This is a genomic window from Phormidesmis sp. 146-12 (assembly GCF_052939495.1).
The window spans coordinates 115,343-171,514 of sequence record NZ_JBJPHS010000003.1 but is presented as its reverse complement, the minus strand read 5'-3'; the positions used below and the strand labels follow the sequence as shown (position 1 = coordinate 171,514).

58 protein-coding genes (2 of these 58 only partly in view) are annotated in these 56,172 nt (G+C 47.6%); 27 read left to right on the top strand and 31 right to left on the bottom strand.

Features of this window, described 5'->3' with window-relative positions; translation table 11 throughout:
* Positions 1-370, top strand: the end of a protein-coding gene (gene dtd, locus ACKFKF_RS02800; RefSeq protein WP_446866278.1) for a D-aminoacyl-tRNA deacylase. It extends 383 nt beyond the left edge of the window; only the last 370 of its 753 coding nucleotides appear in the window; its start codon lies beyond the left edge, outside the window; the stop codon is at positions 368-370.
* Here dtd and cpdA read toward each other — a convergent pair.
* From cpdA to ACKFKF_RS02755, 9 genes are all read right to left on the bottom strand, one after another.
* Positions 364-1,215, bottom strand: coding sequence for a 3',5'-cyclic-AMP phosphodiesterase (gene cpdA / locus ACKFKF_RS02795; RefSeq protein ID WP_446866287.1), 852 nt, complete (start codon positions 1,213-1,215; stop codon positions 364-366). The genes dtd and cpdA overlap by 7 nt on opposite strands.
* Positions 1,216-1,804: 589 nt before the next feature.
* Positions 1,805-2,476 (bottom strand): sugar transferase, encoded by a 672-nt coding sequence (locus ACKFKF_RS02790; RefSeq protein ID WP_446866277.1) that lies wholly within the window; start codon positions 2,474-2,476, stop codon positions 1,805-1,807.
* Between the two features lie 169 nt (positions 2,477-2,645).
* A complete protein-coding gene (locus ACKFKF_RS02785) occupies positions 2,646-3,347 on the bottom strand; it encodes a WecB/TagA/CpsF family glycosyltransferase (RefSeq protein ID WP_446866276.1) in 702 nt (233 codons plus the stop codon).
* 269 nt (positions 3,348-3,616) lie between these two features.
* The gene (locus ACKFKF_RS02780) at positions 3,617-4,159 is read right to left on the bottom strand and encodes a hypothetical protein (RefSeq protein ID WP_446866275.1); all 543 of its coding nucleotides are present in this window, start codon (positions 4,157-4,159) and stop codon (positions 3,617-3,619) included.
* A 980-nt stretch (positions 4,160-5,139) separates the two neighbouring features.
* The gene (locus ACKFKF_RS02775; RefSeq protein WP_446866274.1) at positions 5,140-5,403 is read right to left on the bottom strand and encodes a hypothetical protein; all 264 of its coding nucleotides are present in this window, start codon (positions 5,401-5,403) and stop codon (positions 5,140-5,142) included.
* Positions 5,404-5,527: 124 nt separating this feature from the next.
* Positions 5,528-5,764, bottom strand: coding sequence for a hypothetical protein (locus ACKFKF_RS02770; protein ID WP_446858822.1), 237 nt, complete (start codon positions 5,762-5,764; stop codon positions 5,528-5,530).
* Between the two features lie 363 nt (positions 5,765-6,127).
* The gene (locus ACKFKF_RS02765; protein WP_446866273.1) at positions 6,128-6,823 is read right to left on the bottom strand and encodes a hypothetical protein; all 696 of its coding nucleotides are present in this window, start codon (positions 6,821-6,823) and stop codon (positions 6,128-6,130) included.
* Positions 6,824-7,649: 826 nt separating this feature from the next.
* Entirely contained in the window at positions 7,650-10,208 is a 2,559-nt protein-coding gene (gene leuS / locus ACKFKF_RS02760) for a leucine--tRNA ligase (RefSeq protein ID WP_446866272.1), read from the bottom strand.
* A gap of 102 nt (positions 10,209-10,310) precedes the next feature.
* A complete protein-coding gene (locus ACKFKF_RS02755) occupies positions 10,311-10,952 on the bottom strand; it encodes a Uma2 family endonuclease (RefSeq protein WP_446866271.1) in 642 nt (213 codons plus the stop codon).
* Between the two features lie 118 nt (positions 10,953-11,070).
* Here ACKFKF_RS02755 and ACKFKF_RS02750 point away from each other — a divergent pair, with 118 nt between their 5' ends.
* The gene (locus ACKFKF_RS02750; protein WP_446866270.1) at positions 11,071-11,541 is read left to right on the top strand and encodes a gamma-glutamylcyclotransferase family protein; all 471 of its coding nucleotides are present in this window, start codon (positions 11,071-11,073) and stop codon (positions 11,539-11,541) included.
* A gap of 30 nt (positions 11,542-11,571) precedes the next feature.
* Here ACKFKF_RS02750 and ACKFKF_RS02745 read toward each other — a convergent pair whose 3' ends face one another.
* From ACKFKF_RS02745 to ACKFKF_RS02735, 3 genes are all read right to left on the bottom strand, one after another.
* Positions 11,572-12,129 carry an anti-sigma factor family protein gene (locus ACKFKF_RS02745; protein WP_446858816.1) on the bottom strand — a complete coding sequence of 186 codons (558 nt, stop codon included), beginning with the start codon at positions 12,127-12,129 and terminating at the stop codon, positions 11,572-11,574.
* A 233-nt stretch (positions 12,130-12,362) separates the two neighbouring features.
* Positions 12,363-13,022 carry a sigma-70 family RNA polymerase sigma factor gene (locus tag ACKFKF_RS02740; RefSeq protein WP_446858815.1) on the bottom strand — a complete coding sequence of 220 codons (660 nt, stop codon included), beginning with the start codon at positions 13,020-13,022 and terminating at the stop codon, positions 12,363-12,365.
* A 202-nt stretch (positions 13,023-13,224) separates the two neighbouring features.
* Complete coding sequence (locus ACKFKF_RS02735) at positions 13,225-13,386, bottom strand: hypothetical protein (RefSeq protein WP_446866269.1); 162 nt, start codon at positions 13,384-13,386, stop codon at positions 13,225-13,227.
* Between the two features lie 438 nt (positions 13,387-13,824).
* Between ACKFKF_RS02735 and ACKFKF_RS02730 the strand changes: the two genes are divergently transcribed.
* The gene (locus ACKFKF_RS02730) at positions 13,825-14,340 is read left to right on the top strand and encodes a L,D-transpeptidase (RefSeq protein ID WP_446866268.1); all 516 of its coding nucleotides are present in this window, start codon (positions 13,825-13,827) and stop codon (positions 14,338-14,340) included.
* Between the two features lie 81 nt (positions 14,341-14,421).
* Here ACKFKF_RS02730 and ACKFKF_RS02725 read toward each other — a convergent pair whose 3' ends face one another.
* Positions 14,422-14,964, bottom strand: a complete 543-nt coding sequence (locus ACKFKF_RS02725; protein WP_446858813.1) for a late competence development ComFB family protein — start codon at positions 14,962-14,964, stop codon at positions 14,422-14,424.
* Positions 14,965-15,450: 486 nt separating this feature from the next.
* Between ACKFKF_RS02725 and ACKFKF_RS02720 the strand changes: the two genes are divergently transcribed.
* A complete protein-coding gene (locus tag ACKFKF_RS02720) occupies positions 15,451-17,772 on the top strand; it encodes a cation:proton antiporter domain-containing protein (protein ID WP_446866267.1) in 2,322 nt (773 codons plus the stop codon).
* A 30-nt stretch (positions 17,773-17,802) separates the two neighbouring features.
* On the opposite strand, the gene ACKFKF_RS02715 is transcribed toward ACKFKF_RS02720, so the two are convergent.
* A complete protein-coding gene (locus ACKFKF_RS02715) occupies positions 17,803-18,018 on the bottom strand; it encodes an Hfq-related RNA-binding protein (RefSeq protein ID WP_446858811.1) in 216 nt (71 codons plus the stop codon).
* Positions 18,019-18,166: 148 nt separating this feature from the next.
* On the opposite strand from ACKFKF_RS02715, the gene dapF reads away from it, so the two are divergent.
* The gene (dapF, locus tag ACKFKF_RS02710) at positions 18,167-19,009 is read left to right on the top strand and encodes a diaminopimelate epimerase (RefSeq protein ID WP_446866266.1); all 843 of its coding nucleotides are present in this window, start codon (positions 18,167-18,169) and stop codon (positions 19,007-19,009) included.
* Between the two features lie 69 nt (positions 19,010-19,078).
* Here the strand turns inward: dapF and ACKFKF_RS02705 are convergent, their stop codons facing one another.
* Both ACKFKF_RS02705 and pdxA read right to left on the bottom strand, forming a co-directional pair.
* Positions 19,079-19,300 carry a DUF4327 family protein gene (locus tag ACKFKF_RS02705; RefSeq protein WP_446858809.1) on the bottom strand — a complete coding sequence of 74 codons (222 nt, stop codon included), beginning with the start codon at positions 19,298-19,300 and terminating at the stop codon, positions 19,079-19,081.
* Positions 19,301-19,575: 275 nt separating this feature from the next.
* A complete protein-coding gene (pdxA, locus tag ACKFKF_RS02700) occupies positions 19,576-20,619 on the bottom strand; it encodes a 4-hydroxythreonine-4-phosphate dehydrogenase PdxA (protein WP_446866265.1) in 1,044 nt (347 codons plus the stop codon).
* A gap of 222 nt (positions 20,620-20,841) precedes the next feature.
* On the opposite strand from pdxA, the gene petM reads away from it, so the two are divergent.
* Positions 20,842-20,946: a cytochrome b6-f complex subunit PetM gene (gene petM, locus ACKFKF_RS02695; RefSeq protein WP_446858807.1), complete on the top strand. Its 105-nt coding sequence runs from the start codon at positions 20,842-20,844 to the stop codon at positions 20,944-20,946.
* Positions 20,947-20,982: 36 nt separating this feature from the next.
* On the opposite strand, the gene ACKFKF_RS02690 is transcribed toward petM, so the two are convergent.
* Positions 20,983-21,399 carry an ArsR/SmtB family transcription factor gene (locus tag ACKFKF_RS02690; RefSeq protein ID WP_446858806.1) on the bottom strand — a complete coding sequence of 139 codons (417 nt, stop codon included), beginning with the start codon at positions 21,397-21,399 and terminating at the stop codon, positions 20,983-20,985.
* A gap of 245 nt (positions 21,400-21,644) precedes the next feature.
* Here ACKFKF_RS02690 and ACKFKF_RS02685 point away from each other — a divergent pair, with 245 nt between their 5' ends.
* The 12 genes from ACKFKF_RS02685 to ACKFKF_RS02630 all read left to right on the top strand — a co-directional run bounded on the left by ACKFKF_RS02685 (position 21,645) and on the right by ACKFKF_RS02630 (position 34,049).
* Positions 21,645-22,637: an SDR family oxidoreductase gene (locus ACKFKF_RS02685; RefSeq protein ID WP_446866264.1), complete on the top strand. Its 993-nt coding sequence runs from the start codon at positions 21,645-21,647 to the stop codon at positions 22,635-22,637.
* 117 nt (positions 22,638-22,754) lie between these two features.
* Positions 22,755-23,657 (top strand): NAD(+) kinase, encoded by a 903-nt coding sequence (locus ACKFKF_RS02680; protein WP_446866263.1) that lies wholly within the window; start codon positions 22,755-22,757, stop codon positions 23,655-23,657.
* A 156-nt stretch (positions 23,658-23,813) separates the two neighbouring features.
* Positions 23,814-24,506: a response regulator transcription factor NblR gene (nblR, locus tag ACKFKF_RS02675; protein ID WP_446858803.1), complete on the top strand. Its 693-nt coding sequence runs from the start codon at positions 23,814-23,816 to the stop codon at positions 24,504-24,506.
* Between the two features lie 9 nt (positions 24,507-24,515).
* Positions 24,516-25,052, top strand: coding sequence for a DUF192 domain-containing protein (locus ACKFKF_RS02670; RefSeq protein ID WP_446858802.1), 537 nt, complete (start codon positions 24,516-24,518; stop codon positions 25,050-25,052).
* 382 nt (positions 25,053-25,434) lie between these two features.
* Positions 25,435-25,632, top strand: coding sequence for a DUF2949 domain-containing protein (locus tag ACKFKF_RS02665; RefSeq protein ID WP_446858801.1), 198 nt, complete (start codon positions 25,435-25,437; stop codon positions 25,630-25,632).
* A 55-nt stretch (positions 25,633-25,687) separates the two neighbouring features.
* On the top strand, positions 25,688-26,842 hold the full coding sequence (locus ACKFKF_RS02660) for a glycosyltransferase (protein ID WP_446866262.1): 1,155 nt from the start codon (positions 25,688-25,690) through the stop codon (positions 26,840-26,842).
* Between the two features lie 199 nt (positions 26,843-27,041).
* Positions 27,042-28,193 carry a glycosyltransferase gene (locus ACKFKF_RS02655; protein WP_446866261.1) on the top strand — a complete coding sequence of 384 codons (1,152 nt, stop codon included), beginning with the start codon at positions 27,042-27,044 and terminating at the stop codon, positions 28,191-28,193.
* Positions 28,193-29,287, top strand: coding sequence for a glycosyltransferase family 4 protein (locus ACKFKF_RS02650; RefSeq protein ID WP_446866260.1), 1,095 nt, complete (start codon positions 28,193-28,195; stop codon positions 29,285-29,287). Before ACKFKF_RS02655 ends, ACKFKF_RS02650 begins: the two co-directional genes overlap by 1 nt.
* Positions 29,284-30,693, top strand: a complete 1,410-nt coding sequence (locus tag ACKFKF_RS02645; RefSeq protein ID WP_446866259.1) for an SLBB domain-containing protein — start codon at positions 29,284-29,286, stop codon at positions 30,691-30,693. The genes ACKFKF_RS02650 and ACKFKF_RS02645 overlap by 4 nt, the downstream gene beginning before the upstream one ends.
* A gap of 544 nt (positions 30,694-31,237) precedes the next feature.
* Entirely contained in the window at positions 31,238-31,402 is a 165-nt protein-coding gene (locus tag ACKFKF_RS02640) for a hypothetical protein (protein ID WP_446866258.1), read from the top strand.
* Positions 31,403-31,431: 29 nt separating this feature from the next.
* The gene (locus tag ACKFKF_RS02635; protein WP_446858796.1) at positions 31,432-32,409 is read left to right on the top strand and encodes a pentapeptide repeat-containing protein; all 978 of its coding nucleotides are present in this window, start codon (positions 31,432-31,434) and stop codon (positions 32,407-32,409) included.
* Between the two features lie 275 nt (positions 32,410-32,684).
* Positions 32,685-34,049: a hypothetical protein gene (locus tag ACKFKF_RS02630; protein ID WP_446866257.1), complete on the top strand. Its 1,365-nt coding sequence runs from the start codon at positions 32,685-32,687 to the stop codon at positions 34,047-34,049.
* A 176-nt stretch (positions 34,050-34,225) separates the two neighbouring features.
* Here ACKFKF_RS02630 and ureE read toward each other — a convergent pair whose 3' ends face one another.
* Entirely contained in the window at positions 34,226-34,684 is a 459-nt protein-coding gene (ureE, locus tag ACKFKF_RS02625) for an urease accessory protein UreE (protein WP_446866256.1), read from the bottom strand.
* Between the two features lie 103 nt (positions 34,685-34,787).
* Between ureE and ACKFKF_RS02620 the strand changes: the two genes are divergently transcribed.
* Together ACKFKF_RS02620 and ACKFKF_RS02615 are read left to right on the top strand one after the other, a co-directional pair.
* Positions 34,788-35,456 (top strand): TVP38/TMEM64 family protein, encoded by a 669-nt coding sequence (locus ACKFKF_RS02620; protein ID WP_446866255.1) that lies wholly within the window; start codon positions 34,788-34,790, stop codon positions 35,454-35,456.
* Complete coding sequence (locus tag ACKFKF_RS02615; RefSeq protein ID WP_446866254.1) at positions 35,449-36,978, top strand: mercuric reductase; 1,530 nt, start codon at positions 35,449-35,451, stop codon at positions 36,976-36,978. The genes ACKFKF_RS02620 and ACKFKF_RS02615 overlap by 8 nt, the downstream gene beginning before the upstream one ends.
* Positions 36,979-36,980: 2 nt before the next feature.
* On the opposite strand, the gene ACKFKF_RS02610 is transcribed toward ACKFKF_RS02615, so the two are convergent.
* On the bottom strand, positions 36,981-37,850 hold the full coding sequence (locus ACKFKF_RS02610; RefSeq protein WP_446866253.1) for a DUF6671 family protein: 870 nt from the start codon (positions 37,848-37,850) through the stop codon (positions 36,981-36,983).
* Positions 37,851-37,981: 131 nt separating this feature from the next.
* On the opposite strand from ACKFKF_RS02610, the gene ACKFKF_RS02605 reads away from it, so the two are divergent.
* On the top strand, positions 37,982-38,875 hold the full coding sequence (locus ACKFKF_RS02605) for an MBL fold metallo-hydrolase (RefSeq protein WP_446866251.1): 894 nt from the start codon (positions 37,982-37,984) through the stop codon (positions 38,873-38,875).
* A gap of 21 nt (positions 38,876-38,896) precedes the next feature.
* Positions 38,897-39,331, top strand: coding sequence for a DUF2358 domain-containing protein (locus ACKFKF_RS02600; RefSeq protein WP_446866250.1), 435 nt, complete (start codon positions 38,897-38,899; stop codon positions 39,329-39,331).
* On the opposite strand, the gene ACKFKF_RS02595 is transcribed toward ACKFKF_RS02600, so the two are convergent.
* The gene (locus tag ACKFKF_RS02595; RefSeq protein ID WP_446866249.1) at positions 39,320-39,592 is read right to left on the bottom strand and encodes a hypothetical protein; all 273 of its coding nucleotides are present in this window, start codon (positions 39,590-39,592) and stop codon (positions 39,320-39,322) included. The two genes, ACKFKF_RS02600 and ACKFKF_RS02595, sit on opposite strands and share 12 nt — an antisense overlap.
* Before the next feature lie 63 nt (positions 39,593-39,655).
* On the opposite strand from ACKFKF_RS02595, the gene ACKFKF_RS02590 reads away from it, so the two are divergent.
* Complete coding sequence (locus ACKFKF_RS02590; protein ID WP_446866248.1) at positions 39,656-40,441, top strand: SAM hydrolase/SAM-dependent halogenase family protein; 786 nt, start codon at positions 39,656-39,658, stop codon at positions 40,439-40,441.
* A gap of 271 nt (positions 40,442-40,712) precedes the next feature.
* Here ACKFKF_RS02590 and ACKFKF_RS02585 read toward each other — a convergent pair whose 3' ends face one another.
* From ACKFKF_RS02585 to ACKFKF_RS02570, 4 genes are all read right to left on the bottom strand, one after another.
* A complete protein-coding gene (locus ACKFKF_RS02585; protein WP_446866247.1) occupies positions 40,713-40,904 on the bottom strand; it encodes a hypothetical protein in 192 nt (63 codons plus the stop codon).
* A gap of 103 nt (positions 40,905-41,007) precedes the next feature.
* On the bottom strand, positions 41,008-41,331 hold the full coding sequence (locus ACKFKF_RS02580; protein ID WP_446866246.1) for a type II toxin-antitoxin system HicB family antitoxin: 324 nt from the start codon (positions 41,329-41,331) through the stop codon (positions 41,008-41,010).
* Positions 41,332-41,437: 106 nt separating this feature from the next.
* Entirely contained in the window at positions 41,438-42,652 is a 1,215-nt protein-coding gene (locus tag ACKFKF_RS02575) for an AAA family ATPase (RefSeq protein ID WP_446866245.1), read from the bottom strand.
* A gap of 304 nt (positions 42,653-42,956) precedes the next feature.
* Positions 42,957-43,499, bottom strand: coding sequence for a cyclic nucleotide-binding domain-containing protein (locus tag ACKFKF_RS02570; protein ID WP_446866244.1), 543 nt, complete (start codon positions 43,497-43,499; stop codon positions 42,957-42,959).
* A gap of 184 nt (positions 43,500-43,683) precedes the next feature.
* Between ACKFKF_RS02570 and ACKFKF_RS02565 the strand changes: the two genes are divergently transcribed.
* Positions 43,684-45,372: an ABC transporter substrate-binding protein gene (locus ACKFKF_RS02565; protein ID WP_446866243.1), complete on the top strand. Its 1,689-nt coding sequence runs from the start codon at positions 43,684-43,686 to the stop codon at positions 45,370-45,372.
* Between the two features lie 622 nt (positions 45,373-45,994).
* Here ACKFKF_RS02565 and ACKFKF_RS02560 read toward each other — a convergent pair.
* Positions 45,995-46,531 carry a GNAT family N-acetyltransferase gene (locus ACKFKF_RS02560; RefSeq protein ID WP_446866242.1) on the bottom strand — a complete coding sequence of 179 codons (537 nt, stop codon included), beginning with the start codon at positions 46,529-46,531 and terminating at the stop codon, positions 45,995-45,997.
* A 388-nt stretch (positions 46,532-46,919) separates the two neighbouring features.
* Between ACKFKF_RS02560 and ACKFKF_RS02555 the strand changes: the two genes are divergently transcribed.
* Complete coding sequence (locus ACKFKF_RS02555) at positions 46,920-47,960, top strand: serine hydrolase domain-containing protein (protein WP_446866241.1); 1,041 nt, start codon at positions 46,920-46,922, stop codon at positions 47,958-47,960.
* 119 nt (positions 47,961-48,079) lie between these two features.
* Here ACKFKF_RS02555 and ACKFKF_RS02550 read toward each other — a convergent pair whose 3' ends face one another.
* The 5 genes from ACKFKF_RS02550 to ACKFKF_RS02530 all read right to left on the bottom strand — a co-directional run bounded on the left by ACKFKF_RS02550 (position 48,080) and on the right by ACKFKF_RS02530 (position 53,347).
* Positions 48,080-49,183, bottom strand: coding sequence for a serine hydrolase domain-containing protein (locus ACKFKF_RS02550; RefSeq protein WP_446866240.1), 1,104 nt, complete (start codon positions 49,181-49,183; stop codon positions 48,080-48,082).
* A 312-nt stretch (positions 49,184-49,495) separates the two neighbouring features.
* Positions 49,496-49,717 carry a hypothetical protein gene (locus ACKFKF_RS02545; RefSeq protein WP_446862325.1) on the bottom strand — a complete coding sequence of 74 codons (222 nt, stop codon included), beginning with the start codon at positions 49,715-49,717 and terminating at the stop codon, positions 49,496-49,498.
* A gap of 222 nt (positions 49,718-49,939) precedes the next feature.
* On the bottom strand, positions 49,940-52,135 hold the full coding sequence (locus ACKFKF_RS02540; RefSeq protein WP_446866239.1) for a TIR domain-containing protein: 2,196 nt from the start codon (positions 52,133-52,135) through the stop codon (positions 49,940-49,942).
* A 269-nt stretch (positions 52,136-52,404) separates the two neighbouring features.
* Positions 52,405-52,797 (bottom strand): hypothetical protein, encoded by a 393-nt coding sequence (locus tag ACKFKF_RS02535; protein ID WP_446866238.1) that lies wholly within the window; start codon positions 52,795-52,797, stop codon positions 52,405-52,407.
* Complete coding sequence (locus ACKFKF_RS02530) at positions 52,790-53,347, bottom strand: Panacea domain-containing protein (protein ID WP_446866237.1); 558 nt, start codon at positions 53,345-53,347, stop codon at positions 52,790-52,792. Before ACKFKF_RS02530 ends, ACKFKF_RS02535 begins: the two co-directional genes overlap by 8 nt.
* Positions 53,348-54,082: 735 nt before the next feature.
* Here ACKFKF_RS02530 and ACKFKF_RS02525 point away from each other — a divergent pair.
* Both ACKFKF_RS02525 and ACKFKF_RS02520 read left to right on the top strand, forming a co-directional pair.
* Positions 54,083-54,301, top strand: a complete 219-nt coding sequence (locus tag ACKFKF_RS02525; RefSeq protein ID WP_446866286.1) for a phage integrase N-terminal SAM-like domain-containing protein — start codon at positions 54,083-54,085, stop codon at positions 54,299-54,301.
* Between the two features lie 230 nt (positions 54,302-54,531).
* On the top strand, positions 54,532-54,903 hold the full coding sequence (locus tag ACKFKF_RS02520) for a hypothetical protein (RefSeq protein ID WP_446866236.1): 372 nt from the start codon (positions 54,532-54,534) through the stop codon (positions 54,901-54,903).
* A 172-nt stretch (positions 54,904-55,075) separates the two neighbouring features.
* Here ACKFKF_RS02520 and ACKFKF_RS02515 read toward each other — a convergent pair whose 3' ends face one another.
* Positions 55,076-56,172, bottom strand: the 3' portion of a protein-coding gene (locus ACKFKF_RS02515; protein ID WP_446866235.1) for an MFS transporter. 157 nt of this gene lie beyond the right edge of the window; 1,097 of the gene's 1,254 nt are visible here — the last part of the coding sequence; its start codon lies off the right edge, out of view; its stop codon occupies positions 55,076-55,078.

Sequence of the window (56,172 nt, the reverse complement as noted above, 5' to 3'; positions counted from 1 at the left end):
AATGATGCAGGTGACGATCGAAAACGATGGCCCATTGACGGCTCCCCGTCCTGAAGTTCGGGGATTCTTGGCTCATCGGGAGTCCTGCGACTTTACCCTCACCAAAATTCACTGCGATGCGCCCCACCGCTGTATCGATAGAGAAAATTCTTGCTGCTCCCTAGGAGCCAAAACTTTCTCAGGCATTACCACCCCTTGCGAGACAGGTTCCTCCGCTCAAGGCGTGAGCCTCTGCCTGTGTTGTGGACTAGCACAAGTATACCAAAGTCGCCCTAAAAGTGCGAGGCTTGTATCCCATTTTCTTGGTCACTCTCATTTTGGAGCGATCGGCAACCAGCGACTAACTGAGTTTCACCAGCGAAATCAATAGCCTGCCGCCACCATATCAAGCTGATGAGAATAGGCAATGCGTTTGACTTGAGTGTGCCACCGCCCCGATGACTCAAGGGTGAGCAGCCGAAATCCAGGTTTTTGATGATCTAGGGCAAACTTGGAGCTTTTTGGCTCAAACTGAATGCAGGTTGAAGGCGTTCCCAAGTAAGTCACCTGTTTGCGCTGATACTGAAACTCTTGGTGAATGTGACCAAACAAAACAATCTTGACTTGAGGATGACGATCGAGCACCGCAAATAGCGCATCAGGATTTTGTAAAACGCTGGTGTCTAGCCAATCTGAATGCGTCAACAAGGGCGGATGGTGCAGGGCGACGATCGCCGGACACTCCGAATTTTGCTGCAATTCTTGGTCAAGCCACGCTAATTCGTCGGCGCAAAGCTGACCGTGTACGCACCCCGGCACAGCAGAATTGAGCAAAACAACCTGCCAGCCATTGGGTTGAAATGATTTATCAGGCAAAAAGAGCGGATGAGTGAGCGATCGCGCCATCACATCAGGCAGGTCGTGATTGCCAGGGAGCCAATAGACCGGAATGCCCAAAGGACTCAAAAGAGATTGCAGACGATCGTAAGAGTCCGAGGTGCCATCTTGAGAAAGATCTCCAGTCAGCAACAGCAGATCGGGCTGCGGATTGAGCCGATACAGTTGCTCAATGAGAAACTCAAATGAGTCCGTAGTCGGCAAACCCAAAAGGGTACGATCAGTTTCTGCAAACAGGTGAATATCTGTAACCTGAGCAATGAGTAAGGGAGGATTGTAAACCATACTTGCTGAATTCGGAGCGCGACTCGAATATTGCACAAACTTTTGAACTTCCACGTCAGCCAATTCGTTGAACTTCAGAGCTATCTGACTGATCTCCAATTTAGCTGACAAAAATTAATTAACTTAACTTTAGAAACTAACGCACAGCGACAAAATTGATCATTAACTTGTAATCCTATTTTTTAGCACACGGTTAACTGGGGACGGCTCATCTTTAAAGGTGGCAGGCTTCTCCTTAAGATTTACTACACCGCAGAGGGATGCATCGTTTTCAATCCTCCCAGAGTACCCTGTAACAGAACGTAGATTTGCGATCTGATCCCTAAGTTTGCCGTGATTTAGATCACACTTAATACTGACGTATTTCATCCGACGGAATAATTTATGATCTTTTAAGATCATCTGTAAGATGTAGCCAGAGACAATTTTCTCACTGATGCTGATAGAGAAGCTGGCTGAATTATTGTTTTTGACAAACGATCGTTTGGATACTACAGCGTTTTCGCACTTATTGTTCTCTGAGTAGAAAAGCTAGAGCAGCGTGGCGGATTGCCTCAATAGGGTTTACGCAAAGGTAGGGGTCGTGTAGATGACTGTGAGTTGATTCGTTGGATTTTTTTAATTTGTGATTCTTTCATGATTCTTAGTAAGCACCTCTTCGAGCAAAGACAACCAAAATCGTTTTGCAAATGATCATCAAGTCATATCCGACACTCCATCGCTCTTGATACTTGAGATCGAGGTCAAGAACTTGCTCAAAATCTTTGATGTTGGATCGACCGCTGACCTGCCATTCGCCCGTGATTCCAGGTTTGACATTTAGGCGTTGCCAGTGACGATCGCCATAGTGAGCCGTCTCATCCGGCAAAGGGGGACGGGTGCCAACCAGACTCATCTCTCCTATCAACACATTCCAAAATTGGGGCAGTTCATCAAGGCTAGTTTTTCGCAAAAATTGACCGACTCTGGTCACTCGTGGATCGGTATTATTCTTGAAAAAGAGACTGCTCCCTTCGTTTTTGACGTGCTTCTTCAACTCTTCTGCATTAGTGACCATCGATCGCAGCTTGCACAACCGAAAAGGCTTTCCCCGTAGACCACAGCGAGTTTGACTATAAAAGACTGGCCCCGGACTGTCGAGCTTGATCGCTACGACGATCGGAACATAAAGGATTGCAAGAAACAACAGTCCAATCAAACTACCTCCAATATCAGTCAACCGCTTGAGCAATGAAATTGTGGATGGATGCGGAGATACCGACGCAAACGGTGAGGTGAATGCAGAAGATTCGCGGGCTTTAGAACTTTTGATCATGGTGCTTCTTCCCAACTCATTGGTAGAGCGTGAGTTTTTGGGGACGTATTGAGTTTTCGCTTGCTTTGTGGGGGCTGTAGGCTGTGGACTTTGGGCGGTGGACTCTGGACAGAGCAGCATTGAAGATTTTCGGTCTTGGGTCTAGCGTCTCTAGTTGTCGGTCTAATCGCTAATCCAAAATTGCTTTGTCTGATAGTTTCTCTTTGACGACTAACCAAAAAAACGGCATCACATCTAGTAGATATCTCTTCCATAGCCTTCTCGGTTCTGATACCAGACGATAGAGCCACTCCAAGCCAACATCACCAATCCACTTGGGCGCTCTAGATTTGTGTCCGGCTTCAAAGTCGATCGCGGCTCCCAGGGCCATGAGAATCTTGATCATCGGGAGTTGGTCTCGATACTTCAAAATCCATTTTTCTTGTTTAGGACAGCCCACCCCCACAACTAATACAGTTGCTTCGGTGTGATTGATTAAGTCAATGATTCTTGAACATTCAGCCTCGTCTTTTTCAAAACCAAAGGAAGGAGAATGAGCGCCGACTACAATTCTGCGGCCGACTTTTTGGTTAATACAATTTTGCGCCTGTAGGGCCACCCCTTCGTCGGCTCCCAACAAAAAGATTTTGATGTCTAAATTTCTGCGGTGACAGGTGTAGAAAGCTGGCAGGATATCTGATCCAGAGATTTTTTCTTGAATTGGCTTGCCCAAAAAATGTGAGGCATAGAGCACGATCGTACTGTCACAGACTATGTAGTCAGCAGCGTTGTAGGCGTTCTGCAATTCGCGGTCTTTTTGCAGTCTAACAATGTGATTAACGTTGGGTGTAAAGACGATTCCAGACTTAAGCTCTTGCAGAAACTCTAGCATTGAAAGATTGTCAATGTTTGTGTTAAAGATCTTCAACTTACGGGAAGCGTAGAACATAGATTGATTGGCCTCGCAATCACTGAGTGTCGGGGGAGTGCGGAGTAACCGCAGAAGTTTGCAAAACGGGCCGTAGCAAGTTGATGCGGCACGGAGAACTCACCAGATCTCTACCTGGTGTCAGCGTAAATTGACGGGAGTGAATGCCCACAGAAGAACGATCAGGATTAACCTGCACGAGCAAGGCAACTTTGTATCCGAGAAGGCAACAGTTAGCTATGGGTGTAGAGAAAGCGTGTAAAAAACACCCAGCTAACAACGGTGAAAACCATTGCAGAATGAAGCAGAGATGTCGGAAACAAGATTGCAGAACAGAAAATGCCCCAGATGTAGCGAACCAGTTTTAAGTGCGGGCAGGCCTGCTTTTTCCCTGATTTTGCGCTCTGCGATCGCCCCTGTAAATAAGCAAAAACTTCTTGAAACCGAGTGCCCCATAAAAGCACTTTACTAAAGCTGATTTTTAGCGCTTTCTTGACGGTGGTCATTCCCAAGTTGGAATCAAACTCTAGCAATCGACTGTGATCAAACATCATGTTTGAATCTTCTTGAAAACTGACTGGTCTAAAGTAGGCGGGTGCATGAGGAAGAATCAATGAAGTCCGGCGATCGGACTGAGCAGTGGTAGCAGCATCAAACCAGAAATATCGAGTAGAGGGAGGTTCTGAGTCGTCATCCTCCTGCGTAGAAGTCAGAAGGGAAGTTGGTTCTGGCATCTGGGGATACACCTTAAAAAAAGCAGTTAACAGGTCATGCATTCACTATCAGGAATGACAAGCTAAATAGAAAAACAAACGGTTTAGTTAGAAGATTCAACGCAAATTTCCCACACGATCAACTATTTCTGAAATAGAACAGCGATTGCTGATTTGAGAAATTACTAACCAAAGAAGCCGAAATCTTACACAGATTTACTTTACAAACAGCCTCTATTTGATGAACCCTACTTTGACAAACCGATAATTTAGCGATGGCTTAATTTTCATGGATGAACGATAGATTAGTCAATAGATTTACAAATTCTTCATTTTCACTTGCGTCAACGATAATTCAAGATACTTACATCAATAGATCTATTGGAAAGGAAACAGCTTATGGTCAATTAATTACTGAGTGGCAAAACAGTATTTACAATACTGATGCAATACTTCAATCAAAGCTGTGAATCAGACCTCCGATCAAAATAAAAATATTTTAAGAATGCTGTAGCCAGCCCTGAATCTATATCAGAAGCTTTTTGAACAACATTCTATGATGCACAATATTACTGAAGACCTAAGCGATCAGTAATGTAGATTTGGTCGGGAAAATGCTCAAAAGTTTTTAGGTCACGCTTCTAAAACTTAATTACATCTCAAGACAGTTCACTGTGGTTTTGCAAGGGAATTCACCATCAGAAATTTGGAGTTTGTGACACCCTATAGTCTCGATCGATTTCTGCATTCATCTACTTCTAAAACGATGCGATCGCAACATTCTTAAGCCACGTCGCTGACATTCAGTTGACACAACAACCCTGTAACCTGTGAGTATAAACAGCAGAACAGAGGCAAGGTTGTCGGGTCAGTAGCTGCATTCTGATTTCGTCTTCCAGGTCAGTCATATCAATTGGGCTTACCGCTGGTGCAAAATCTCAGAACCGCTGAAATTTCTCAAACAACGTTCAAGCGTCCATCTGTAGACCATCCGATCGCAGCAAATCACCCTGGAAAAAGTTGACGAGTTGCTAACCAGATGTTCAGAAGGCTTGAATAGGCGATCGGATGTGAGCTATCCCCAGTGCTACCAGCCGCTTGAACTCATCCTCTCGAATCCAGCCGGGATAGATTTGAGTATAGGCAGCAGACAGACAGCACCGATAAACAGCGCCAACAGACAAAACGCTTACCAAATACACCAACGTGTTAGACACAAAATTGAAAGGCTGACGGTCACGACAATAAAACGCAACCGCGATCGAGAAAACGAGGCTGAGTAAAGCCCAAAACCTTCGACTTGCCATAGGAGTGATTCAAGTTAGAAAAATGGGTCGAATGCGTCATACAACACCAGACAAAGCTGATCGCCAACGATCGAGTGTTTAGCAAGTAAACGCAAGGAAAATTGCTACACAGACTAAGACACCATTAATCTCGCGAATTTTGCGGGCTGCAAAGATTGAATTGAGCAACGCTATCTCGAACCATTTTTTCCAACAGATAGTGGCTCCAACGCTGACTATCAGGTAGTTTTCTCATCAAAAGAGTTGAGTCGGGGATCAAGAAGCCCTGATCATAGCTGCCCGTTTCATCGCTGGCATCTTGATCAGAGTGACTCTCATCCCGTTCTCTAACGAGCGCAATTAAAGCAGTTCGATCGTTCACAGCTACCTCCAAATAAATCATTCACAGTTACTGAGGTTGAATTCAAAAAACAACCTCCTGAAACACAGCAACGAAAAGTATCAACTTCAAAAACAGCTAACTCAAAACTAGACTGGAGATTTTGAACTTCAGGTCGCGTCTGAGTAAATAGGTCTACCCAGTCTGAAGTTCTCTCAGGTCTAGCTTTCTTCTACTTGCAACAGCCGCCAATCAGCATTTGGGGATTTCTCCAACAAATACTCACTCGTCCGTCACAACACTTTAGAATCGCAGAAACAGATCAGGGATTGCTATCACTCACCTCAATCTGCGCCTTCCCCTAAATCAAGCTTGAATCAAGGCTCCATTCACCGATCCAAGGCTCTAAGAGCAATCTGTAACCACGATCGTCTTCACGGGCTGAGTCAGTAAAATCAACAGCCGCTCAAGCAAAGAATACAACACAAACAGCCATAACCGCTTAATCGCGATCAGAACTAGCGGTTGCCCTGGCAAAAACCAGACTTGATTCTCTGGTTCTACCCCACGCTTCAACCTCTCTAGTGTGACAACTAGATTGTGAACGACCTGCACGCGATCGACGATGAAGCCAATCTGTTTTAGGCTGTCCGCAAACTGCTGAAAAGCAACGATCGCATCACCTCTCTGGAAAACCCAGTTCAACAGATGAGAAATTAGTCGCATTTTTAGCGTTGAGGCACTTTCGGCTCCTTGAAAGACGAGGTCTTGTACCTTCCCAACGACAGCGGTCATCGTGCAAGACGAAAGCCAGGTCGGAAGGGGAGGAACGTTTCCTTCAAATTGAGTAAAGCGCAAAGATTGAGGAAATTCCTTTCTGAGATGGTGTGTGGGAGCATATAAACTGAGCAGTAGACGCTTGCCTCCCAAATCAACCATTTTCACCTGTAGGGGCACCTGAGAGCGATATGCACCTTTGACTTTTGGTAAGACTAAATTCGATCCAACATCGCGATCAACAAAACCGCGAGTCAGGTTGACCATCACACTCTTAGTATCACCACTACAGAGATTATGATCAAAAAACGCAGGGGTTGACATCTTTCAAGATTTTTTAATTAACTGGAAAGCGAGTTCGCAGCCCAATCTGAAATGCAACCAATATCAATCAGTTACTACATTTAAGATTTAGAGAAAAAATCTCCAGGAATACGAACGCATTTGCTGATGCAACCGAAGTAGACACCCAAATTTCCCAAGCTCACCTCAAAAGCAATGGTTGCTGAAGTTTGCTCGGTAGCTTCCGCTATTGAGGTAAATACTATGGTGAATATAAATTCGCGATGATGCAGGTTAGTACAGTCTGACAAGCGTCACATAGCTGCCAGAAATTGAGGACAGCCGTCACTAACCAGTTTGACACTACTGTAAGGATCTTGAGTAATTGATACGAATTGTGAATCGCGATCGCAATGGTCTAGTTTAAATTCTGTCCACTACAAAACCCATTATTGCGAGATTGTGGTTTGAAAGCTAGCGTGTTCTACAAAGTATCAGTTTTGTATTAAGAGTTATCTTAAGTTAATAATCTCTGTATTCCTAAACAGGTTCTATCACTGATATTTTTCGATTCTTTTTTTATCTCTTTATGTTCATCTTACGATTGATCAAAGCGTTTTGATCAGCGTAAATTCAGTGAGTTTTTCCGCTTCATTCTCTAGCGCTTTAGACATTACATTTCCATTTTGGAGAACTTCGAGCCGGAATTTTTGACCCAAAGTTCTCCAATTTGAAATCTAGGTAGCGGTCAGAACGAATGCTTAACAGGCGTGGAGGAGTTTCTTGATTCAACGTCCGCTACAAGAAATCGTCTCTCTCAGATTCGCTTGGCGATCGCGCTCTAACCGCTACTTTCATCTGTTGCTAACTAGATCACAAAGTTCACCAGCTTTCCGGGAACAACGATCACTTTTTTGGTCATTTTGCCTTCAAGGTAGCGTTGAGCAATTTCTGACTCACGGGCTGCCTGCTCGATCGCCGCCTTGTCCGCCTGAGCCGAAACCTGAATTGTGCCGCGCGTTTTGCCCATAACTTGAATCACGATCGTCATTTCATCAGCCACCAAGGCGGAAGGGTCAACAATCGGAAAGGATTGAGTATGAATCGAGTCAGCCTGTCCGATTGAATGCCACAACTCATCGGCAATATGCGGCGCAAACGGGGCTAACAACAACAGCAACGTCTGAATGCCTTCGGCATAAACGGGAGAATCTTTACAAGTTGCATCCGTCAACGCATTGCTGAGTTTCATCATTTCTGAGACAGCCGTGTTGAACTGATAATCACCCTGCAAATCTTCGCTGATTTCTTGGATGGCAATGTGAATCGATCGCCGCAGTTCCTTCTCAGGTTTGGCGAGATCAGAGGTTTGGATTTTGGACTTTGGACTTTGGATTTTGGATTCTGTGATCAACCGCCAAACTCGATTCAAAAAGCGAAATTGTCCTTCTACGTCAGCGTCTTCCCATTCCAAATCCTTTTCGGGGGGCGCTTTAAAGAGAATGAACATACGTGCGGTGTCTGCGCCATATTTGTCAATTACATCGCCCGGAGCCACGCCGTTGTACTTTGATTTGGACATTTTTTCATAAACGACTTCTAGCGGCTCGTGCGTTTCCGGATCGGTTGGATTCGCCAAATCAGCAATATTGCTGGCAGTCACATATTTGCCCGTTTTGGGATTTTTGTAGGTCTTGCCCTGCACCATGCCCTGCGTCAACAATCGTTGAAACGGTTCATCAAAATTGAGTAAGCCGCAGTCGCGCAGCACTTTTGTAAAAAATCGCGAATATAACAGATGCAAAATCGCGTGTTCGATTCCACCGACATATTGATCGACGGGCATCCAATCATTGGTTTTGGCGCGATCGAAGACCGCCTGATCATTCTTCGCATCGGGATAGCGCAAAAAATACCAGGATGAATCAATAAACGTGTCCATCGTATCGGTTTCCCGTTTTGCCGGAGTGCCGCAGGTTGGACAAGGCACATTTAACCAAGAGTCTAATTTACTCAACGGAGAACCGCCCCGCCCAGACAACTCAACATCTTCGGGCAACTCCACAGGCAACTCAGACTCAGGTACAGGAACCGAACCGCAATCAGGACAGTGAACGATCGGAATCGGGGCCCCCCAGTAGCGCTGGCGCGAAATCAACCAATCCCTGAGCCGATATTGAATTCGAGCTTTGCCGTACCCTTCTTTTTCTGCCTTTTGAATCACAGCTTGTTTGGCCTCCAGCGAAGGCATTCCGTCAAACTCAGCAGAATTGATCAAAACGCCCGGTTCGGTATAGGCAGCCGTCAACGGAGCAGACCCATCCCCCTCTTGAGGAATGATCACCGGAACGATCGCCAGTTCATTCTGTCGAGCAAACACAAAATCTCGCACATCATGCGCCGGAACCCCCATCACCGCCCCCGTCCCATACTCATACAGAACGTAATCGGCAATCCAAATCGGGATCTCCGCCCCTGTAAACGGATTGACCGCCTTGCCGCCCGTAGGAATTCCTCGTTTAGGCTTATCTTCTGCCGTCCGCTCCAATTCGCTCTGACCCGACACTTCTTGAACAAAGGCCTCTACCGCAACGTGTTGATCCCCAGTTGTGACTTGTCGCGTCAAAGGATGTTCGGGAGCCAGCACGACATAAGTTACGCCGTACACGGTATCAGGGCGAGTCGTAAAAACGCCAACTTTTTGATCGCTACCGACGATCGGAAACTCTAAATACGCGCCGACGGATTTGCCGATCCAGTTTGCCTGCATCAGCTTGACGCGATCCGGCCAGCCGCTCAACTGATCCAAATCATTCAGCAACTGTTCGGCATAATCGGTGATCTTCAAAAACCACTGACGCAGCAATTTTCGTTCGACTTTTGCGCCCGATCGCCACGACTTACCATCGGCATCGACTTGCTCATTAGCCAAAACCGTTTGGTCGATCGGGTCCCAGTTCACTGTCGCTTCTTTTTGATAAGCCAATCCCCGCTCAAAAAATTGCAGAAAGATCCATTGCGTCCAGCGATAGTAATCAGGCGAACAGGTTGCAACCTCGCGATCCCAGTCAAAGGAAATGCCCAACCGATTGAACTGATCCCGCATCTGAGCAATGTTTTGATACGTCCATTTGGCAGGCTGTGTGTTACGCTCGATCGCCGCATTTTCGGCAGGCAGCCCAAAGGCATCCCACCCCATCGGATTCAAGACGCGGTACCCTTGCATTCGTTTGAGACGAGCGATGACATCGACGATCGTATAGTTCCGAACGTGCCCCATATGCAGGTCACCAGAGGGATAGGGAAACATCGACAGGGCATAAAATTTTTCTTTGCTGCTGTCGATCGCAGTCTGGTTGAGTCCTTGCTCAGTCCAAACTTGTTGCCACTTTTGTTCAATCTCTGCTGGGGTATAGCGGGACTCCACGATCAAAACTCCTAATAAATCAAGTGTTTACCCATTCTATTCGCGTTAGGCACGGGGAGGGGGGTTTTGAGTCTTCAGCCAGTGGTTTTCAGCCATCGGTCTTTAGCGATTATTCTTTAGCCATTGACGGAGCGATCGCACCACGCTAATGTCATCTTCTGTCTCTGCAAGTTGAAGAAACTGCCCCAAAACAGCTCCAGAAATCATCGGAAAAGTTGGACTAAACTCACATTCCACGTACTCACCTTTTTGTAGCTGATAGATGACTACACCTCGCGATTCTGTATATCGCCAAACTTCAGGAATTTGTAATTGTAGGTAAACGCCAAATCGCCGACGAGAAGAGCTGGTGATGTCTACTTCAACGGCCAAATCAGGAGGGGGATCAGTCGTAATATCGAGCTTTTTACCCAAAATTCTGCCTATATTCTGAATATAAAAGCAGGCATCAGGTTCAGCCCCTTGCTCCAGATCTTCGCGATTAAGCGTCGTCGAACCGTACCCTCTTAGCCGCATTTTTGATTCTTCAGCCAATACTCTCACCAAGGCTTCTAGAAATCGATTAATAAATTCGTGTAAATCAGAAGGCATAATAATTTCTAAAGTACCTCGATCGTAAGCCAGCCGAGAAGACCGACGATCGCCCAAATCCTGAAGCAGTGCTTGATACGTTGCCCAACTGACCCCTTCAACGACAATGTGTTGCGTCTGCTGACTTGAGGATGGAATGAGTGTAATTGCCATAACCAATACCTCCTTTGCCCGTATTCTATCGGATTCACCCTCTCGTTACACTTCTGGAAACTGCCCATCTCTTAAGCGCAGATTCGCTTAATCTAAACCTATCCGCCATCGCCCGCCCATGACCCTGATTCGCGTCTTTACCTACGGAACGCTACAGCCTCAAGAGCTTCTTAAACCAGATGCCAACTCATATCAGCGATCGTGTGCCCAAAAGCTGGTTGAATCCCGTGAGGCGATCGCCTTTGGCACCCTTTACCATTTACCGCTCGGCTACCCCGCCATGACTCCGGGAACTGCTCCCATCTATGGCTCTCTGCTTTCTTTTAGCGATCCCAGCATTCTGCAAATTATGGACGACTACGAGCGACACGACCCAGATGACTTAAAGCAGGTCTTCCCAGATCAGAATTTGGAAGATCACGAATATGGACGGCAAGAAATCGAAGTGTTCGATCACCACCTACACGCTTTAGGGGTTGCCTGGGCCTATGTGATGACGATGCCACAAATCGATCGTCTGCAAGGAATCCCAGTTGTGAGCGGCAGATGGAGCAGTACAAAAAATAATCCGCAGCCAAGAACTTCCTGACTCCGGATTCATCGATTTCTAAAATAAAGCCTAGTGAGCGCTGGTCGATTTGTTTTCCAAACCAGTCGGAGCTTTAGAATCAACGGTAGCCGTTTTGGGAATCGACAGGACAGGTTGATCGAGCGCCACCAACAGCCCATCCCCATCAGATAGGTTTTCTTGAGGAGACTGCACCGCAGGGCGCTCAACTCTTCTTGCCATTTCGGGAGTCGGGGACTGACCCATCGGCGCAAAGATCGTCACTGCACCTACAAATAGAGCGGCGATCGCCGTCCCACCCCAGACGAGAGAAAGTTTAGGGCGGCGGTCAAGGCGAGCAAATACCTTCTCAACCGTCACTTCTACCGGTTGACTTTGAGGCGTGGGTAGAGAGCGGAAGCCCTGACGCAACTTGAGTAAACGGCTATGAAGCTGCTGCACCGTCACATCAGTCGCCAGCCACTCTTCTACTTGCTTGCGCTCTGCCGCCGTCACTTCACCGTCTAGATAGGCACTCAGCAACTCGAAGCGATCGCGCTGCGAAGGGTTTGACTCAACCTGATTATTCATAGTGTCGGGTGTGGACGGATCGATCGGAGATGGTTGCATGGAATTTTTGTGCGAATCAAAATCGGGGTTCATCTTAGGATCACTTCAGTTGAGATGAGAATACCCAGTCATCAACAAACGCTAGTCTACTAAGTCAGTCTGAGAAACTTCAACTCACGCTAGATAGGTCTCGAAATCGCCGCTATTGAGGGAAATATTACCAAAAAGGGTAGATGAAATATCACCAAAAAGGGCAATTGTACTCGCAAGCTCACAGAGACTTTAAACTTTGTCTAGCCGCCGTTTAAGTAAGTCTGCAATTGGGTCTGGAGTCGGTGGCGCGCTCTGGCAATCCTCGACTTGACGGTGCCCAGCGAAACCCCAGTCAGTTCAGCGATTTCTTCATAAGCCATTCCTTCAATCTCGCGCAACACGATCGTCGTGCGAAAAACTTCGGGAAGGTCAGCGATCGCTTCATTTAACTGGTCATAAAACTCGCGCGTCGTCAGATCTTCTTCAGGGCCTGGGGTTTCTGAAGCAAGCTCCCAATCGAGTTCGCCATCTTCAAGCGACAGCGGTGCATCTAAAGAGAGCGGGCTAGAATTACGTTTGCGTTTGCGTAGCTCGTCATAAAACAAGTTGGTTGCAATCCGACTTAGCCAGCCTCGAAACTTCACTGGCTCATTGAGACGCTTGATATTGCGATAGACGCGAATCCAAACTTCTTGAGCGAGGTCAGCTCGATCTTGCCAGTCAGGAGCCAAGTGATAGAGAACTTTGTCAACGTGAGACTGGTACCGCCGCATGAGTTCAGCAAACGCCGCTTTATCTGGACGGTGCCCTGTCTGACACTGCAAAACCAAGTCGTAGTTAGGGAGTTTTTCTGCTTGCACTGGTGTCTGAGGGGCTGTTGCCTCAACCGCAGACCAGGATACAGGAAGGGAGTGACTCATGGGCGGAATTTAGCGATACGTTCCTACTTTCCTTCCATGACACAGACTCTATTGAAGAAGTTCCCTAAAAGTTTCCTAATCCTTGTGGTTGTTCTACCAGCATATCTTGCACCGGGAACAAAGTTTTTCTCTCTCCAAGGAGTGAGCCGTTCAGTGACTTTGTTTGGCGGTAGGACATTGGAGCGAAATAAAATCGTTCTAGCTACTTGCTCCAATCAACACTTGCTAACAGAGTTGTGACCTGTGTTTGAGCAATCTGCAACTCCAGAGGAACTGTTGTTTCTTGAAGGGAAGCTGAAGAAATCCCTAAAAAATAGTTCAGCGAGAATGTGATTGTGACTGCCAAAAATAATTTGTTGAACATAGAAACCTCACCTCACAACACCTGGAAACTGCCTTACCGACTGAATTGTAGATTCAAATACTTATTATGGAGAGCAGTTGACAAACTCTTTAAACACGGGTGAGTCAACTGTCAAAATAAGGTGCCCTGTTTTGTCTAAATTGATCGAACTTAAAAAGTAAAAGATGAAAATAGAAACTGCGGAAATGTACCTTTGTATATAAGAAATTTTGAGAAGGCTCAATCAAACGGATGGAAATTTATTCCCCCTAAAGGGTTACATTTTGAACTTCATCCGTGGCGTGATTGCTTCCGGAAGAATATTCACAGAATACGATCGCAGTCCGAAAAAGTTGACCGCATTTTTACAGAGATCAAGTTGATAAAGTATTTTAGGAAGAAAGACATTTCTCCAAGATGGCGGCAAAGATCCAAAACACATCCCTATCAAGAACGTTCATGTTTCTCTGTGTCGGAACAGGCGCTTTAATCGTTGGGGCGCAGTGGCAGCAGTTTCCAAAAATTTCTCTCCCCAGAGTCGAGTTAGCATCGCCAAGGCCGGAGCCGTCTCCAATAGTGCCAACTTCTAACGCCAGAGTCGTGGTTGATCTGAGCGATCGCCGCGTTTATCTCTACAGAGGCAATCAGCTAAAAGCCAAATACTTTGTGGCGATTGGGCAGGCTGGCTGGGAAACGCCGACTGGCTCCTTTAAAGTTTTTCAGATGTATCGCAATCCAGTTTGGCAGCACCCGATCACAGGGCAGACAGTTCCACCTGGCGAAAAGAATCCGCTAGGAAAGTGGTGGATTGGCTTTAGTACTGAAGAGGACTTGTTGATTGGGTTTCACGGCACTGACGAAGAAGAGCTACTCGGTCAGGCCGTCTCGCACGGCTGCGTCAGAATGAGAAATTCCGATGTCGGCAATCTGTATCGCCAAGTCTCGATCGGAACTCCTGTCACCGTGAAACCTTAATTTTTGCTAGATCAAAATCTGAAAGGGATGATGGTCTGTTTCACTTTCGAGGTCGCTTTGAGGTCGCGGTGTCAATTGACTCTAGCGAGGCTCTGCTTCAAAACTGGGCGCATATGCCTGAAGTAAAGCGCTGACCTGAGTCAAGATTTCATCCTTAGAACTCTTCCCGATCGCCTGACGCTCTGGAAAGAATTCGGGCTGATCGAGGTTTTTGGCGATCGCTTCTCCAACTCGTTGAGAAATCACGCCCTGTAGCTCTTCTTTGGCAGTTTGACGCTGGTAAGTTGCCCCCTCTTCGGTGGTGGCGTAAAGCGGGGGAAGGCGGTTGAGCGCATAGGCGGCAATATCCCCCAGATCTAAAGTGCGATCGCTGGTTGCCTCGATCTCCGCTACTCGTGCGATCGCCTCCGTCAACACCAATTCTTCCATCACATTAATAAACTGTTTGCGCGGGACTGCCACCACCTCGCCTGTCAGCAGTGCACCCATCAAACGGTCTAAAGCCATGTATTCTTCGATCGAAAGCTCTAAGGCTGTGTCGCAGATACGCCCTACTTCTGCTTCCATTGCTGGTGTCAAATAGCCATCCTGTAGGGCTTGTTCAACGATCTTTTCAATGCTCATAGCGCCTCTTAAAAACTCCAAACAGCGTTTGAATGGACTAACCCCGGAATCATTTTGCCCCAGATTCTGCATCTAGCAACATGCGGATCTGATTGATCAGTCATGAATTATGCAATTTCTCGATTCGATAAATGCAGATTAGGCGATCGAACAGAAGCTTGACAAGTGTGAACGATCTAGCACGTCTCGCGCCTTGAGAAAGGCAGACTCTTGAGAAAGGCAGACTAATGGACTGCGATCACAATTTATCCTAATCAATCAGTTTATTCACGCGAATTATTCACGCGAACGGCTTGACGCATTCTGAAGACAGCGCGTGCAAATTATGCATCAAATTTCATAAATGGTTTCACTTTACGAGCCAGAGAATTCATCCAGAATAAAACAACTCTAGAGAAAGGAGAGTGCGCCTGTTCCCTAGATTATGAAAACTTAGTATTCTAAAGTTTATAGACTGTAATATTTTTTCTAATATTTAGGACGCTCGTGCAAGAAGACTTCAGGCTGATTGTCGATCTCGTTTCTGTTTTGGCTGCTGCCGCAGCAGGAGGTTTGCTGGCTGCCCTGCTCAAACAACCTGTTTTGTTAGGCTACTTGCTAGCAGGGATGGTCGTTGGCCCAACAGGGTTAGGACTCATCAAAGAACTGATTCAGGTAGAAACACTGGCGCAGTTTGGAGTGGCCTTTCTGCTGTTTGCCCTGGGAGTGGAGTTTTCTTTCTCAGAGTTAAGAAAAGTTAAAAATATCAGTTTAGGCGGCGGTGGGCTACAGATTGCGCTGACGATCGTGGTGACGACTCTAGTCTCGATCGGCATGGGTTGGGTCGCTTCTCCGGCTCAGGGCGTTTTCTTGGGAGGGATTTTGTCGCTCTCTTCGACCGCCGTGGTTCTCAAGTGCTTGATGGAGCGTAATGAAACGGGCACGCCTCATGGCCAGGTGATGCTGGGAATTTTAGTCGTGCAAGATCTGGCACTGGGTCTGATGTTGGCGGTGCTGCCTGCGCTAGATAAACCCGCCGAAGAAATCAGTCTGGCGGTCGGTTGGGCCCTTCTGCAAACAGGACTTTTTGCGCTGGGCGCGGTGGCCGCTGGCATTTGGGTCATTCCTCCACTTTTGAGGCTGCTGGCAAAAACAGAGAGTCGTGAATTATTTTTGCTAGGAGTGGTGGCGATTTGTCTGGGAATTGCCCTGCTAACTGAGCATTTGGGACTCTCGATCGAGATGGGGGCCTTTGTCGCTGGGTTGATGATTTCTGAGGCAGAATACGCCGACCAGACGCTGACCTATGTCGAGCCGTTAAGAGATATCTTTGCATCGCTATTTTTTGCGTCGATCGGAATGCTCATCGATCCCGGCTTCCTCTGGAATAATTTGGAACTGATTTTGGGGTTGGTGGCTCTGGTTTTTATTGGCAAGTTCATAATCATTACGCCTCTGGTTCGGCTGTTTCGCTATCCGCTCAAGACGGCTTTGATCGCAGGATTGGGGCTGGCTCAGATTGGGGAATTCTCTTTTGTGCTGGCTAGTGAAGGTCAATCGCTGGGACTAGTTTCTCGCCGAGTTTACCTGCTGATTTTAGGAACGACGGCTGTCACATTGGTTTTGACTCCTTTTGTGTTGCGATCGGTGCCAAAGCTTTTTGATTGGGCTGAGTCACTACCCTGGATGCAGCGCTATCTCGAACAAACTGACGTACCTTTGGGTGTTGCGGATGATCTGCCGACTCAAAACCATATTGTGGTCTGCGGTTATGGACAAATCGGGCGAAACATTGTGCGGCTGCTCCAAGATCGCAACTATCCCGTTCTGGTAATCGACCAGTCTGAGAGCCGAATTCAACAAGTGCGAGAAGCGGGACTGCCTTACATTTACGGCAACGCGGCCAGTCTGCATGTGTTGGAAAAAGCAGGCGTGGCTCAGGCCAAAGGCATGGCGATCGCCCTTCCTGATCCAATGAGTACGCGCCTTTGCTTGAAGCGATCGCTAGAAGTAGCTCCTGATCTAGATATTGTCGTCCGTGCCAACAAAGATAAAGACATCGAACTGCTTTATCAATTGGGTGCGCGAGAAGTTGTACAGCCTGAGTTTGAAGCCAGTTTAGAACTGTTGGCTCATCTGCTTAACGGAAGCGGCGTGTCTCTGTTGACGGTGCAGAAAGACGTGCAGGAAGTTCGTAATTCTCACTATTTGGAACTGCGTCCAGAGCGTCCTTCTTATGAAATTTCTCGCGATCTAAAAGCCGCCACAGGCGAAATGAATAGCAAATGGTACTCATTGCCGGAAGCGTCGCCGCTATTGGGGATGACGATCGAAGAAACCGATATCCGTCACCTCACAGGCGTTTCTCTAGTGGCCATTCGTCGGGCAGGTGGAGCCGAACTTGACTACCCTGACTCATTGACCACTTTGGAACAGGGCGATCGCGTCTTGATTGTTGGAGAGCCGAATGAAGTCGCCGCTTTTGATGAACTGGCCAAAGGGGAAGCGGCCGTTCCTGCGCCCAATGCCTCTTGCCAATGGATTCAGATGCCCGGAGACAGCATGATGGTGGGCAAAACGATCGCCCAAATTGATCCGCTACAACAGTACGGCATTCGTATTCAGGCAGTGCGGCGAGAAGGCAAGTTTTTGCGATCCCCAGAAGATGAGGTGGCGTTGCAAGAGGGCGATCGACTTCTCTTGTGCGGCAGTTTTCATGCGCTGATTCAGGCAAGAGAGGCGATCGCGCCCAAACTACAACCTTCCCTACTCTCAGAGATGGGGGCTGAAACCAATGGCGGGCTTCTAGAAAAGCAGGTGGAGTCTTGACGCTTTGCGCTGTACAGAGGTGAGCAGGATTCAGAGCTTGGGTTTGACATACACGATCGCCTGCCGCCAAACGATAATCGGCTGATCGTATTGATCCAGCACACAGATACAATGTGGGTCTTGCCAGCGAACTTTTCCGGTGAGCAGATCGCCCGTAACGAGTTTCATCTCGACTTCTTTTTCCTCACGGATGATCGTCTGCACCTGACGAATGCTGGGTAGCCCGGTTTCTAGTTCAGTAGACATGTTTTCTTCCTCTGGCAAATGGCAAACAGCTTAGAGTCGTGAGTTTTGAATTGAAGCAGCTTGCAGCCGCAGATTCAAAATTTGGATCTCAAAACTTTTTCTATAGTTCCGCAATCTCAACTCTACACATCCTTCGGAGTCGCGAATCATGAATGTTGAATTCACTAAGTATCACGGTTTGGGGAATGACTTTATTCTGATTGATAATCGCAGTTCATCAGAGCCTTGCTTGACTCCAAAACAGGCGATTGAGATATGCGATCGCCACTTCGGAATCGGAGCAGACGGCGTGATTTTCGCGCTTCCGGGGCAGGATGGCACCGATTACAGCATGAGAATTTTTAACTCTGACGGCTCAGAACCAGAAATGTGCGGCAATGGAATTCGCTGTCTGGGCCGATTTTTAGCAGATTTGGAAACCTCAGATCACGGAACCGCCCGCGCAGAATATCGCATTCAGACGCTGGCAGGCGTGATGACACCCAAGCTAGAAGCCAACGGTCAAGTGACCGTGGATATGGGAGTGCCTCATCTTTTGGCCGCGGAAATTCCCACCACGATCGTCGCCCCTGACCAAACTGCAATCGATCAACCCTTAGAAGTCGCAGGTCAAACTTGGCGCATTACCTGTGTGAGCATGGGCAATCCGCACTGCATCACTTTTGTAGACGATGTAGCAGAAATTCCTTTAGAGCAAATTGGCCCAAAATTTGAGCATCATCCAGCGTTTCCACAACGGACAAACACTGAATTTATTAAAGTGGTGCGATCGGACTATCTTAAGATGCGCGTGTGGGAAAGAGGCGCTGGAATCACGCTGGCCTGTGGCACAGGTGCTTGTGCGTCCCTGGTTGCTGGAGTGCTTAACAAACGCTGCGATCGCCGAGTAACAATCGAACTGCCCGGTGGATGCTTAGACATCGAATGGGCAGTCAATGACCGCCTCTACATGACCGGGCCAGCAGAGCGAGTGTTTGTGGGCAAGCTTTGAGCCTGTTTCAGAGCTTTGGATCGATGTGGCTGCAAAACTCAGAACTGAAAACTTCCCCACACAGCCCGTTTAATCGTTATCCCAAAGCTCGCTGCCCATCAAGTCACCAATGCGATCGCGCAGCAAAAAATCACACTTTTCTAGCTCACACTCAATGCAGACCCATTCGCGGGCAGGAATATGCTTGCAGAGTGTATAAATCGGTTGCTGACGATTCACCACTCCCTTTTCGACCAGTTGACGTACTTCGTCTTGAATCATGGTCAGGGAGTATTGGATTGTCTGAATCATGTCACCCTCCTGGGAGTCCTTAAAATTGTGCGCGTTAAGAATTAAAAGATTTTGCAAAAAGCATTTTGTTCGTGCCTCGAAGAAAACAGCTTTGTAGTCAGATATACTGAATGTTTTCTATTTTCAGGCTACTTCTTTAGGAATTATATTAAGAAGTGTTGCTTTTGTCAGCAAGGCTTGACATTGTTTCCATTCCTGGTTCGCCCCAAAATTCAAAGTGAGTCAGGTTTGTGGTCTGGATCACATTGTAAAAGTTTGTAATAGTGCAAGTTTGTCTAGCAAACCGATGAGGCCGCAAGTTGATGTTCTGATAGTTCGATCGCTAGATCGATCGCCGCTTTCAAACTAGTCGCCTCTGCAACTCCTCGCCCTGCGATGTCGAAGGCCGTTCCGTGGTCAGGAGAAGTCCGAATAAAGGGCAGCCCGATCGACGTATTTACGGCTCGATCAAATGCCATCAGCTTCACCGGAATCAAACCCTGGTCATGGTAGAGCGCCAAGTAGCCATCGTGAGCCATTCCCTGACTGCCATACCAACATTGTCCCGGCTTCACCCAGAGCGTATCCGGCGGAATTAAGCCATCTAGCTGAGTGTTGGGAAAGCGAACACACATTTCTTCTAACCACGTTACCATCCAATCCTGTTCTTCGCGACCGAGTTGTCCCTGTTCTCCACTGTGCGGATTTAGGCCCGCGATCGCGATCTTTGGACGGTTGAGGCCAAAATCTCGCTGCAAGCAGTCGATCAGCAATTCTAGTTTGAGGGTCAACAAGTCTGGAGTCAGTGCGTCGGCCACCTGGCGTAGAGGAATGTGAGTCGTCGCTAACAGGGTTCTCAACGTCCAACCAGTGTGAGGCGATCGAGCGACAAACAACATGCCAAATCGAGTCACGCCTGCCCGCTCTGCCAGCAGTTCGGTTTGCCCTGGGTAAAAGTGTCCGGCCGCTTTCCAGGCAGATTTGGCGATCGGCGCGGTGACAATTCCCTCAAAGTTGCCTGCCAAGGTTTGAGTGATCGCCGTTTCTAAATATTGAAAGCTCGCTTCGCCACTGGCCGCGTTACCCTCGCCTGGGATAATTTGCGACTCTAATTCTGCTGTTAGCGGCACCTCCAACACATTTAAGCGATCAGGATGCGCCAGCAAACAAACAGAATGAAGGCGATCGTAGGTTTTTTGAAGTTGAGACCGGGTGCCCACGATCGTGACAGACGCTTTTTGGGCAACCGTATCGTCGGACAGCGCCTTTAACACAACTTCAGCACCAATTCCAGCAGGGTCGCCAACCGGGATTACCAGACGAGAGCGTTTCAGAACCATAAAAAATTAGAAACTAAAAAACAAGCCCCAGGAAAATGTCTATTCTCACCTTCGACAGCGTGGCGCAAAGACGACCTTTATTCCTGAGAAGGCACTACTCAACTGGTTTACAATACTTTTGTAGGGATTTAGATATTACTAGGTAAACATACTCATTTGACGAGAGTAAAGTCTTCCCGGTAACAATCGTCCCGTCCCCATCAATTTAGGAGAATTGAATTCATGGCTGGAGAAATTTTTACAACGGCTTTCTTCGCGTTTACGCTAATTTTAGTCGGTCTGAGCCTGGGCTTTTTACTGCTCAAAATTCAAGGCGGCGAAGAGTAGCTAATAGGGGACTGAAGAATCTGGACATTCTAGCCTTCAGTCTTCTTCATCTAAATGCTCGGCGACTTCTCGATACAGATTAAACACATGGCTGTCTTTGAGGTAGTAAAAAACGTTGCGCCCTTGCTTGCGGTAGCCGACCAGACGCATCGATCGCAAGGCCCGAAGTTGGTGAGACACGGCAGACTCACTCATTTTGACAGCCGTTGCCAGATCACACACGCAAAGCTCATGAGTTGCCAGCGCTGAGAGAATTCTCAACCGATTGGCATCTCCCAACAGCGCAAAAAACTCTGCCATTCGCTGGGCTTTTTCGACACTGACAATGCTGCGATTGAGTTGGCGAACATGGCTCAGATCTACCGGGTGCTGGACTTCACAATTCAACCTTTCTGTCGCCTTTGGTTGGTCTTTGTCAGGCGCACCCATCGAAAGGGAGTTGAGATTCGACATAACATTCAACCCAAATCGCTCAACAACTTAGTCCTATACCAGGGTAGCGTAATTGACCTCGAAACAACTTAGAGCAGAGCGGCTTTGGACTCAGCGGCTTTGGATTCAGCGAGTGACCCTGCAATAGATCGGGTAGGATTGTAAACACTTACCTGAGAATCTAATCTGCTTTGGGAAAAAACCAATTTTGACGATAATTTCTGATAAGATTTGACAAAAAGTTAACAATTCGTCACGAACTCCTCATGACCTTATTAATTGTGGGTGCCACTGGTACCTTGGGAAGACAGGTGACTCGTCGCGCTCTAGATGAGGGTTACGAAGTGCGCTGTCTCGTTCGCAGTCTCAAAAAAGCGGCTTTCTTAAAGGAATGGGGCGCGGAGTTAGTCACGGGTGATCTGTGTAAGCCTGATACCCTACCCGCGGCCTTGGAGGGCGTAAGTGCGATCGTCGATGCTGCTACCGCACGAGCTACTGACTCTCTCAGCATCAGACAGGTGGATTGGGACGGTAAGGTCAACTTGATTCAAGCTGCCAAGACCGCAGACATCGATCGCTACATTTTCTTCTCCATCCTGGACGCGGAAAAATTTCCGGACGTACCGTTGATGGATATTAAAGCTTGTACAGAAAAACTTCTGATTGAGTCAGGGCTAAACTACACGATTTTGCGACCTTGTGGCTTTTTGCAGGGTTTGATTGGTCAATACGCCATCCCGATTCTCGAAAGTCAAGCAGTCTGGGTGATGGGAGACACGTCGCCGATCGCTTATATGGATACGCAAGATGTCGCCAAATTTGCCGTTCAAGCGCTCAAAGTGCCTGAGACTGAGCAAAAATCTTTTCCCGTTGTGGGCGCTCGTGCTTGGGGCGCTTATGAAATCATTCGGCTGTGCGAACGGTTGTCTGGTAAAGAAGCGAGAGTCTCCACGATGCCGATCGGCTTGCTGCGGGCCATTCGTCGATTTGCGCGATTCTTTCAATGGACTTGGAATATTGCCGATCGACTTGCCTTTACCGAAGTCGTGGCCACCGGAAAGGCCCTCGATGCCTCAATGGGGGATGTCTACAAAACCTTTGGGCTGGAGCAGTCAGAAATGACGACTCTGGAAGCCTACATGCAGGACTATTTTGGACGCATCCTCAAAAAGCTGAAGGAAGTGGAATACGCCCAGGAAAAAGCGAAAAATAAGAAAAAGAAAGTCGCCAAAGACGGGAGAACTTATCCAAAGTTTTAAGGTTTGAGCAATGAGTTTTTGAGTTGTCTCTAATTCAAAGCTCATTGTCCAGAACAGATTGCTGAACTGGAATGTTATATTCCGAAATACCCGATTAATTAGATACGGACTTTTTTTGTGCCCAAGGCTGGCATCATTTACAACGACGACAAACCCATCGCTTGTCAAGCTGCGGCTGCACTAAAAGACAAGCTAAATTTGCGCGGGTGGGAAGTTATTGTGGCCACCGGAAGTGGGGGAATTTTGGGCTATTCCAATCCTTCGAGTCCAGTCTGTCATACGCCGATCGACACCATTTCACCGCCAGGGTTTGATCCAGAAATGAGCTTCGCGATCGTGCTGGGCGGCGACGGAACCGTTCTCTCGGCATTTCGTCAAGTCGCACCAAGTGGCATTCCGCTATTGGCCGTCAACACAGGACACATGGGGTTTCTCACTGAGATTTTGCTTGATAAGATGTCAGAAGCGATCGAGGCGGTGCTCTCTGGCGACTACGAGATCGAGGAACGCACCATGCTCAAAGTGCAAATTCTCCGAGATGAGGTCTCACTTTGGGAAGCGCTTTGTTTGAACGAAGTCGTGCTGCATCGAGAACCGCTGACCAGTATGTGTCATTTTGAAGTGGCGATCGGGCGACATACCCCGGTTGACATTGCTGCCGATGGGCTGATTTTGGCGACTCCGACCGGATCGACTGCCTATTCGCTTTCGGCGGGTGGCCCAGTCGTAAAGCCGGGGGTTCCTGTACTGATTTTGGTGCCGATTTGCCCACACTCTCTGGCATCTCGCGCGCTGGTGTTTGCCAATAGCGAGCCTGTGACGATTTTTCCGGCGACTCCCAATCGGTTGGTGCTGACGGCGGACGGTAATGCGGGTTGTTATGTGTTGTCGGATGATTGTGTGCGGGTGGAGCGATCAGACTATCCGGCTCGATTTGTGCGTCTGCGTCCGCCAGAATTTTTTCATGCGCTGCGTGACAAGCTCGGCTGGGGGTTGCCACACGTTGCTAAACCGACTTGAGAAAAAATCGAGAAGGCTGTGCAGAACTTTGCCCACCATCAGGGCCAGGCGCGAAACTCAAAATTCAAATCGCTTCGAGACGTGCTAAAACAATGGGGAACCTCACTAAAGATACATTTCAGTATAGAAAATCCTCTGTCCCCCAGGCATTCTCTTATGAGTACCACTCTCGAACTCAACCCCTGCGTGCTGATCATCGAAACGGATGAAGCGCTGGCCCAAAGTGTCAGTCTAGATCTGCAAGAATCGGGCTATGACACGATCGTTGCCCACGATTCTCCCAGTGGTTTGCGTCATGCGACAGAACGGCACCCGGCTTTGATTGTGGTCGATCGACTGCTCAGTGGAGACTCAGGACTGACCTTTTGTAGTCATCTTCGCAATACGGGGGCGCGGATTCCGGTGCTGTTGATGATGGCAAAAGATAGCGTTGAAGATCGGGTGGCTTGCCTAGAAGCAGGAGCCGACGATTATTTTCTCAAGCCCTATCGCAGCGATGATTTTCTCAAGCTCGTCAAGCTTTATCTACAACCTGAAACCCCTGGCAATGAGCAGTTGAGATTTGGAGATCTGATTTTGGATCTTTCAACTCGTCAGGCTTTAAGAAATGGACGGGCGATCGACTTGACGATGAAGGAGTTTGAGTTACTCAAGTATCTGATGGAACACCCCCGCGAAGTTCTGACTCGTGAGCAAATTTTGGAAAATGTTTGGGGATACGATTTTGTGGGCGAGTCCAATGTGATTGAGGTTTACATTCGCTATTTACGTCTAAAAATTGAAGACGAAGGCGAAAAGCGGCTGATTCAAACCGTGCGCGGGGTTGGCTATGTGTTGCGTGAAGCTTGAGGCGAGAGAATGGGAAAGCGGAATTTTGTTCAAACCAGCGTGATGGGGCTTGGGTTAAGTGTAGTGCTGATGGGTTGCGCGCTCTCGACAGCGGACACTTCAACTCAGGCTTCCGATGTCCCGATTGTGCAGGCGGCGATGGCTCAAGACTTACCCATTACAGCGATCGCTGACGTTGCCGGAAAGAAGATTCAGCTAGAAGTCGCCAATACCCCTCAAGAGCAAGCGACTGGATTAATGGGTCGCACCAGCTTGGGAGACGATCGCGGCATGTTGTTTCCCTTTAATCCGCCTCGCCCGGTGCAGTTTTGGATGAAAAATACGCTGATCAGTTTGGACATGATCTTTGTGCGTCAAGGGGTTGTCAAAGCGATCGCGGTTGATGTGCCTCCCTGCAAGTCTGACCCCTGTCCTGTGTATGGCTCAGGAGATGAAGTGGTTGATCAGGTCATTGAGGTGAGCGGCGGACGATCGAAAGCGCTGGGTTTAAAGGTGGGCGATCGGCTTCCCGTTCAGTTTCTCAAATCGGACTCCAAAAAGCCTTAAAAATCGTACCGCATTAGTCGTCTCGCTCCCTTCAAAAATTTCTGTCTCGTATAAATTTTTCGTGCAGATATTTTTTAATGGAGCGGAATGATGGATACTGAAATTTAGAGGATTTCGTACGTCATATTTGATACTTTGAGCAGCCGCCCTGAAGCCGAATCACTCTCAAGATAGAGGACTCACATCCAGGAAGGGTCTATTCTTGATCCCCAAGCAATCTATATCGGGGATCATCTCTGAGCCTTGATTGAGCGCGATCGTGACGAGGTGTGAGTGTGGGTCAATTTGCGTAAATAGTCCAGATCAAAGAGTGGCTACCTGTGGGTGTTCATTAAACGCAATGTTTGTCCACAATGGGACTCACTCAGGAGATGAGAGAAAAATGGCACCTGCAACTCACCTTAAATTTATTCGCTTTTTGCGAGAAGAATTGGCGATTTCTGACTCGTCGATCGCCTTTGCACTGCGCCACCGTGAGCAAAATAACGGCCCGTTGCCGATGATTCTCTGGCAATACGGACTGGTGACATTGGAGCAGCTCGATCGCATCTACGATTGGCTAGAATCAGCCGTTAGTTAGATAAATAATTTTCTAACTCAAGATTGAATAGCCTGAAAACTCATCTGGCTATCCCGTGAAAATCTTATTTTTGGATCAAAGTGGCAAATCCGGGGGCGCAGAACTCTGTCTGTTAGACATTGCCCAATCGCTTCAAACGCAGTGTCTCGTCGGTTTGCTTGAAGATGGCCCCTTTAAAGACTTGCTTCAAGAAAATCAGATCCCCGTCCAGGTGTTGGGTCGCGAGCCTATACAAGTTCGCAAAGACAGTGGTTGGCGCACAGGGTTGAGGAGTCTGGGGCAGATGATTCCCCTGATCGTAGAAGTCGCCCAGGTCAGCCGCCACTACGATCTGATTTACGCCAATACGCCAAAAGCGCTCGTAGTCGGAGCGTTGGTCAGCTTGATCACTCGGCGATCGCTGGTTTATCATCTACACGACATTCTCTCAACCGAACACTTTAGCCCGACAAATCTGCGGCTGGCGGTAACTCTGGCTAACCGATCAACGCTGGTCATCGCCAACTCTCAAGCCAGTCGATCAGCCTTTATCGCAGCAGGCGGCCGGTCAGAAATCACGCAAGTCGTCTACAACGGATTTCGGCCAGAGCAGTATCGAGGTGAAGATTCTTCTCTTCGCGCAGAGTTGGGATTAGAAAATCGCTTTGTCATCGGTCACTTTAGCCGTCTCTCTCCGTGGAAAGGGCAGCATGTTTTGCTAGAGGCGCTCACTCGGTGCCCCGATGTCACCGCCATTTTTGTGGGAGATGCCCTGTTTGGAGAGCAAGCTTATGTCAAACAGCTTCACCATCAGGTTGAGGAATGGGGACTAAACGATCGCGTCCGGTTTTTAGGATTTCAATCCAATGTGGTGCCGCTGATGCAAGCCTGTGATCTGATCGCTCACACCTCAACAGCCGCCGAACCCTTTGGGCGAGTCATTGTCGAAGCGATGCTCTGTGGAAAACCGACGATCGCAGCCAAAGCAGGCGGCGCATTAGAATTAGTCACTCATGGAATCAACGGTTGGCTAGTCACCCCAGGAGACGCTGCCCAACTCGCAGACCTGATCCAGCAGATTCGGCAAGACTGGCAGGGAGCGATCGCCATTGCTGATCATGCCCAAACCCAAGCGGGCGATCGCTTTCACCTCGACCAGACCAACCTGCAAATTCATCAACTGCTGACACAAGTCTTACAAGAGGAGTGCCCTTTGACGCAGGTCGCTTGACCGAGAATAGTTCACAATCGGCCTGATTGAAAGCCTCTAAATATCGTTCATACAGCCCCTAAATCGGCAAAGAACAACACTCAAACTTCCGTCAAAAGGACTCAAGAGATAGGCAGATTGATAGAGGCGGTGGTCTTACAAATCCTCAAGGGAGTCTCACTTCTGGGAGAGGTATTTGATCACGAGTCGGGTCATCCTCATGAAGGTTGGCGCATATGAATATATGACACTCAAACAGACTTCGGTAGGTGTGTTTCTTCCAGCTTTAGCAGGAGGGGGTGCAGAAAAGGCAATGTTACATCTGGCACAGGGTTTGGCCGAGCGGGGAATCAAGACTGATCTGGTGCTGGCAGAGGCAGAAGGCGATTATTTGGAGCAGGTTTCGTCGGATGTCAGGCTGGTTGATCTCAAGTCCAAATTTCCGATCGTACTCTCCAAAACCCTGGCACTCCAACGCTATTTGCAACGAGAACAGCCGACCGTCTTGTTTTCAGCGTTGGATATTGTCAGTTCTTCTCTCTGGGCAAAGTGGGGATCAAGAGTGCCAACTCGCGTCGTGATGTGTGTCCAAACTTACTTGTCGGAACAGTTTAGACATGACGAATCCAGCACGCTCAAAAAACTCCGCCCTCAGATGGTGCGCTGGCTGTATCCGCGATCGGACGAGCTTGTGGCCGCCTCCAAGGGCACGGCTGCTGATCTGGCACAAATTATCGATTTACCGCTCGATCGAATTCGCGTCATTTATAATCCCGTCGTCACGCCAGACGTTTTAGAAAAAAGTCAAGCAGCCGTCGATCATCCCTGGTTTGCGCCTGGAGAACTGCCCGTGATTTTGGGTGTGGGTCGTCTGGTTAACCAAAAGGACTTTTCTAATCTGATCAACGCTTTTGCCCAAGTGCGAAGAGTGCGCCCGGCGCGGTTGATGATTCTAGGCGAAGGAGAACAGCGCCAACTATTAGAAGATCTGGTTCTCAAACTGGGTTTAGAAAACGATGTAGCCATGCCGGGATTTGTGGACAACCCTTACGCCTACATGTCCAAAGCGGCTGTATTTGCGCTGTCTTCTAAATATGAAGGATTTGGCAATGTGGTGGCTGAAGCGATCGCCACGGGTACGCCTGTCGTCTCGACCGATTGCCCCAGCGGCCCCGCCGAAATTTTGGACAACGGCAATTATGGAAAACTGGTGCCTGTCTGCGATTCGCCCGCTCTGGCCGAGGCCATTCTAGAAACGCTGAATCATCCCATTGACCGAGGAATCTTGAGGCGACGATCGCTAGACTTTTCAACCGATTGCGTCGTCGATCAGTACATGGAAGTTTTAGAACGCATCACCCAAAACAACTGATGAGAATCCTGCATGTCCTCAACGATATTGAAAAGCTGGGTAACGGCATTATCAACGCAGCGATCGATCTGGCGTGTTTGCAGTCTCGATCGGGGCATGAGGTGGCGATCGCATCTGGCGGCGGTGAATATGAAACGCTGCTCACTCAGTTTGGCATTCAGCATTTCAGGTTTGACCAGCGCAGACGGCCGATTCCTTTGATGAAAGCGATCGGGCGGTTTGGAGAAATCATTCGCAGATTTGAGCCAGAAATCGTTCATACCCACATGATGACGGGCGTGGTCTTGGCCAGACTGCTCAAGGGAACTGCAAACTACTTGATCGTTTCTACGGTTCACAATGAATTTCAGCGCAGTGCAATTTTGATGGGGCTGGCTGATCGCGTGATTGCCATCAGTCAAGCCGTCGCGATTTCGATGCAAAAGCGAGGAATTTCACCTGACAAACTGCGCGTCGTCGCCAACGGAACGTTAGGCAGTCCTCGGACTCCTCCCCTCCCAACCGTCGAACCTGTAGCCTTGCAGCATCCTGCGATCGTCACTGTAGCCGGAATGTTTCGTCGTAAGGGCATTACGAATCTGATTCAGGCGTTTGGTCAACTGGCAAACCGCTTTCCAACCGCTCATTTATATCTAGTCGGAGACGGGCCAGATCGACCTGAATTTGAACAACTCGCCCGTCAAGCCCCCTTTGGCGATCGTATCCACTTTGAAGGCTTTCAACCAGAACCTCAGCGTTATCTATTGGCGACCGATATTTTTGTGCTGGCTTCGCACCGAGAGCCGTTTGGTTTAGTTCTGTCTGAAGCGCGGGAGGCCGGATGCGCGATCGTCGCCAGCGATGTAGACGGCATTCCTGAAGTGCTGGAACAGGGACGCAGAGGGCTTTTGGTGCCGCCAAGAAACGAGATGGCTTTGGCCAACGCACTGTCTCAACTGCTGTCAAACCCAGAAAGCCTACGAAATTGGCAATATCAGTCTCAGCAAAATCTAGAGTGGCTAACCGTCGATCGAGTGCATCGAGAAACGCTAAAAATTTACCAGGGGGCGATCGCTCCCGTTGGGCTATCTGTTCTCAAAGGAGAAGCGCGATGATCAAAAAAACGGCACTCTGGCTGACGGTGACGATCGGATGGGTCAGTCTAGCGACTCCAACACTTGCTCAAACCGCTCCCACAGCTCAACCTGCCGCGCCCGTTATGGCAGACGAAGGTTATTTATTAGGAGCGGGCGATCGCCTCAAGCTCGACATTTTTAGCGTTCCAGAGTACAGCGGCGAATATCAAGTGCTGGCAGATGGCACCTTAAATCTGCCTTTAGCTGGAAGTGTGGCAGTCCGAGGATTGACGCTCAAACAGGCTTCTGGTGCGATTTCTAGACAATATCAAGAATGGCTGGCCCGTCCGGTGATTACCGTTAGTTTGCTGGCTTCGCGGCCGATTCAAGTCTCTGTCGCGGGAGAAGTGCCTCGTCCCGGTTCGTACACCACAACGCTCACTGAATCGGGCATTCCCACGCTGACCAAAATGGTGCAACTGGCAGGCGGAGTCAACCAATCAGCCGATCTGCAACGAGTACAAATCATTCGTCGCAAACCCGGACAAAATGCAGGCACCCAGACCTTGAATGTGGATTTGCGGCAACTGCTGCGATCGGGCGACATTAGTCAAGATTTACCGTTACGAGATGGCGATCGCATTCTTATTCCCGCAGCGACGGCGATCAATGTAGACGAAGCGAACCTGATTGCCAACTCCAGCATTTCGGTCAGCAATGATCAGCCGCTCAGTATTATCGTCGCAGGCGAGGTCAATCGTCCCGGCCCACACAGCATTCGGGGAGAAGTCACCCCTCAAACTGGAGCAGGCGGCCCAACGACAACTGTGAGCCAAAAGATTCAGGTGCCCACCGTGACCAGAGCGCTACAACTGGCAGGAGGCATTACGGGAGCCGCCAACATTCGTGATATTGAGGTGCGCCGAAGAACGAATTCTGGAGGCGAACAGGTCGTGAGAGTCAATCTGTTTCAACTGATTCAGGCCGGGGATGCGCGACAGGATATTCCTTTACAAAATGGCGATCGCGTCATCGTTCCCACAGCGACCGCGTTGACTCCCCAGGATGCCGCCACGATCGCCAGAGCCAGTTTTTCGCCCGACTCGATCAATGTGACGATCGCGGGAGAAGTGATCAAGCCTGGAACGCTCCAGTTGCCCACCAACACAACTTTGAATCAGGCACTTCTGGCCGCTGGGGGCTTTAATCCTCGTGCCAAGAAGCGATCGGTCGAATTTCTCCGCCTCAATCCCAATGGAACCGTCGAACGCCGCTCGATCGCTCTGGACTTTAATCAAGGCATTAACGACCAGACCAATCCACCATTGCGAAATAACGATACGATCGTCGTCGGCAAATCAGGCCTCGCTGGAATTGGGGATGCTTTGGGCACCGTCTTTTCTCCACTCACAGGCATTTTGGGCATCTTTAATTTCTTTCGTTAATTGGTAAAGCTCAACCCACAAACGTCCCTAGTGCAGGTGGTTTCGTCGCTCAGAAGCGGAACCTCTGCGCTAGGATCTTGTTATGCAGATTGTCTCAATAGAAAGCCAGGGAATTCAGAATTTGGACTTTAGACAGACGTGAATTCGATGAGAGTTTTTTCGCTTCGTTGTTCACCGCTTCTGCCCCCCAACCCCCCAATTTTGGGGGACTTTCAGAGAGGAACTCTGGTTCAAAGTCCCTCACTCGTGGGGGATTTAGGGGGCGTTCCCGGATCTAAAAGCGAAGCGTTCATCGAACTGACGTTAAACAGAGACAGATTTCAGTCTTTAGTCCAGTGTCTAACGTCCAACGCCCAGCATCTTTCTACCTACTTTTCTAGACTGATTATTCTCTCTTATCTATTTGATTTGCCAAACCTATTAAATCAGTCTTTACTTCCAGCCAACCTTGTGAAGTTGGGACTACACTGTGTAGACGGACAAGCCTACTCGTTTGTAGGTTCAGAATGAGAAATCGGAATTGGCTCAGAGACGCGGAAAACTCATGAATCACGACCCTTCTATCCATCCTTCTAAACGACTTGACTATCCTTTTGGTGTGGGAGCATTCTGGCATTTTCGCGTCGATTCCCAATTAGCCAAGCCGACTACTTCACTGGGGAGCGTGCGCGTTTGCCCCTTGAGAAACTGCAAAACAGCCGCTCTGTAGATGATCGAATGGTATAGGGGGTGAAGTAGATGAGCGAGTTAGACCGTTGTTATCGAATTTTGGGACTTGAGCCTGGCGCTTCGACCGAAGAGGTGAATCAGGCGTACAAAGACTTGGTGTTTATTTGGCATCCCGATCGTTTGCCAAAAGATAATTCTCGCTTGCTGCAAAAAGCGGAAGAAAAGCTAAAGGAAATCAACCATGCAAGGGATACTTTGAGATCTCACGGGCGCGATCGCAAACCTCAACCCCAGCCTGCTCAGTCTCGTCCTCCAGCCTCCAGCTATTATCAGTCTTACTATTACCGTCCGCCTCAAGCGTCACAAACGCATCAAAACGCGCAACATTCGACCAACGGGCATTCCACTCAGTCTAAAACTCACACCAACGGACATTCTGCCTCGGGCCATTCGCAAAATCATTCGCAAAATCACTCTCAGAGCCACGCTCAGAATGGTCACACCAAACACGAGCAAAAACCTCACCAATCAACGGAGCAGAGTTACTACACCCAGTCTCACTATCGAGCGGAATATCATCGCCCCCAGACACCGCCCACACCACCCCCTGCGCCTCACCCGCCTCAGTCTTACTATTCTCAGCAGTATTATCGCCAGTCTCAGACACCGCCTCGGCCCAGTACGCCCGACTTGAGCGGCTCTGATTTACATGGGGCAAACCTGCAAGAAAAAGATCTGTCAGGTCGCAATCTCAGCCACGCCAACTTGAGCAACGCCAACCTGAGTGATGCCTTTTTGCACAAGGTCAATTTAGAAGGTGCCAATTTGTTTAAGGCCAACCTGTTTCGGGCAAATCTGTTGGGGGCGAATTTGAGCAAAGCAGATCTGCGAGAAACGAATTTAATTGGCGCGGATTTTAGTGGAGCCGACTTACGGGGAGCCGATTTGCGCGGGGCAAAGATTGGGTTTGACGATCGCATTATGGTCAAACTCACGGGAGCCTTTCTCACCGGAGCCATCATGCCCAACGGCAAGGTTCACGAGTGAATTTTGACACCAAACTCTACACCAAAGTCTACGGAATTGCGCTCAAAGATCTGTAGGTGTTAAGGATAAACATCAGGGGAATCCTGAGACTAGTCTTTTAACGTGAATTCGATGAAGTTTTCTCGCTTCGTTATTCAGCACTTCTGCCCCCCAACCCATTTTGGGGGACTTTGAGACAATATTTCTCGTTCAAAGTCCCTCACTTAGGGGGCTGAAGCCGATTGAAACGAAGCGAGTCACTCTCATCGAACTGACGTTCTTTTAACATCTGACCTATGCCGCGTCTGAACGATCGAGCCTTTAGCCTTTTGCAAGTCGAAATTCAGAACTCTTTTAGCGATTCGGCTCTACAAGTCCAGCGAGAATTAACCCTGAGACGGCTCGAAAGATTTCGGACGCAGGAAGGATCGCCGCTCAGTTATGACGAAATTCGAGGGGCGATCGTAGACCTTTTACCCGATTTCCCCGAAAAAGTTCTGAAAGCGGCCGCCAAAGCCAATGGTTCACCTAGAACTACAAAACCGTCAGCAAAACCTTCGTCAAAGTCCTCCTCAATTCCGTGGGGTGCGATTAAGCTGTCGTCAGTTGCCCTGCTGCTGATAGCTGGCGGACTTTATGTGGTCAATCTCCCGATCCCGGCGCTGCGGTGGTCTGTGGCGCGATCGATGCCCATTCTCTTAATTCCCAGCTTTATGAGTATGGACAGCCACTATCGAGGCGCGATCGATGCCATTGAGCAGGCTGACCAATTGATCAATCAAGCGACCGCCCCCGAAGATTTTGAGTTGGGCAGCACCAAAGTAAAGGAAGCACAACAGCATTTGGAGGCGTTGCCCGTCTGGTTTGTCGGCTATTATCCGCGTCAATATTGCAGTTTTGTGCAGTGCCGTTGGCGGTTTACGCTGGATGAGTTTCGGTCTGCCAGAGAGAATGTGGCTCGCATGGAGGCGAAATTGTTTCAAGAAGGCAACGCCCGTACGCAACTCGAAGAAAAAGAGCAGGCTCTTGACGAAGCGAAACAGGCTTACAGTCAAGCAAAAGATAATTTGGGCCGTCAGAAAGCGATCGCTCAATGGCAAACGGCGATCGATGCGCTCAAAAAAATTCCTGAGCAAACTTTGGCAGGTCGGATGTCACAGGAAACGATTCAGGCGGCCGATCGTGATTTTCAGCAGGTCGTTGGATTCACCGCAGACAACACGCGCACAGGCAACTGGATGCAAGCCGCAAAAGAATTCGCTCAGGCCGCCAGTCAAGGGAAATCACCCAAAAATTTGACCGAGTTGCAGGAAACGAAAGGATTGTGGGAAGAAGCCATCGATCGCCTCGAAAAAATCACCGTAGACGATCCCGATTTTAGAGAAGCCCAAAAGCAACTGGTTGCCTACAAACAATCTCTCAGCGCGGTTGAAATTCAGATGCAGGCGGAGAGAGAGTCTGTACAGGCGTTTCAAGAAGCCCAGCGGCTGAGGCAGACTTTACTTGCGATTACGATGAACGATCCAAATGGACTCGATCGCGGTCGTGCGGCCCGTTCTCTCCAAGAAATCGTTGACGAACTTCAAAAGGTAAAGCAGGGAACTACCGTCTATGCCGAGGCTCAAAACTTGATGAAAGCCGCCGAAAAGCGCCTCAAATAAATTAACGTCAGTTCGATGAACGCTTCGCTTTTAGATCCAGGAACGCCCCCTAAATCCCCCACGAGTGAGGGACTTTGAACCAGAACTCCTCTCTTAAAGTCCCCCAAAATTGGGGGGTTGGGGGGCAGAAGCCGTGAACAACGAAGCGAAAAAACTCTCATCGAATTCACGTTAAATTAGTGATGGCTGTGTGACCCGTAAGCACCTGTTTCTGGCTGAAAGGGGGCGATTTCCTCAATGACTTGCAGCCCGCGATGATGAAGTAGATCCTGTAAAACCGAGTCTGGAGAAAGTCGCAAATAGGTTTCGGTAATCTCGATCGCCACATGTCGATTGCCCAAATGATAAGCCGCTTGTAGCAGATCGATCGGATTGCTTGCCGCTACGGTGATCACTGGTTCAGGTTTGGCACAAATTTCAGCGATCTCACCGGACTCAGATTGCAGACGATCGCCATTTCTCAACGTCGTACCTCTGGGCAGATTGAGATACACCGCTTGACCTGCGTCAGTTTGAAATAGGTGGCGCGATCGCGATCGTTCTTCAGCCGTTAGAGAAAGTCGGTGTTGCACTGCGCCATGATGATGAATTCGCTGAGTAAAGATGAGGGTTGCGCCGCTCGTAGAAGGGATCATGAGAAAAGTCTACTGTTAAGAATAATTTTTTGAAGGGTGAATTGCGGCTGAAGAATCATTCAAGCTAATGTAAATCCAGCCACGTTAGAACGGCATATTTTTAATGTTTACTCTAGACTTTGTTTCAGTGATTGCTGCGTTGAATATTCAAGAGGGGCTGCAAGAATCATTAACCTGGATTCAAAGTTTGGGCGCTGTGGGTGCAGTTGTATTCATCGGGCTATACATTCTAGCAACTGTTCTATTCATTCCCGGAACGATTCTCACTTTAGGCGCAGGCGTTGTCTTTGGTGTTGTATTTGGATCAATTTATGTATTCATTGGGGCCACTCTAGGAGGAACGGCCGCGTTTTTGATCGGACGATATCTAGCGCGGGGCTGGGTTTCTCACAAGATTGCAGACAATTCTAAATTTAAAGCGATCGACCAATCCGTGGCGCAATCCGGCTTCAAAATTGTGTTGTTAACTCGCCTATCTCCGATCTTTCCGTTTGTTTTGCTCAATTATGCGTTAGGGGTGACACAGGTTTCACTTAAGGATTTCGTGCTGGGGTCGATTGGCATGATTCCCGCGACCGTTTTATATGTTTACATCGGGTCTTTAGCTGCAAATTTAGCCACCCTGGGCACCCCCAATCAGACGGCTCAAACGGCACAATGGATCTTTAGAATCGTCGGGTTGATTGCCACGATCGCCGTGACAGTTTACATTACCCGAATCGCCCAAAAAGCCCTCAACGACAGTGTTTCATCAGGAGAATCCGATGGTTAATCCAGTGACAATCGCCCCAATGGATGTGCATAATCAGCTTTTGATTTCGCAGGTTCACCCCAATGATTGGATCAATCCTGAACCCGTCGATCGCTACGATCTGGTTGTCATCGGTGCGGGAACTGCCGGATTAGTCGTCGCTGCTGGAGCCGCCGGATTAGGATTAGGGCTGAAGGTGGCGATCGTTGAAAAGCATTTGATGGGCGGTGATTGTTTGAATGTGGGCTGTGTGCCGTCCAAAACGATGATTCGCTCCTCTAGAATTGCCGCTGAGATGCGAAATTCTCACCCGTTTGGCATTCATTCATCAGATGTTGAGGTTGATTTTGCGGCTGTGATGGAGCGGGTTAGACGGATTCGAGCCGGGATTAGTGATGTTGATTCTGCCCAACGATTTCAAAAATTGGGGGTCGATGTGTTTTTGGGTGAGGCGCAGTTTGTGGATGGTCGAACGATCGCCGTTGCAGACAAATCGCTTCGCTTCAAAAAGGCAGTGATTGCAACCGGGGCAAGAGCGTCCCAACCAGACATTCCGGGGCTTGCAGAGGCGGGATACCTGACCAATGAAACAGTTTTCTCGCTCACAGAGCGGCCTCGACGATTGGGAATTATTGGCGGCGGTGCGATCGGCTGTGAGTTTGCCCAAACATTCCAACGACTCGGCTGTGAAGTGGTTTTGTTACATAAGAATGATCACATTCTCGATCGCGAAGATGATGACGCAGCCGAGATCATTCAACGAACATTCATTAAAGAAGGCGTAAAGCTGTTTTTACAATGCACCGTGGAACGAGTTGAGAAAACCTCCGAAGGCAAAGTGATTCACTTTAGGAACGCGAGTGGAAATGATAACGTCACCGTCGATGAAATTCTAATTGGAGTCGGGCGATCGCCCAATGTCGAAAAATTAAATCTGGAAGCGATCGGCGTTGAGTACGACAAACGAGGCGTGAAAGTCAACGATTATCTACAGACGACGAATCCCAAAATCTACGCTGCGGGAGACATCTGCATGAATTGGAAGTTTACTCACGCTGCCGACGCAGCCGCCCGAATTGTAATCAAAAACACGCTCTTTTCACCCTTTGGTTTGGGGCGTTCTAAACTCAGTAGTCTGGTCATGCCTTGGGCAACTTACACCGATCCAGAAGTCGCGCATGTAGGCATGTATGAGCAAGAGATCCGCGCTAAAGGATTAGAGTTTGACACGATTAAAATTCCGTTTGAGAAGGTCGACCGCGCAATCGCAGACGGCGAAACCGATGGCTTTGTCAAAATTCTGCACAAAAAAGGCTCCGATCAAATTTTGGGAGCTACGATCGTGGCTCGTCATGCGGGTGATTTGATCAGTGAGGTGACGCTGGCGATCGTCGGTAAGCGCGGTTTAAATACTTTGTCCGGCGTGATTCACCCTTATCCTACGCAGGCAGAAGCGATCAAAAAAGCAGCCGATGCCTACCGTCGTACTTTGTTAACGCCCAACTCAAAGCGCATTTTGGGATTTCTCACCAAACTGTCCTAAATTTAAGGATTGCAAAAGGGGCATTGGGCAGGGTCAGCCGATCGCACCCCTTGAGGAAACAGAATTTCTTCTTGAAAGCCACATTTCTGGCAGCGATAAAGATGGGACAGCGTTTGATTTGTAGGCGATCCGCACCAGTCACAGGGCAGTCCTAATTTGTGTTCTACTAATTCAAACCCAGGAGTCAAACAGCGTGTGCAAGCATGATTAATCTTCTGTAATAGATATTGTGTAGCTTGTGTAATCACTTTCATTCGAGTTGGGTTGTACATCGCTCTCATATCCGTTTCAAGGTGAATTGTATTCGTGGTTGATGTTGATAATTTAGCGATCGCTTCCTCTAACTTCTCCAGCGTTGTAATTCCTTTGATCATTTGAATCGAATCAGCATTCACTTTAGCAATCAGCCCATGTTCAGGAAAGCCAATTTTGAGTGCAAATTCTTTGGCTTCGTCGAAACAGGTCACCGATCGTTGACTAAAATTTGTCTCCATCGAAATCGCTTCCCCCACAATTTCTAAATCATTGGCACGATCGATCAGCATCACCAATTCTCGATCGCAGGGCAAAATCGGCACCGCAGGATGAGGCGCAAAACTGCCTTCACTGGCGATCGCCAAGTCCATTTTCATCAATTCCATGGCCGCGATCGCTTTTTGTCTAGCCGCTTCTCGCTGATCGCCCACCCGTTTCACCTCGCGAGTAAACGTCCCAAACACATCGGTATCAAACATTTGCGGCACGACGATTTGTATCTCCAACCCCGATTCTAGAATGGGAGCGATCGCCCGTTCCTTATGGTGCATCGTCGCCAAAACTGCCATCCGCCCTGCAAACATCATCCACACCTGACGAAAATTTCCTGCTCCCATTCTCCCAAATTCACAACTCTCAACAGAAACTTTTCCACAAACCATACTCGTTATGACTATGATCTAGATCAGTTTCCTCCCTCCTCCCTCCTCCCTTCTTCCCCCTCACTCCTCACCCCCCACTTCCCCCAATGGCTCACCTCACCCAACGCCGACCCGAAAATGTAGACGGTGATTTTTACGTCGATCGCACCTGCATCGACTGTGACACTTGCCGCTGGATGGCTCCCGAAATTTTTAGACGCGAGTCGAGCATGTCGGCCGTTTATCATCAGCCCCAAAACGAGACCGAACGGCTTCGTGCAATGCAGGCGTTATTGTCCTGTCCGACGGCTTCGATCGGTACCGTTGAAAAACCCAAAGATATCAAATTTGCCCAGCAAAGTTTTCCGATTTTGATTGCTGAAAATGTTTTTCACTGCGGCTATCATGCTGAGAATTCTTTTGGGGCTGCGAGCTATTTGATCCAGCGATCGGACGGCAATATCCTAATAGATTCACCGCGTTTTTCTCCCCCATTGGTAAAGCAAATTGAGGAAATGGGCGGTATTCGTTATCTGTATTTGACCCATCGAGATGATGTGGCTGATCACCAAAAGTTTCACGATCATTTTGGGTGCGATCGTCTTCTCCACGCTGATGAAATTAATCGCAGTACTGAAAGCGTAGAAATCAAACTGACCGGATCTGATCCCTTTCAATTAGATTCAGAACTGTTGATTATTCCCGTTCCAGGACATACGAAGGGCCACACTGTTTTACTGTATCAAAATCAATTTTTGTTTACCGGAGATCATCTTGCCTGGTCTGATCGATTAAAGCAATTGATTGGCTTTCGAGAAGCCTGTTGGTACTCTTGGGATGAGTTGAAGCGATCGATGCAAGCTCTCTCTCATTACTCGTTTGAATGGGTGCTTCCTGGTCACGGACGACGATATCAGGCTGACGCAAAAACAATGCACCAGGAAATGCAAAAATGTCTTGCCTGGATGGGGTTAAATGTTGACAGTGGGGAATGGGATTAAAGAAGGGATGAGGGATGAAGGATGAGGGATGAACTGCAAGACAATCGAATTATTCAAACACTTGAACAAGACTTGCCAACCTTGTTTGAGAAAGACATTCGGTACGACATTTACACTCAAGATATTTTCTTCAAAGATCCGGTAAATATCTTTAAGGGAAAGTTTAATTACCGAATCATTTTCTGGACGCTGCGATTTCACGGTCGGCTGTTTTTTACACAGCTTTTCTTTGACCTGCACAAAGTTTCTCAAATTGATGAATTGACGATTTTGGCAGAGTGGACGGTGCGCGGAACGTTGAGAGTTCCCTGGAAAGGACACGTCTTTTTTAACGGCACTTCAACCTACAGACTCACGCCAGAAGGGTTGATTTACAGTCACCTGGATCAATGGGATCGATCGCCACAAGCCATTCTCAAACAGTTTTTTCAGAAAGCTGAAGATTCAAGAATCTGAGGTAATTTGATCTTTTGAATTTGCCAATCTAAGTTGATGATTGTGGCTGTCAAACATCAGACAAAGCCCAAAATTCACTAACACCAAACTTAAGGTGCCAATCCAAAACCAGCCGTCACCGTTGATTTTATAAATCAGCGCCTCACCAAACACACTCAAACCAGCGCCGATCGCCAACAATCCACTCACCCCTTTCACCAACCACAAAACTTTTTCTCGCTGCATTTCTAAATCCTCTGATCGCGTAGCGAATTCTACCATTCAGGGCAGACTTCCTTTCGATAAAAGTCCGAGTATATTGGGCGTGAGGTTTTGGAGCAGCACATGTTTATCTCTCTGATTGCAGACTACGGGACGGGCGATCCGGCTTTTTCTGAAGTGACTCAGCGCCTGTTGATGGGCATTCCCAACGCACAAATTCAGCTTCTCTCAGTGCCGCCGTTTAGCACTTTGGCTACCGGATTTTGGATCGCGCAGTTGGGGTTGAATCCAGGGCCCGCCGATCGCTTGATCTACCACAATTGTGCGCCTCGCAAAGATGACCTGGAAGCTCGCCAAAACAACGAAGGAGAAGGCTTGACTTATGCGTTGCTGCCCAATGGGGTGAAGGTGGTCGGCGTGAATGCGGGCTATACGCTTTCGTTTATCAAGCCCTACGCCAAACAGTTGCAGATGATTAATGTGTCGCGGGGCGGTTCGCAGTTTCGATCGCGAGATGTCTTTCCCCCGGCGGCAGCGGCGATCGCAAACAATGATTTCAGCTTATTGGGCGAGTTGTTGAATTTGGATCAGATTGCAGATGCACCGAGCGATCGGGTCGCCTGGATCGATGGCTATGGCAATATCAAAACGACGATTCCCTCTCACACGGTCAAGCTTGCACCAGAGGCAAAAGTGGTGATTCGGATTGGGGATGTGGTCAGCGATGCCATTTATTCAGACGGGAGTTTTCGAGTTCCTGAAGGGACGCTGGCTTTTTCTCCGGGCAGTTCTGGCTGGAATGTTGACGGTCAAGAGATTCGCTGGATGGAGTTGTTTTTGCGCGGCGGCAACGCCTGGGAGCGATTTGGCAAGCCTCGGATCAATCAACCCGTGACGCAATTGGGGTAAGCAAAATGGGCGTTGCTGATTGGAGGGATGAATCTGTGGGAAGTGTCCATCTTTTCGCCCCCTAAATCCCCCAAAATTGGGGGACTTTGAACCTTGGGTTTCCCGCCGCTTTGGGGCAATTCATCCCCTGATTCAGCAACGCCTTTTCGTAGGTTGGTGTTGAGCAACGCGAAACCCAACAGCAGCCTTTCTACCGTTGCTAACGTTGGGTTTCACCAGGTTCAACCCAACCTACCTGAAAAGATTTGTCAGTCCATCAGGACTTGCATCTCTAATCTTCTATCAGTTGCTTTAATTCATCAATGTTTGAGGAAAACTTTAATTCACCATTTTGCTCTTCGACTATGCTCGTCTGGTAGTTTTGGTATAATTCTTCCCGTCGCTCTTCTCTCAGGTATTGAGCTAAGAGAGTTTGAATCTCTTGTTTTTCTTCAAATGAGAGGACTTTGATTGCTTCCACCACGTCGCTAAAGCTCATGATTCGCCAGATATCCTTTAGTCTCTATGCCATTAATCTAACATGTCAAAAAAGGTACGATCGTCACCAAGCGATCGACCTCAATTTCTCAAAAACTCAAAACCAGCGTTCCACTAACAACTACAGTTTGAATATTGAAATATTGATAGATGAATTTGCGATCGTATCTCCACTGATAATTGAAGCTGTATCTAATTGAAGCTGTATCGTCGAACGTTTCAAATTTGTCTTCTGGTATAGACAAACCATCCTCTAAGGCAGCAATATAACCTACGATCGCTTCTCTAATATTGAATAGCGCTTCTTCTTTAGTTTTTCCCTGACTGATACATCCTTTCAAGCTTAGACATTCTACAATCCAAATTCCATCTTCGTCTCTGTACAAAATTACTTGTCTCACATCTTGATTCAAATTAATTGATTAACCCGCATCTATGTTCATAAATAAATTACATCCCAATTGTGCCCTCATTAATACTGGTAGAACAATCCTTCTAGCATCGGTTCGACTAGATTTCTTAGACAAAGCGGTGAATAAACTCGCAGATTAGATCGACTCGACCTTTGCGTAAGACTGCGGAATCGAGACGTTCAGTAGTATTGCAGGTCATCAAAACGACTAACTTCTGTTCTAGTTCAGAATGCAGATTGGAGCCGACGCTAATCACACTTTGATATAACGTGCCATCTAATAAACTCAGAATGTGTTCGGTTTTGCTGCTGCTTTGAGCGATTTCGGTAGAACGATCGTGCGCCAGATTATCCGCTTCATTAATAATCAGACAAATCCGTTCAAGATAAGACGGGGGCACAAAGTTTTCTACCGCATCATGATCCAAAATGAAAATTACATATCCTAGTGGAACGAGAACTTCTTTGGCGATCGCCTGCGTCCACGCAGTTTTTCCCGTCCCCGGATCGCCATGCACCACGACGGCCAACCGTCCCTGCTCAATCACCGCCTGCTGAACGGCATCCGTAAAGCTCTGCACTTCTGCCGGAAAGCTGCGAATTGGATATTGAGCGTGAATTTTTCCGACACGGCTTTGATACCCACTCAACATGACGGCTAATCCGTAAGTGGCTTTGCTGATTAGAGGGGTTAAATCCTTAGCCATTAGCGTGTAGAAGCGACGACCCCGATCGAGATAGTCAATCTGCAACCAAACTTCATGTGCTGCCCAGTAAGAATAGGCACTGGTAATCACATCTAGCCGCTCCCAACTGACAAACCGATCGGGCGGAAGATAAAAGTAGCGATCGAGATAATATTGCGTCACCAGATCAGGACGACCCAGAAATTCGAGAATTTGGCGAATGGTGGTTTCTTGAAGACGATTGAGAACGAAGTCGATCGGAATGCTGTTACGACTGACAATCTGACGCACGGGCATTTCGACGGTTAGCGCATCGGCATAGCGGTAATCAGGCGCAGGCGGATCGGGCGTGATGTAGTTCCAAAATTCGTCCAGATCGTAGCGATTGTTTTGAGAAAATAAGCTCGTCAGATTGGCCCACCATGCGTAATTGGTGCGTCCCAGCGTATCGGCGGCGTTGCTGACAATTCCCATGATCCGACGATTCAATTCTGACGTGTCGTTGGCGAGTAGCTGCGTAATGTGGCTCCAGTCAAACTCGCGATACAGCGGCCGCCAACCCGACGCAAGTAGCCCTTGCCCTTTGAGCTTGTTTTGGTCAGAGTTGCCAAAGTTGAAAAAGTCGGGTTGAGTCATGAGAAGTCGGGATGAGGGAGGAGGGAGGAGGGATGAAAGTATTGATGAGTCACTTCATCCGGTTCCAGTCATGCACAATACCAGTCATGCACAATACATTAACGTAAATTTGATGAATGCCTTCGCTGTGGTTGCAGATTCAGGGTGCCTCCTAAATTCCCTATCAATAAAGGACTTTGAACCGCAATTCTTCTCTGAAAGTCTCCCAGAATGGGAAGTTGGGGGGCAGAAGCGCCAAGCAACGTCGCGAAAAATTTCATCGAATCGACGTTACATTACGTATACTACAACTATACTACATCTACTAATAGCCTCGCAAGCGTCTGAGGAGAAATTCAAATCGGCTGCGGGCGAGGGGGAGATGTTCGACAACGGAGGGGCTGAGATCATCGACGAGACTCTCTACCACCTCAGTGGGAAGCTCTTTGCCATAGCCTAACAAACCCACCGTATTGCGGAGGCGATCGGACAGCGACAAGGCGATCGCTCGATAAAATCGGGAAGCAAAGCCCGTATCGTCTGTTAATTTATTCATCAATCGCTGACGGGGCACCGACAAGACTAGCGTTTCTTCGGTTGCGGTGACAGTGGCCGACGGCGGCCGAGTATCGACAAACGAGATTTCGCCAACCACTTCGCCACTGGTGAGATGGGCGATTTTTTTACCCGCAAGGGCTTCGATCGACACCGTGAGCGATCCGGTTAAAACAATATACACCGCGTCTACTGACTTCCCTTCTTGAATCAGGACGGTTCCCGCTGCTAATTCTTCTCGACGGCCGACATAAAGCAGCCAATCTACATCAGCATCCGTTAACACCCCCAAAATAAACAAAATCTTTTTCATAGCGCTGCAAAATGGGGTGAAAAATGCTCAAACTGGCAAAGATCAAAGCATCTGTTTCATTGTAGAAACGGGCGATCGTTTTGTGGAATAACGGATGATCTCTTCAAGCTACTTACAGAGTCCGCCACTCAAAGTCAACGTTTACCGACATACTATTTTCATGAGTTTTGAAGGACGAGAGGCCATGGAGAAGCAACACTCTGTAAAACGAATTTTTGCACAAAAACGAAATACTTGGAGAATTGGATTTTTGGCGGCGTTGTTTGCGATCGCGTTTACGCTCTCTAATTGCAGCAATGCGTCTAATCAAAATAGTTCGACGACCGCTGGAACTAGCTCCCCTTCTCAAGCTGGCGTGTTGGTTTATGGTTCGGTGGGACAGCCTGTCAATTTAGAATCAGGCAACATCACAGACGGCAATTCGGTGGTGGTGCAAAATCAAATTTATAACCGTTTGATCGGCTTTAAGCCGGGAAGCACCGATCTGGAACCCAGTTTAGCGACCTCCTGGACAGTTTCAGCGGATGGAAAAACCTGGACATTCAAGCTGCGATCGGGCGTTAAGTTTCACGACGGCACTGAGTTTGATGCGAATGCGGTTAAGTTTAACTTCGATCGCTGGTGGGACAAAAATGATCCATTTGGCTACCGGAATGCGGGCAAAACCTATGAGATTTGGGATCAGACCTTTGGCGGCTCAAAAGGCGAATCTGCCTCCCTGGTGCAATCTATTACAGTGCCCGACAAATCGACGATTCAGTTTGGGTTAAAGCAGCCGTTTGCGGCCTTTCCGAGCGCGATCGCTTCTGGTTTTTTTGGCATTGCCAGTCCGACTGCAATTAAGAAAGCGGCCGCCAGTTATGGAACGCCTGCGGGTGGAGCGGTGGGCACCGGAGCCTTTGTGTTTAAGGAATGGCGATCGGGCGATCGGATTGTTCTCGAAAAAAATCCCAATTACTGGAAGCCAGATCTGCCCAAAAGCAATCAATTGGTAATGCGATTTGTCACCGATCCGGCCGCACGATTGGCCCAGCTACGCGCCGGACAGCTTGATTTCACCGTCGATCTGGCACCCGATCAAAAGGCAGAAGTCGATCGCGATTCCAACATCACCGCCACGTCGCGCCCTTCGTTTAATGTGGGATATTTGGCGTTAAATCCCAGCTATAAACCTTTGTCTGATGTGCGAGTTCGGCAGGCGATCGCTCATGCGATTAACCAACAGGCGATCGTCAAAGCGTTTTGGGGCGACCTTGCCGAAAATAGTCCCAATTTTATTCCCTCCACACTGTCCTGGGCACAGGCACCTGATCTCAAACCTTACGAGTTTAGTCCCCAAAAAGCGAAGGAATTGTTGACTCAGGCGGGCTTTCCCAACGGTTTTGACTTAGAGCTTTGGTATATGCCCGTTTCGCGTCCCTACTTTCCGACTCCCAAGCCGATCGCCGAAGCTTTTTCCGCAGATCTCAGCGCTGTGGGCATTCGCGTCTCGCTCAAGACCAAAGATTGGGCTGCTTACCTTGCCGATCGCCTCAAGCCACCAGGATTTCAATCCTTTATGCTGGGCTGGACGGGCGACTACGGCGACCCAGACACCTTCTACTATCCGCTGTTTGGCGCAGGCAGCACAAAAGATCTGGGCAACTGGAAAAACGATCGCCTTCAACAACTGCTCGATCAAGGAAGAGCGCTATCTGACCAGGCTGGACGCTCCAAAATCTACGCCGAAGTCGATCGCATTCTGCATCGAGAAGTTTTGAGGTTACCGATCGTCCATTCAAAACCTTTATTAGTTCAGCGTAAAACGATTAACGGTTGGGTTCCCAGTCCGCTTGGCACTGAGCCATTTGAAGGGATTGAGAAGCGATCGTAAACTCTAGCTCTGGTATTCTACAAAGTTCGATTTCACGTTTCTGAGTAAGCTGATTGGAATACTCGATCGCTGGAAAAATTGTTTTTATACCAAGTTGAAAATAAGCTGCAACCAATTAATCAGTCAAACTTAGTCAAAGTCCCCTAGAATTGGGGGATTTAGGGGGCGAGGATCTGTAGCAAGTAACCGTTGATTTGGTATTAGATGTCGATCATAAAGCCAAATTGTGAAGCTTCCAAGTGAGAAGACAGCGACTAAACCCTGCTTAACTCTTGATCACGAACGGGGCTTGTCAAGCTGCAAGCAAAACCCCTGCAAATGCAGCCCACAGCAAAGTCAAAATTTTCCATAACTCGGAGCGGTACCACACAATTTGATAAGCAGATTCATGCAGATAACAAGCAGTATCTAAAGATGATTCACAACTTCTTGAAATTACTTGGCCTTCTTCATTTGCACTCACTACCCCTATCCTCAACGCCACTTAACTCATAACCAACAAGCAATGTTTAACATGTCACTACCTGCAACTGAAACCAACTAACGTTCCCAATCACCCGACGCAAATAGCCTTTGAAACTCAATCAACCAATTCCAAACGTTCTCCAGTGCAGCGCGATCGTTAGGTTGCTGGTAGGTTCGCACTTTCTTCTCTTCTCCAAGTTTGAATTTCATAGTAAAGCAATGGACGTTCATTCACGATCGCTCTTTGAGTTCGGGTCATCCCCAACGCCTCAAGCACTCGAATCGACGCTTTGTTAGGCTCATCAACATCTGCCTCTACTTTCTCCAATCTCAGCACATCAAACGTGTAGCGAAGTATAGAACCTGTAGCTTCCTTGGCATAACCCCGTCCCCAGAGTTGAGGTCGTGTGCCGAAAATTAGACTTGGTGATCCTTGTAATGAATGAAGCAGACCTGAAAACCCTGCTACCCGATCGCTTTGATGCTCAAAAAAGAGCCAAATCCCATAACCATGACTCGCAAAGCTCATCACACTTGTTTCGATAAACGATTTTGCTTCCTCAGTAGAGACTTGTCGATCGTCGAAGAGAAACCGTCGGACATCAGCCTCAGTCCATAACTGGTGTACAGCATCTAAGTCGCTCATCTGACAGGAGCGCAAACTTAACCGTTCGGTGCAAAGCAAATGCGACATAATTCCGATGGCTTGCTTTATGATTGCTCTCAACAAATCCGACGTAGCACTAAGTGACTAGTCGTTCACTCCCAGGCACCGTCTCAACCTAGAGATGAAGTGACCTAACGATGCCCATCACCCGCTGCACATCACCTCTGCATCGTAACAGTCAACTCTCGACAGTCGATGTGTCTGGGTGTTGTTAGGCTGGATCTCAACAATCCCCGCTCTAATTCAAGGCTCCAATCATAACAGTGCCCACCTAAGCCGCTTCAATCTGAATGTTATACCATTCCACAGAAAGCATGTAGCTTGCTTCAATCTAATCTACAAGATCTGCTATTCAAGGACTACAATCAATAGAGAAAGCAATAGAGAAAAAACTCTACCGATGAGGCTCGTCCTTATGGTAATTCACATCGTAGAACTTGAGCGCGCGATCGCCAAACAGCATGAAAAATCACCGTTCTCTGGTGTAATTTGGGTCAAAGAGAAAAGCAAAATTGTTTTTTCTAAAAGTTATGGCTTCGCAAATCGCGCTGAAGCGATACCCAACACCCTTAATACCCGGTTTGCCACAGCCTCTGGCACCAAGACATTTACCAGTGCAGCAATATGCCAACTGGTCGAGAAAAATCTACTCACATTTGATACCCTTCTCAAAGATTGTTTGAATATTCCCTTTCCCACCTTCGATCCAGCGATTTCAGTTCATCATTTGCTAACCCATAGCTCAGGTATTCCAGACTACTTTGATGAGGCAGTGATGGACGACTATGAGGATCTGTGGAAAGAGCGACCGATGTACAGCGTTTGTACTTTGAAAGACTTTTTGCCAATGTTTCAAGATCAGGCGATGGTATTTGCCCCAGGAGAAAGATTCTCTTACAATAATGCGGGATATATCCTATTAGGGTTAATCGTTGAGCAGGTTAGCAAATTGAGTTTCCAGGAGTACGTCGAAGCTAATATATTTGCTATTTGCAATATGACGGATAGCGGGTTTTTCTCAATGGATTGTCTGCCACCGTGCACTGCCTATGGTTATATCCAAAAGTCTGATCAAGAATGGCGAACTAATATCTATGCTCTGCCTATTATCGGTGGCTCAGATGGTGGAGCCTTCACAACGGTTGGAGATTTGGAGAAATTTTGGCAGGTGTTGATGACCCATCAACTTTTATCTGAAGCGATACTCAAGCAAATGCTAACTCCGCACATTCCAACCGGAGAGCAAAGTAGCAGTGAAGCAAATTTTTACTACGGATATGGCATATGGATAGCGAAGCAAGAAGATGTGTTGTCTTATCACATGTTGGGTGGCGACCCTGGAGTCTCTTTTTATTCAGGAATGTATGCGGATCTGGACATTCAAATAACGCTTATGGGGAACATCGTTAATCCATTTGATGATATGCGTAATTGCGTTATGGCTTTTCTTAACTAATGGAAAAGTGCGATCGCCTATTTTCCATAAGTTGAGTGTGTAAACTCCAATCTCCAAATAACCTGTTACAGACGGATCGCCTCTAAGCGGTCAGTGTGCATTGGCGTTATTAGCTGGCGCTACTGCGAAGATAGTTCTATTAATATTCTAATTGCCATTTCATCGACGGAACTATCATTTGCAAAGGCATCCCCATAGTTTGAGAGAATCACGATTCCGGTTTGCTTTGCTCTGTCAAAACCAATGAAGCTAACGTAACCGCCTGTACCACCATTATGCCAATGTACCACTTGCCCATTGGGTAGAGTCGAGATATGCCAAGCCAGACCGATGCTAAGAGTATCACCCATTTCAAAGTAGCGTGCTTGCGATCGCGCTAAAATAGCTGCTCTTTGAGGATCGGACTCACAAAGATGAGCTTGCAAGAACATCACCAAATCTTCGGCGGTTGAACGAAATGCTCCCGCAGGAGCCATCACATCAAAACCCCAGTTTGAGGTTAGCGTTCCATCGGGGGAATGACCTGGTGTAAAGCGTGACTGCTGTTCTAGTGTGAGATGAATTGTTGTATTAGTCATGCCAAGCGGTTGACAAACCATTCCTTTCACCAAATCCTCGTAAGGTTGAGATGTTTTTAGACTCAATAAATGTCCTAATAAGCCCATGCCAAAGTTGGAGTATTCATAGCGTTGACCGGGTTCACTGAGCAACGTCAAACCGACCAATGCTGCATACATCTCCGACGCTGAGTAGCCGAGATAAGGATTGGTTGGATCTTTTATATTGGTCAGGAAACTGTCGGGTAGTTTGGGTAGTCCAGAGGTATGAGTTGCTAACTGGCGCAATGTAATGGATTGAACAGAAGTAGGCAACTGGCTAACGACCTCTTCGGGAAGATAAAGCTGAATGAGATCGTCTAAAGCAACCGTTCCCCCATGCACCAATGCAGCGAGAACTGTCCCTGTAAAAACCTTGGTGACGGAGCCGATTTCATAAATTGTTTGATCATCAGGAAGGGAACAACTGTGATCACTAACTTGACCCAATCCTTTTGTATAATGATGCCCTTGCTGAATTACTCCAATTGTTAAAGCAACCTTTTCTCTTTTGCTCACGTAATCATTCGTGATTTGATTAATTTTATTTTCTAAATTTTGACTATCCATAATCATTAAGTTGGGCTTAATTTTGACTTGAGCGATCGCTGTTGAGTTATAGGTCAAAGCAATATGCGCAATTATGAGTGATAAGCTAACGTTCCTATTGAGCGACTGTCAGCAGTCTTTGCAATGCAACCAAGATTTCTAGTCAGTCCACTTCAATAGAGTTGTTAGCCCAATGTAACCAACAGTTACAAAGCCTGCTGGAGTAAAAATTAACCTGCTTCTGCTAATGGGCAAACGGACAAGACTTCATCGGGGCGCAAAACTTCTACACTAGACAAGTTCCTCCCGCCAATATTGACTTGAATCAACCAAGTGTAACTTTGTCCAAATCATTCAAAACTTTTTCTCTTAACCTACAAGTAAGCACAATTAAAGTTTTTCTAGAAGGACAGCAATCCAACCAGAACCATGTGGATTGACAGAATCACCAGCACCTCCACCTCCTGCACCTGTGATTGATTTAATTTCCCAACCAGCAGCAAGATAGTCCTCTAAATGTTCCTGTACAGTACCGTGGCTTTGCTCCGGTGAACGCTTCCCTGGTATCCGATAGCCTTCTCGGTCTAGATAAATCGTGACTAATTTCTGCATAGATGATTCCCTCCACCACGGTTGCTTCTGTTACGAACGTCAACAAATAATTCATTAGTTACTCCCACAGAGAACTTAGGGGCTAACGTTCCCAATCAGCGGCGGCAAGCAACCTCAAACTAAGCACCAGCGGATTTTGTCCGTCCGCTGCATTGGGGTTGTTATACAGCCGACGCTTACAACTTCAACACCGAACAATCAATCGAGTTTATCTCAGAAAATTCAACTTGTTGGTGTTTTACCTGCCAGTGTACTCAGCCTATCAGAAGGTGTGTTGAACAGATAAAATACTAATTGGGGATGATCCCCAATTAAAGCGCACAGCTCTTTATCATACAGTAAATATTTTCTGCTTTCAGGGCATCTATCATACAATACCTTCATGTAATCTTCTGCTATAAACTTATCGATTCCTTGATTTATTTCAGGTCTGGCATCACGTGCATGTTTAAGTGATACAAACCCTTCCGAGCTACGAGATAGCTCTTTTAAAAGTTCTATGCAAGTTCTCTCAGTGTAGTCATCCAAAGAGGCAAAGCATCTTACAGCATCTTCAAACTTTAAAGAAAGCTCGTTACTCATAATTTCTGAAATTACAATCTCAAGATTGCCAGCGATGATCTCAGTACTTTTCTGAGTTTCACTAATACCTTCATGTGCCGTCAAGTGATAACACAAAAACTGAGCTATATTCAAACTTCCATTTGAAGAACGGGCGATGTCTGTTCTACGATCAAAAACTATATTTAGAGCCGCTTCTCCTCTTCTAATCATTTTGAGAATGATCTCGTCTGCCACTTTTCCAAGCTTAAAGAATTTAACTCTTGTAGCAACATCAAATGACATATTTACAAGACGTTTTCCTGTACTTGGAATACCAACAATAATCAATTTTTTCGGCAATTCATTATCAGCAAGATACTTGAGATAATCAACTAATTTCTCTTGCAAAGTTGCTTCTAGCCTATGAAAGTCATCTATAATGGCTATTCCATTGTGCCATTGTTGTATTGTTGAAATATGAGACAAGTCCTGTGGTTTACGGGCACTTAAAGTCCTTACTTGAAGCCCTTTATCATCTGGATTAACTTCCTCAAGAGCTTTTCTCAGTGCTGTTGTCTTTCCAATACCAGAAGGACCTTCAATAACGACACCAACCCCTGGTTGCATCAAAGCAAGTTTAATTAAATGAAAATTTTGAGGTTCCACAAAAGTGACTGTTGGAACTCCAGAAGTTTTGAACACATCAAATATTTGAAATGACTCTTTAGTAAGTCCAGAGTCTTGTGCAGTTATCTCTGAAGCAACTCCTCCGCCACGAATAGCCTCTATAACTTGTTCTTCTCTAAGTAACTCTTCGCAAACTAAACGTATACCTTTAACAACATTTTCAAATGCTAAATCTTGATTCTCCCAAGTGGTTATGGGCTTTGCATTATTAGGTAATGCTTGTAATTTTCCGAATGGTGCATTAGTCCAGTCAACTGGTCTCAGAATAACTGGAATTATACGAGCCTCCCCTAGTTCATGCCGCTCCATTGCTCGCGCTAGCTCAATATCATAACAGTAATCAGAAGCTAGAAAATCAGCACTAATTAGTGGCAGAATCACCTTGGCAGTTTCTAAATGTTCGCTAATTTGGCTAGCCCATTCTGTGCCTGCACTAATATCCCGATCATGCCAAGCAGAAATCACCTGCTGTCTTTCTAAGAGTTTGAGATGCTTCGCTAATTCATCTCTTAGCCTTTCATCTTTATGGGAATAAGAGAGAAAAAGCTCTATCTTTTGTCTTCCACGTTGGGATGATAATTGAGGTGTACTAACAGATGGAGATTTCTTGCCATCAGCTTTCTGTATTAGAACTGGCGTTAAATTCTCTTGCATTCCTGCCATTGCAATTGCGCTACAGCCAAGTTCATAAGCAAAATCAACTGAACGCCCTGCTCCCAAAGCATCATAAAAACCTACTGAAAACTCAATCGCAGCCTCATCCCCAATTGCTTGTGTCATACCAATGACACTTTTAATATACTGAGCAATCGATTGTGCTTGTACTTCTGAATAGCAACCGTTGAGGACAACACATTCTACTTTGTCAGAAAATAAATCAAACAACCGAGCCAAAGCCTGCCCTTCAATTAGCTTTGGGAGTCCAACTTCGTCCTCAAATACTAAGCCTTCATCCCCAGAACCATGTCCAGAAAAATGCACAATTTGTGGGTCAACATCCAACATAGCTCGTTGAATATCTCTTGGTCGCACCGCCCACTGTTGAGTCAATACAAACTGGTCACGATTCTTGGAACGTCGCAACCCTGCCTCAATATCTCGAACTTCTGCATCTAACCGAAGTCTTGAGGTTCCTTTTGGATTTGCGGCTAAAACCAAAATTCTTTTGACCGGAACTGCATCACTCATAATTAGGCTGCAACAGAATTATTAATTAACAGTTAGTATAACTTCGCTTTTACTACCGTACAAACATAAGCTTATTGTGCCTATAGCTTCCCGCAGGTTAAGGACTTACAGATGGTCTTGTGGTTAGCCCCCATAGATAACCCACGCTGTATAACGGCGCGGTTGAGCGGCTGCAAGTAACTTTTGCCGCAACACCATCAATTTTCGACAGTCCGCTCCAACCGAATTGTTAGACCTCAGTTTCCCAGAACTCTGTGCTCAACGACATCTTACGTTCTCTCTAAAGAAGCTTTAAGCGCAGCTTTGTACTTGTTCCTCAACTGCTTAGAAACTAGACCACCCTGCTGAATCTGGGTAAGAATAGACATTGAACAAGACCCTTTCGGGATAGGACTACCAACGGTCATCAACCCAGCCAACTCAGTAGCATCCATCTCACGGGCAAATCGGTAAGCTACAACAGACTCACGTACAATAAAGCTAGGTACACCTGAACCCGGCAAGAGAACGCAGGCAGTTTCAGAACTGTTTCTCCGAGTGGTTACATTAACAAACAGGTAGCTGCTTCCAGAAGTTTGTGCAATTGCAATATAAAGATGTTCGCCGTTGGGAGGTGTATCTATCAAAAAAGCATCTCCCAGATTAATGGTGATGCTAGACATTCAAAACCCTATCTAAATACGCCTCCCGAATGGCTTCTTGCTGAATCTCCTCTATTTCCTCATCACTTTTACCCACATTTTTGAGAACTTCTTCTACTGAAATCGGGATGGCAGAACCATGAGGGTCTTGCCACTCTGGAAGATCGTGAGTCCACTCAGCAACATCAAAAGGGTCAAGATGACCAAAAATCTGATAAACCTGTTGAATGATTTCCTCCTCCTCTTCACAGAGTTCTTCGCTTCCTGGATCGCCTAGTAAAGAAACGTGGTTCGTGTTTCGAGGAGAAATAAATTTAGACCAGAGAGGTAAAGCATCATCGACAGGCTTCCCCTTAATTAGGTCATAAACACCGCTAAGCACAGGACCATAATCCATTGATACGTAATGGTCACCAGTAATCGGTTGTTCCATGCGGTCTAATGCAATACGGTCAGCGATATAAAGCATCTTAAGCAAGCCTAAATATTTCATAGGCTTGCCATGGAGCTTTAAGAGTGTTGCTGCGGCTTCAACAGCTTTTTCTGGATGAAACTGAAACACGATTGGCATGGCTACCCTAGATGGATTGCTTGACCTACATACCCTTATTGTAAAGCCTCAGCATTTGTCCAGTCATCAGTAATTTGGTAACCCGCGTGTATTGATCACGGGGTCGTGAGGTCTAACGGCAAAGGTCAGCGGCTATAGATCACACCCGAAACGCAGACGAGAAGGGCAAATCAGTCCGCTGCACCGACGTGTTGGGGAGCTTCTTCGCACTGAACGAGAAATGCTTCGCGCAACATGACGAAGAATCTTTGCAGCACCGCTATCGACGAACCCACCATCAACGAAGCAAACTACACGCGGAACTCTCGAAACAACGAGTTGAACGAGAGAAGCCTGTATCTTTGCGCTCACCGCGAGAGGCTGCCCAACTTGTGTTTAGACTGATCTGATCGATTTAACCTCCCTGATTCGGGTGATTAGACTGAAAATTGTCTGGCTAACCCTCCCAAGGGGGCGATTAGGCTGAAAAACTTTCGGATAACTCCTCAAATCTGAGATTAGGACAGACAAGATTCTGTACAACACCCCAAATTGGGAAGTTAGGCAGAATTACGCTTGCATCAACATAATATCTTTGGGCTAGGAAATAATTCGATAACTTCAAGAAATCTTTGTAGTTGATTATGGTGGTATTTAGTACTTTAATACTATCTAACTTCTCCGAGACTCCTTTATGGAACCGCGCCCCTAAAAAACTGCTTGACCAAGTTCGTGATGCCATTCGTCTGAAACACTATAGACATTGAAGCTTTTCTTAATCATCTGACAGTCTCAGAGCAAGTTTCTGCCTCTACTCAAAACCAGGCGCTCTGTGTCTTGACTAAAACGGAAGGTACAAGGAACGAGTCGATCCCCAAATGCCTGATTAACGTTTCTCCAAAAAATGGGGTATTCCAAAAAATCAAAAATCTGTGTAAGATGTCCGCAGGTGGAGATCACGCCCCGGAAATCTGATTTAGCCGATCAGACCTCCGAGGACTTCCACCTAAGTTACACGAACTAACTTCGGAGGCGTTCATGATTGTACTACGTCTGCTTTGCGATGGGATCTTGAAAGGTTGGAATCAAGATCCTGCATACCCTTCACACCACTGGGGAGCGTTTGAGCCATTGCTGTGTAGTTCCCCAGCCGGGGAAACGGCGCTCCCATCCTCTTTGAACTAAACCAGAGAGGACAAAACAACATGGCCGTTAGGAGACACCTTTCTGACTCGGTTTCGTTTAGCTTTGAGTTGCAATGCTCGTTAGTGAGACGATATCAAGTCACCGTTACCTTGGATTTGCAAGACTGTTTGATTTTTGTGCCCTCTGGCATTCTCTCGGATGTAAGAGATTGTATTGACGAATTCGTTGAACAATTGAGTGAAATTGCATCAAGTCAATTAGCCTATCTCAAATGGGATGGCACGAGCGATTTAACGACTGAATATCAAGTGATTCGCGTGTTAGCGGGCTATCAAGTGCAACGGTCTCTAATGAAGTTCGATATTGTCATGGGCGCTGGTTCACTCATACATTTGGAGGAATTGCACAACAAAAAGACAATTCAACTTTAGGGAGTCCTTGGGAAGCCCCCCAAATCCCCCACGAGTGAGGGACTTTGAACCGCAAATTGGTCTTAAAGTCCGCCAGAATTGGGCGGTTGGGGGGCAGAAGACTTCAACACCGCAGCGAAAAAGTTTGATCGAATCGAAGCGTTTAGAAAATTCAGAGACCTAGAAGATCGCCCTACAAATCCGTGAGCGTCGATCGAGGAATTGCATATACATCTTTGCCTTGCCCGATCGCAAATCGAACCGACTGCCCCACCGTTTTGCTACACATCGTCGTAAAAACCGTCAGTGCCGCGAACGTCAAAATCGTACCCATTCCAAACAAGCCGCGATAGCCCATCTGATCCGCCACAATGCCCAAAATCGGCCCGGCCAACGCAATCCCCAAATCAAAGCCGCCCATAAACAGACCAAAGATTCGTCCCCGCTCGTGAGGCTGACAGCGATCGGCCACCAGCGCAATCATAATCGGCAAAAATGTTCCGCCCCCCATGCCTTCGAGTGCCCCAGCCAACAAAAATGAAGTGCGATCTTGAGCCAGCCACAACAACAACATTGCGACTCCATAACAAGACAGCCCGATCGTGATAAAAATGCCTCGCCCATAGTGATCGGACGCTCGACCCGTGACAAATCGCACCACAAAACTCGTCACCGCTGCCGCCGTATAAAACAATCCCGAATTTAGATCAACATCAGCCGCGTCAATATAAAGAGGAATGAAAGTGACAATTGTGCCAAACGCTAACCCGATTAGCAGCATCGTAAGAGCAGGAATGCGAATGCGATCGCTCAACAACACCTGCCAAAACGAAGCTTCTTTTTCTCCAACATCCAATTGAGAACGCGCCGCCAAAGGAGGACTGGCAATTTGAACTGCACAAATCAAACTAATCAGACCCAAAGCAGAAGAAACCAAAAACACAGGCGCAAATCCCTGCCAAGTCTGCAAATACCCTCCCATTGCTGGACCTAGCGCCATTCCGATCGGGTTCACCAAACTCATGTAGCCAATCAGTTCACCTCGATTTTGCGGCGGAGAGATATCCACCACCAGCGCACTATAAGCCGTCGTAAACGCTGCAATACTGATGCCATGAAAGACGCGAATCACCATCAGCAACAAGAGCGACTGAGTGAATAAATGGCAAACGGGCGCGATCGCCGCCGCCGAAATCCCAATCAGCATCACAACCTTACGGCCACGAGTGTCAGACATGTTGCCCAACATCGGCCGAAACACCAGCAACCCGACAGCAAACGCTCCCATGA

Coding starts and splice junctions, on each gene's coding strand:
- ACKFKF_RS02790 (WP_446866277.1), bottom strand. CDS start 2,476: ATGATCAAAAGTTCTAAAGCCCGCGAATCTTCTGCATTCACCTCACCG.
- ACKFKF_RS02785 (WP_446866276.1), bottom strand. CDS start 3,347: ATGCTAGAGTTTCTGCAAGAGCTTAAGTCTGGAATCGTCTTTACACCC.
- ACKFKF_RS02780 (WP_446866275.1), bottom strand. CDS start 4,159: ATGCATGACCTGTTAACTGCTTTTTTTAAGGTGTATCCCCAGATGCCA.
- ACKFKF_RS02775 (WP_446866274.1), bottom strand. CDS start 5,403: ATGGCAAGTCGAAGGTTTTGGGCTTTACTCAGCCTCGTTTTCTCGATC.
- ACKFKF_RS02765 (WP_446866273.1), bottom strand. CDS start 6,823: ATGTCAACCCCTGCGTTTTTTGATCATAATCTCTGTAGTGGTGATACT.
- ACKFKF_RS02755 (WP_446866271.1), bottom strand. CDS start 10,952: ATGGCAATTACACTCATTCCATCCTCAAGTCAGCAGACGCAACACATT.
- ACKFKF_RS02750 (WP_446866270.1), top strand. CDS start 11,071: ATGACCCTGATTCGCGTCTTTACCTACGGAACGCTACAGCCTCAAGAG.
- ACKFKF_RS02745 (WP_446858816.1), bottom strand. CDS start 12,129: ATGCAACCATCTCCGATCGATCCGTCCACACCCGACACTATGAATAAT.
- ACKFKF_RS02740 (WP_446858815.1), bottom strand. CDS start 13,022: ATGAGTCACTCCCTTCCTGTATCCTGGTCTGCGGTTGAGGCAACAGCC.
- ACKFKF_RS02735 (WP_446866269.1), bottom strand. CDS start 13,386: ATGTTCAACAAATTATTTTTGGCAGTCACAATCACATTCTCGCTGAAC.
- ACKFKF_RS02730 (WP_446866268.1), top strand. CDS start 13,825: ATGTTTCTCTGTGTCGGAACAGGCGCTTTAATCGTTGGGGCGCAGTGG.
- ACKFKF_RS02725 (WP_446858813.1), bottom strand. CDS start 14,964: ATGAGCATTGAAAAGATCGTTGAACAAGCCCTACAGGATGGCTATTTG.
- ACKFKF_RS02715 (WP_446858811.1), bottom strand. CDS start 18,018: ATGTCTACTGAACTAGAAACCGGGCTACCCAGCATTCGTCAGGTGCAG.
- dapF (WP_446866266.1), top strand. CDS start 18,167: ATGAATGTTGAATTCACTAAGTATCACGGTTTGGGGAATGACTTTATT.
- ACKFKF_RS02705 (WP_446858809.1), bottom strand. CDS start 19,300: ATGATTCAGACAATCCAATACTCCCTGACCATGATTCAAGACGAAGTA.
- pdxA (WP_446866265.1), bottom strand. CDS start 20,619: ATGGTTCTGAAACGCTCTCGTCTGGTAATCCCGGTTGGCGACCCTGCT.
- petM (WP_446858807.1), top strand. CDS start 20,842: ATGGCTGGAGAAATTTTTACAACGGCTTTCTTCGCGTTTACGCTAATT.
- ACKFKF_RS02690 (WP_446858806.1), bottom strand. CDS start 21,399: ATGTCGAATCTCAACTCCCTTTCGATGGGTGCGCCTGACAAAGACCAA.
- ACKFKF_RS02685 (WP_446866264.1), top strand. CDS start 21,645: ATGACCTTATTAATTGTGGGTGCCACTGGTACCTTGGGAAGACAGGTG.
- nblR (WP_446858803.1), top strand. CDS start 23,814: ATGAGTACCACTCTCGAACTCAACCCCTGCGTGCTGATCATCGAAACG.
- ACKFKF_RS02670 (WP_446858802.1), top strand. CDS start 24,516: ATGGGAAAGCGGAATTTTGTTCAAACCAGCGTGATGGGGCTTGGGTTA.
- ACKFKF_RS02665 (WP_446858801.1), top strand. CDS start 25,435: ATGGCACCTGCAACTCACCTTAAATTTATTCGCTTTTTGCGAGAAGAA.
- ACKFKF_RS02655 (WP_446866261.1), top strand. CDS start 27,042: ATGAAGGTTGGCGCATATGAATATATGACACTCAAACAGACTTCGGTA.
- ACKFKF_RS02650 (WP_446866260.1), top strand. CDS start 28,193: ATGAGAATCCTGCATGTCCTCAACGATATTGAAAAGCTGGGTAACGGC.
- ACKFKF_RS02645 (WP_446866259.1), top strand. CDS start 29,284: ATGATCAAAAAAACGGCACTCTGGCTGACGGTGACGATCGGATGGGTC.
- ACKFKF_RS02640 (WP_446866258.1), top strand. CDS start 31,238: ATGAATCACGACCCTTCTATCCATCCTTCTAAACGACTTGACTATCCT.
- ACKFKF_RS02635 (WP_446858796.1), top strand. CDS start 31,432: ATGAGCGAGTTAGACCGTTGTTATCGAATTTTGGGACTTGAGCCTGGC.
- ACKFKF_RS02630 (WP_446866257.1), top strand. CDS start 32,685: ATGCCGCGTCTGAACGATCGAGCCTTTAGCCTTTTGCAAGTCGAAATT.
- ureE (WP_446866256.1), bottom strand. CDS start 34,684: ATGATCCCTTCTACGAGCGGCGCAACCCTCATCTTTACTCAGCGAATT.
- ACKFKF_RS02620 (WP_446866255.1), top strand. CDS start 34,788: ATGTTTACTCTAGACTTTGTTTCAGTGATTGCTGCGTTGAATATTCAA.
- ACKFKF_RS02615 (WP_446866254.1), top strand. CDS start 35,449: ATGGTTAATCCAGTGACAATCGCCCCAATGGATGTGCATAATCAGCTT.
- ACKFKF_RS02610 (WP_446866253.1), bottom strand. CDS start 37,850: ATGGGAGCAGGAAATTTTCGTCAGGTGTGGATGATGTTTGCAGGGCGG.
- ACKFKF_RS02605 (WP_446866251.1), top strand. CDS start 37,982: ATGGCTCACCTCACCCAACGCCGACCCGAAAATGTAGACGGTGATTTT.
- ACKFKF_RS02600 (WP_446866250.1), top strand. CDS start 38,897: ATGAGGGATGAACTGCAAGACAATCGAATTATTCAAACACTTGAACAA.
- ACKFKF_RS02595 (WP_446866249.1), bottom strand. CDS start 39,592: ATGGTAGAATTCGCTACGCGATCAGAGGATTTAGAAATGCAGCGAGAA.
- ACKFKF_RS02590 (WP_446866248.1), top strand. CDS start 39,656: ATGTTTATCTCTCTGATTGCAGACTACGGGACGGGCGATCCGGCTTTT.
- ACKFKF_RS02575 (WP_446866245.1), bottom strand. CDS start 42,652: ATGACTCAACCCGACTTTTTCAACTTTGGCAACTCTGACCAAAACAAG.
- ACKFKF_RS02570 (WP_446866244.1), bottom strand. CDS start 43,499: ATGAAAAAGATTTTGTTTATTTTGGGGGTGTTAACGGATGCTGATGTA.
- ACKFKF_RS02565 (WP_446866243.1), top strand. CDS start 43,684: ATGGAGAAGCAACACTCTGTAAAACGAATTTTTGCACAAAAACGAAAT.
- ACKFKF_RS02560 (WP_446866242.1), bottom strand. CDS start 46,531: ATGTCGCATTTGCTTTGCACCGAACGGTTAAGTTTGCGCTCCTGTCAG.
- ACKFKF_RS02555 (WP_446866241.1), top strand. CDS start 46,920: ATGGTAATTCACATCGTAGAACTTGAGCGCGCGATCGCCAAACAGCAT.
- ACKFKF_RS02545 (WP_446862325.1), bottom strand. CDS start 49,717: ATGCAGAAATTAGTCACGATTTATCTAGACCGAGAAGGCTATCGGATA.
- ACKFKF_RS02540 (WP_446866239.1), bottom strand. CDS start 52,135: ATGAGTGATGCAGTTCCGGTCAAAAGAATTTTGGTTTTAGCCGCAAAT.
- ACKFKF_RS02535 (WP_446866238.1), bottom strand. CDS start 52,797: ATGTCTAGCATCACCATTAATCTGGGAGATGCTTTTTTGATAGATACA.
- ACKFKF_RS02530 (WP_446866237.1), bottom strand. CDS start 53,347: ATGCCAATCGTGTTTCAGTTTCATCCAGAAAAAGCTGTTGAAGCCGCA.
- ACKFKF_RS02520 (WP_446866236.1), top strand. CDS start 54,532: ATGGCCGTTAGGAGACACCTTTCTGACTCGGTTTCGTTTAGCTTTGAG.